The following is a 57,671-nucleotide window of genomic DNA, read 5'->3' on the forward strand; positions in this document are numbered from 1 at the left end:
AGGCTCCCGCCTGGCTGGCCGCCAGGACAGCAAAATCGTCCGCCGCGCTTACCGGTGGTAACACGGCTTGCCAGTCGGCCAGATCGGGCAAGGTGCGCACCTTGACCCCCAGCGCAGCAAACAGGCGCTCGGTGTCGGCAGACAGCGGCGGACCAATCAACAAGGGATGGCGGGTGTGAATCAGCCCGAGCACATCAAGCAGCGGCCTCCGCACCAGCCAGTAGCCCAGTCCGCGCCGCAGCGCGCCCGGTGCCGGGGCCAGCGCCCAGTCCACCAGCCGGCGTTGCCAGTGGCCGCGATTGGGCAGGCGCGCCTGCACCAGCGCCGCCAGCCGGCCATAGGTGTCGTGCGTGCCCGCCACCAGGGTGGGGCCAAGTTCACGACGGTCGTGGTCGCGGGTGGCCAGGTTTTCCGGAAAATTCAGCGCAAACCCTGCCACCAGCCACGGTGCCAGCAGGTAACGCACCTGGGCGGTGGCGGCGAATGCCCGCGCGGCCAGCGCACTGTCGCTGGCCTGCAGGCCTTCGCTGGCAATCAGCTGGGCAGCTTCGCCGAGCAAAAAGGCATGGCTCAGCGTGTATTGTTCGATTCCCCCCTCGCTCAGCCGCAAAAAGCGGAAAGCCACCGCATCGGGGTCAACCGCCAGGATCGACGCCTCTGCGGGTGGGGAGGTCAGCGCCTGGGCATACGCCACCCGGTTGGCGGCGTGGGCCGCCTTGCCCAGCCGCTGGCCATCGGCGTACACCACCGGCACGTCCGCCCCCAGCGCGGCCTGCGTCTGGGCCAGCTGTGCAGGCCCTTCGGCAAATACCAGCCGGGGGGCGGCGTACTGCAACAACGGGGTCAGGCTGGCGGGGGGCAACAGCGGGTCCAGCGCAGTCACCTCAGCACCCAGCGTCTGGGCTGCCAGGGTGAGCAGTAGCGCTTCCGGTCGTGGCGAGCTGAGCACCAGCAGGGTGTCTCCCTGGCTCAGCCCCAGCCCGGCCAGCTGACTGACCAGCCGGGCCACCTCATCGGCCAGCGCCTGCCAGCTGAATTCCTGCCAGATGCCCAGCCGCTTGTGACGCAGGCCAATCTGCCTGCCGCGCAGCCGCGCCAGCTGACGCAAGGCCGCTGGCAGGGTGGGCAGTGGATGAGCCACAGAAGACAATGCGCGAGCCATGACCCCTCCCCGCCGCTTAGGCCGGCACCGCTTCGCGGGCAGCCGGTTGCGCCTGACGGGCTTCCAGCTCGCGCACCAGCGGCAGCACTTTTTCGCCGAAGTAGGCCACTTCTTCCTGGAAGTGCAGGAAGCCAGACAGAATCAGATCCACACCCACGGCCTTGAGCGCCACGATGCGCTCGGCGATTTGCTGCGGGGTGCCGATCAGATTGGTCTTGAAGCCGTCGTTGTACTGCACCAGATCCTCAAAGGTGGACTTGGCCCAGTTGCCTTCGCCTTCCGGGCTGGCGGCACCGGCTTGCTTGACTTCGTGACCAAAGGCGCGCACAGCCTCCGGGTCGGCGTGTTCGATGATTTCCGCCAGCACGGCCTGGGCTTCTTCCTCGGTGTCGCGGGCAATGATGAAGGCGTTGATGCCGATCTTGACCTGATGGTTGTTGGCAGCGGCCTTGGCGCGGATGTCATCCACCTGAGCCTTGATGCCTTCCACGGTGTTGCCGTTGGTGAAGTACCAATCAGCGGCGCGCGAGGCCATGTCGCGAGCGGCGCGCGAGCTGCCGCCCTGGAAGATTTCCGGGCGCGGCTGTTGCAGCGGTCTCGGTTTCAGGCTGTAGTTGTGGAAGCGGTAGAAGTCGCCCTTGTAGGTGAAGTTGTCCTGGGTCCAGATGCCCTTGAGCACGTCGATGAATTCTTCCGAACGGCGATAGCGTTCGTCGTGCTCCAGCCACGGCTCGCCGATGGCGGTGAATTCGCCACGGAACCATCCGGAAACAATGTTCACCGCAATGCGGCCATTGGTCAGGTGCGAGATGGTGGAAATCTGCTTGGCCAGCACCGCCGGATGCCACGGGCCTGGCAGGATGGCGGCGATTACCCGCAGCTTGTCGGTGGCGGCCAGCAGCGCATGGCTGATCGCCACCGATTCATGCTGATATTCCGCGCCATAGCCAGCGGTAAAACGAATCTGCGACAGCGCATATTCAAAACCGGCGTTTTCGGCAATTTGCGCCAGTTTGCGGTTGTAATCGATATCCCAGCTGGTGCGCTGCGGAATCTTGCTGATTACCAGACCGCCACTGACATTTGGCACCCAGTAGGCAAATTTGATCGGGGCTTGGCTCATGGTTTATCTCCCAGTGAAAGACGTAAACAAAAATAATTTGGCAAAAGCGGGGGCTGATTCAGCAGCAGACGGAAGGGCATGAAACCCGATACCGCAGCAGAATCTTTCAATCAATATATAGCAGCAAGTTTGCCAGTTTAATTATTGTTTATATTCAGTAACTTATAAAACAATCCGGCGAATGGGGGATTATTATTTTTCAGCACCCCTGCTGATGGGCTGCTGATTTTTCAGCATATTCAACCCTCTGAATGAACTTGCTCCATTCAAGCCGTATTGCCCTATGCGGAAACAGAAGAAACTTCCGGCAGCGTGCAATACATCAGCCAGACATCAAGACCATGGTACTGACCAGTAAAAATCCAATGAATTTTTCTGAATTTTATTGCTTTTGACATAAAAAACCACCGGAGGCAATTGCCATCCGGTGGAATAAGGGGTAAAGCAGTGGGTTCAAAAAGGAAGAGGCCGTCACGTCATCGTGAGGGTCAGGACACCGCCACCGGCACACTCAAGCTGCGCCGGGCCGTGGCCGGACGGGCGGGGGCGTGCTGCTGGCGGTAGGCAATCAGCGCGCTGATGGTGATGATGGTCAGCTGGTGCTGACGGGCAAACCGCAGCAAGTCGGGTCGGCGCGCCATCGAGCCATCGTCGTTGACGATTTCGCACAACACCCCGGCAGGGTAATGGCCTGCCAGCTGGGCCAGATCCAGCGCTGCTTCGGTATGGCCAGGCCGCGCCAGCACGCCGCCTTCACGGTAGCGCAATGGAAAAATATGGCCGGGCCGGGAGAAATCATCGGCCAGCGCTTCCGGGTTGGCCAGGGCGCGCAGGGTGGCGGCGCGGTCGGCGGCGGAAATGCCGGTGCTGGTGCCATGGCGGTAATCTACCGTCACGGTAAATGCGGTGCCCTGCGCTTCGGTATTGCGCGCCACCATCAGCGGCAGCGCCAGTTCATCCAGCCGCTCGCCGTGCAGCGCCACGCACACCACGCCGCTGCTGTGGCGCACCAGAAACGCCATCTGTTCCTGGGTGATGGTGTCGGCGGCGATGATCAAGTCGCCTTCGTTTTCGCGGTCGAGGTCATCCACCACCACCACAAATTCGCCACGTGCGACGGCGGCAATCGCGGCGTGCGCCGGGTCGAAGCCGGCTTCTTCTGCAAAATCGGTCATGATCGTGTCCTGTTGTCGGTCAGGCGTAAAAAGACGGCTGGGGGTAGCTGTCATTCAGCGCCCAGTTGCCCAGTTCCTGTAATTTGTAATCCACCGGATCGTGCAGGCTATGCACGCGCAGATTGCGCCAGAAGCGGTCCAGACGCAGCGCCGCCGTGGTGGCGCGCGCGCCGGTCACGTCAAACATCCGGCTGGTCAGATCCAGCCCCACCCTGGCGGCGGTCACCTTGGCGGCGGCCACGCTGATGGCCAGTTGTCCCCGGCGCGCGGCATCCAGCTGTTCGCCCAGCGCCCAGGCGCTGTCCAGTTCGGCGGCGGCGCGTTCGGCCAGCAGGCGCGCCCCCTCCAGCCCGGCCCAGAATTCGCCGTAATGCAGCAGGGTGTACGGATCCTGGTTGGCGCTGCTGGCCAGCGAGGTGGGCCACCGCCGGCGCTGGGTCAGCGAATAGCGCTTGGCTTCGGCCAGTGCGCCTTCGGCAATGCCCAGGTAAATGATGGTGAGGATCAGCTGGGCAATCAGCGGACGCAGGGTGGAAAACGGCGTGGACAATGGGCCGGGCTCCAGCAGGGCTTCATGGCTGGCCACGCGCACCTGGTTGAAATCCGCCCCGCCGCTATCGGTCTGGCGCTGGCCGATATTGTCCCAGTCGTGGTACAGGGTGATGCCCTCACGCCGGGTGGGCAGGGCGGCAATCAGCAGCTTGTCGCTGTGCGGCTGCACGGCTGACACCACCAGCATGTCGGAATCCAGCGCGCCGGAGCAAAAGCTCTTGCTGCCATGAAACTGGTAGCCCTGCGCGTCGGCAACCGCTACGGTGCGGGTGTCCAGCGGGTTCAGCGCATTGCCCCAGAACCAGCGTTCGCGCACGGTGGATTCAAACCACGGCTGCCACTGCGCCGGCTGGCCAAACAGCCGTACCGTGGCCAGCAGCAGGTGCTGAAAGGCAAACACATGGGCCACCGAGCTATCCACCCGGGCAAACTGGCGCACAATCGCCAGGGTGTCCTGCCAGTTGGCCCCCAGCCCACCGTGCTCGGTGGGAATGATCAGGGTGAGCAGACCGCTTTGCCGCAGGGCGTCGCGCTCGGCTTTCGGGGTTCCCCCCAGTTGGTCACGCTCGACCGCAGTTTGGGCAAATTGTGCCGCCAGGGTCGTGGCGCGCTGAAAAATGTCGTCACGCGAGAGGGCAGCCTTGCTTTGCTGATGGTTTTTCATGACCCGATAGCCTATTTAAGTTAAAGCCGCTCACACAATCCAGCGTAGCGGTTCTGGCCAGACGCGCCGCTGCAGACAGTACGCGTCGGCACCACAACGCCAGAGGGTTGGTGAGTGGCCCTTATTGCTGATTAACCCAATTCCAGGGTTCCGCCCCCATACTGCCGAACTGAATTGACCTGGTTTGTTATTTTCAGCCTGATGCTGGTTCAGGCGGAATAGCCAACCAAACAGCAGATACCATGCCATCCTGGCCATTTCGCATGAAATCCGCCCGATCTGTTGCCCAGCCATCAGTTTTGCTGCCCAGCCCACAGGGATTGCTGCTTAATCAGCAATCCCTGTGGGCAGAGGTATGATCTTCCACTTGGCACGACTGCTGAATCAGCAGCATGTCTTCCGCATGCTGCTGATTCAGCAACAGCCTATTTTTCTTACAGCAGAATTTCTGCTTAGCAATCAACTTTTTTCGCAGGTCAGTGCTGCGCAAATCCTTTATGCTGGCCCGACAGCAGCACAAGCACGACGCATAACCCGGTCAGTGCTGATTGAACAGCATCGCGGGCAGCCAATTAAAACCGGCAGCCATGTTTGCTCGTGATTGCCCCCACTCCATACTCAAGGAAAACCACGTCATGGCTTACTGGACTGCCGAAGACACCACGGACAGCCCACTGCAGATTGCCCGATCGCTGGCCGAGGCATTTGCCCGCACGGCGGTAGAGCGCGACAACCAGGGCGGCACGCCCAAGGCCGAGCGCGATGCCATCCGCCACAGCGGCCTGCTGCGCCTGTCGATTCCGCGCCAGTACGGCGGGCTGGGGGCCAACTGGCACGACACGCTGATTGTGGTGCGCGAACTGGCCAGGGTGGATAGCTCGATTGGCCATGTGTTTGCCTTTCACCACCTGATGCTGGCGTCGATCCGCCTGTTTGCCCAGCCGGAACAATGGCAACCCTGGTATGAGCATACCGCCCGCCATCAGTGGTTTTGGGGCAATGCAATGAACCCGCTGGACACGCGTACCCTGTGCCGGGAGTTTTCCGGCTGGTATGAGTTATCGGGTAAAAAGAGTTTTTGCTCTGGCGCGCTGGATTCAGAAATGCTGCTGGTGTCAGCCATTGGTGAATCCAACCAGAAATTCATCACCGCCGCCGTGCCCACGGCCCGCAGCGGCATTGCCATCATTCAGGATTGGGATAATATCGGCCAGCGGCAAACTGATAGCGGCAGCGTAAACTTTGAACGGGTGCGGATTGAGCACAAGGAAATTCTGGGCGACCCCGGCCCATTGAGCACACCATTTTCCTGTTTGCGCTCGCTGCTGGCCCAGCTGATTCTGACCAATATTTATATTGGCATTGCCGAGGGGGCATTTGCCGAGGCCAAATATTATACCCTGCACGAAGCCCGGCCCTGGTTTTTGTCCGGTTTAAGCCAGATTCAGGATGATCCGTATATCCTGAATCACTATGGTGAATTCTGGATGGGGCTGGAAACAGTGCGCACGCTGGCCAACCGCGCCGCCGAGCAACTGGATGCCGCTTACCAGCAAGGCGAGCGGCTGAGTGAAGCTGAACGCGGCCAGGTGGCCGTGGCAGTGTCGGTGGCCAAAGTGGCCGCCACCCGGGTGGGCCTGGATCTGACCAGCCGGATGTTTGACGTGGCCGGTGCCCGCGCCACCCATGCCGGGCTGCGGCTGGACCGCTACTGGCGCAACCTGCGCACCCACACGCTACACGACCCAATAGACTACAAGATCAGGGAGCTAGGAACATGGGCTTTGATGGAACGCTACCCCACACCGACGTTTTATTCATGAACCACGCAGACAGACGCCCGGCCAGGCCGGCCCACGACCCTGGGCGCGGGGTGATTACCCTGCCCAACCCGCAATCGCTGACCACCTCGATCCGCGCCACGGCCCAGGTGTTTGAAGACCCGCAGTCGGTGGCGCTGCTGGCGCGCATCCGCCAGATCGCCCCCAGCGAAGCCAATGTGCTGATCATTGGCGAAACCGGCACCGGCAAGGAGCTGGTGGCACGCCATGTGCACGCGCTCAGTCATCGTCACGGCCAGCCGTTTCTGGCGGTGAATTGCGGTGCGTTTTCAGAAAACCTGGTGGAAAGCGAGCTGTTCGGCCACGAAAAAGGCGCGTTTACCGGCGCGTTCGACGCCAAGCCGGGCTGGTTTGAAGCCGCCAATGGCGGCACGCTGTTTCTGGATGAAATTGGTGACCTGCCGCTGCACATTCAGGTCAAGCTGCTGCGGGTGCTGCAGGAGCGCGAAGTGGTGCGCCTGGGCGCACGCAAGGCCATTCCGATCAATGTGCGCCTGATTGCCGCCACCAACGTCAAGCTGGAAGAAGCCGTCGCTGCCGGGCATTTCCGCGAAGACCTGTACTACCGGCTGCGGGTGGCGCTGCTCACCCTGCCGGCCCTGCGCGACCGTCCTGGCGACATCATTCCGCTGGCGCACTATTTTATCGACGAATACCGCCGCCGGCTGGGCTACAGCAAGATCAGCATCCTGCCGGAAGCCGAACAGAAACTGCTGTCGCACGCCTGGCCGGGCAATATCCGCGAGCTGGAAAACATCATTCACCACGCCCTGCTGATCTGCAAGGACAACCTGGTGCGCCAGGAGGACATTCACCTGCCACTGTCGCTGCCCTTTGCCCAGCGCGCGCTGAGCCGCCTGCCCGATGCGCCGGCCAGCGGGGCCAGTGGCCAGGAACGCCTGCGCGCGGTGTTGAACGAGCTATTTGAAGCCCATCACGACCATCTGTTCGAGCTGATCGAAGAAGCGGTAATCCGCTCGGCGTATGACTATTGCCACCACAACCAGGTGCAGGCTGCCCGGATTCTGGGGGTCAGTCGCAATGTGATCCGCTCGCGGTTGATCAAGATCGGGGCCATCAGCGCGCTGAAATAGCCTTTCTGTGTAGCTCTCCTCTTGCGGCACATCCCCTGTGTCGCGTGTTGCGCCCCGACTGGATTGTCGGGGCGTTTTTTCTGGGCGGCGCGCTGCCCTGCCAGGGCCATCGCGCGATGCAAAAAAGTGGCGCGCCCTGCTCCATCGATAAAACACCTGCCCGCCCAGCCAAAGCGCGGGGTTTATTGTGCAAACCCTGAACTCACCCCAACGCGACTTTGCCACGCCAGACCCTCGCCGCATCATCCGCACTACATTGCACGCAATGGCAATCAGACAAGCGCAAAGCTGGATCATGACCCCCTGTTGCTGCGCCAGCCATCATCGGTCGATAGCGCATCCTGGCTATGCTGCGGCAGCCACACCCCTTGTGCCGGGTTGTCTTCGGCCACGGTGCGGATGCGCGGCGACTGGCCCTGCACATTGCCAAAAATGGTGGCAATTGCCACATCCGCCGCGTCCCGACCGGTGCCAAAGCGCACCAGCCCCATGGGAATCACCGTGCCGGACGGGTCAAAGATATACCAGCGCTCGCCCAGGTAAACCTCCACATAGGCATGAAAATCCGGCAGCCCCAGCGCCGGATCGGCGCCGTAATCGGTGCCGGTGGCAAAGCGGGCCGGAATATTCAGCGCCCGGCACAGGGCGATCATCAGATGAGAAAAATCGCGGCAAATCCCCACTTGCTCAATCAGGGTATCCACCGCCGAGGTATTGGAGTTGGACGTGCGCGAGGTAAATGTCACATGGCGGCTGACCCAGTCGCAAATGGCCTGCACCCGGCAATGCCCCTGCCACAAGTGACCAAACTCGCGGTTGGCCAGCTTGATCAGCCGGTCGGACTGGCAATAGCGGCTGGGGTACAAATAGCCAATCACCTCCGGCGGCAGCCGGCACACCGGCACTTCGGCCAGTTGGGCTGGCGCGGTGTGCTGGTGCAGCAGCGCCACCGTGGCGTGATACGACACCGCCAGCGGGCCGGGCAGCGCATGCACGCGCATATAGCGGTTGCCGCTGACCGGGTCAGTTTCCACCTGCACCGGCACCGGCTGGCTAAGCTGCAGGGTTTCTGCCACCACGGTCTGACAGGGGGTTTGTGCGGCGTGAATGTTGAAGATGAAATCGGCCCCTTGCGGGTCGATGGTATAGCTTAATTCAATATCCAGTTCGATGCGGACCATGCGGCAGACTCCACGGCGGCACGCAGACGTGCCGCGTTTGGCGAGGGTGAAGCACAAGCGCTGAACAGCTACATCAGCGCGACGCTGGCATGATCCCCTGTGCCAGGCACGGCTGTCGGTGGGCCAGCGCACAGACCGCATCGGCCAGCATGTGGCAGGGCGGCGTCAGCCGGGGCCGGGGTGGGCATTGGCGTGGGGGCGGAAAGTGTGTCGCCAGTGGCTGGGCGACACCCCCAGGCGCTGGCGAAAATGGTGGCGCAGGCTTTCTGGTGAGCCAAAACCGGCCAGGCCGGCAATTTGTTCCACCGGCAGATCCGTGGTTTCCAGCAGGCGCTGGGTCAGCGCCAGACGTTCGGCCAGTAGCCAGTGGCCAAACGGTACGCCGGTGAGCTCACGAAAATGGCGGGTCAGCGTGCGCCGGCTCATCAGCGCCCGTTCCGCCAGGCTATCCAGGGTGTGCGTCTGGTGCAGATGGGCGCGCACCCAGTCAAGCAGCGCGCTCAGCCGGGTGTCGCGGCGGGTGTCTGGCAGCGGCTGTTCAATAAACTGTGCCTGACCGCCCTGGCGGTGCGGTGGGGTGACCAGCCGGCGCGCGGCGCGATTGGCCAGCTCGGCCCCGCAGTGCTGGCGCAGCAGGTGCAGGCAGCAGTCGATGCCGGCGGCGGTGCCCGCCGAGGTGAGCAATTGGCCATCGGCCAGATACAGCACATCGGCGTCCAGCTGCACCTGGGGATAGCGGCGGGCAAAATCGTCGGCGTAGGCCCAGTGCGTGGTGGCGCGGCGGCCATCCAGCAGCCCGGCTTCGGCCAGCACATAGGCCCCCAGACACAGCCCAACCACCTGCGCGCCCCGGGCATGTGCCGCCTGCAGGGCGCTGAGCAGCACCTGCGCCGGGCGCTCTTGCGGGTCACGCCAGCTGGGCACAATCACCGTATCAGCGTCAGCCAGCACGCTGAGGTCATGCTCCACCGTCACGCTGAACCCGGCTGTGGTGCGCAATGGCCCGGTTTCCCAGCTGCACACCTGCACCCGAAACGGCGACGGACTCGGGCAGGCTTCGCCAAACACCACGCAGGGCGCTGACAGATGAAAGGCGCTGATACGGTCAAACGCCAGCACGGCAATGGTGTGTATCGACATCACAATCCGCCTTGATCCAGTTTGGCCCGATATTAACGTAGCTTGTCTTTCGGGTCACTGCCGGGCGGCACCGCCAGCGGAGATAATGCGCTGGCTTCCTTCCCTTTCACCCTGCTTCAAGAAAGCCCGCCACCATGCGCACTGCCCTGATTGTGATTGATGTCCAGAATGATTATTTTGCCGAAGGCGCGTTTCCGCTGTGGGCCGCCGACGCCGCGCTGGCGCAGATTGAACAGGCCATTGCCGCTGCCCAGGCCCGGCAGTGGCCAGTGATTCTGGTCCAGCATATTGCCAGCGCGCCTGGCCCGTTTTTCAACCGCGACACCCCCGGCGTGGCAATTCACCCACGCATTCTGGCCGCCGCACCCGATGCGCCGGTGGTAATCAAAACCGAAGCCGACAGTTTTTTTGCCACCACACTGGCCAGCACCCTGGCTGGCTATTCGCTGGACGAGCTGCTGGTATGCGGGATGATGACGCACAACTGCGTGACCCATACCGCCCTCTCGCCCGCCGCACAACCCTATACGGTGACTGTGCTGGGCGATGCCTGCGCCACGGTCAGCGACATCCTGCACCGGATTGCCCTGCGGGCACTTACCCTGCGGCTGCCGGTGCGCACGGTGGCAGAAGTATTGGGCTAAAGGAGGATCGCCGCGCGGTGCAGAACAGCATTGAAACAAGCACGGCACTGGTTTTTGTCGGCATGTTAGGCAGGCATGGCCGACGAACCCCTTGCGCAGGACTGACTTGCACTCAGCACGTCCCGGCTACGCCGTCCGCGCCATCCTTCCCCGCCCTGAACGGCGGGGCTTGCCGCGCACCGGGTCAACCCTGCGCCAGCGCCGCTTTCTGCAATGCCACCAGTTCGCCAATGCCAGCTTCGGCCAGCGCCAGCAGCTGGGTCATTTCATCGCGGCTGAACGGCACACCCTCTGCCGTGCCCTGGATTTCCACAAAGCCGCCAGCGCCGGTCATGACCACATTCATGTCGGTATCGCAGGCGGAATCTTCCGGGTAATCCAGATCCAGCACCGGCACACCCTGATAGATGCCCACCGAAACAGCCGCCACATGGTCAAGCAGCGGCGACTCTTTCAGCGCGCCGCGCGCCATCAGGCCGGCAATGGCGTCGGCCAGCGCTACCCAGGCACCGCAGATGCTGGCGGTGCGGGTGCCGCCGTCGGCCTGGATCACGTCACAGTCGATCACAATCTGGCGCTCGCCCAGTTTTTTCAGGTCCACCACCGCGCGCAGGCTGCGGCCAATCAGCCGCTGGATTTCCTGGGTGCGCCCGCTCTGCTTGCCGCTGGCGGCTTCGCGCTTCATCCGGCTGCCGGTGGAGCGCGGCAGCATGCCGTATTCGGCAGTAACCCAGCCCTGGCCTTTGCCCTTGAGAAAGCCGGGGACGTTTTCTTCCACGCTGGCGGTACAAATCACCTGAGTGTCGCCAAAGCACACCAGCACCGAACCTTCGGCGTGGCGGGTGAAGTGGCGGGTAAACTGCACGGGGCGCAGCTGGCTGGCCTGACGGGTAGAGGGGCGCATGAGCAATCCGGAAAGAAGAAAACCCCAAGTATACAAAACCTTGCCCCAGCCTGGGGGACAGGACACAACTACCCAATCCGCATGAATCTTGATCTGTGTGCTAACACCATGAAGAAATTGGGTGTTATAGTGAAATCCGGCACCTGAATGATTGCCCTCATTCCGGGCCGGTTTTTCTGTCCTGGCCAGTGGGCCAGGGCATCAACAGGCTTTGTGGAGTATTGTCGATGATTTTGAGCATGACCGGTTTTGCCTCGATCAGCCGTGAGTTTCCCGGTGGTTTGCTGGCGATGGAACTGCGGGCGGTCAACCACCGTTATCTGGATGTGCAACTGCGCCTGCCGGAAGAGCTGCGGGTGATTGAACCGCATCTGCGCGAGCAGATTGCCGCTTCGGTCAGCCGGGGCAAGCTGGAATGCCGGGTCACCCTGGCGCAGTCGGCGCAGGACACCCCTCGGCTGGAGCTGAACACCGCCTTGCTGGACAGCCTGCTGGCGGTGGCAGCCCAGCTGAAAAACCGGGCACCGCACGCCAAGGACCTGAGCGCGGGCGAGCTGCTGCGCTGGCCGGGCGTGCTCAACAGCAACAGCCTGGACCCGGAAGCCCTGCAGCAGCTGTGCCTGGGCCAGCTGGCGGCGCTGCTGGCCGATTTCAACGCCACCCGCGCCCGCGAAGGCGACAAGCTGGCGGACATGCTGCGCGCGCGCATTACCGAAATCGAAACCATCGTGGCCCACGTCAAGCCCAAGCTGCCGATGATTCTGTCCACCTGGCAGGCCAAGCTGAGCAGCCGCCTGCAAGAGGCGCTGGGCAGCGTGGATGACGACCGGCTCAAGCAGGAATTCGCCCTGTTTGCGCAAAAGATTGACGTGGACGAAGAGCTGTCGCGGCTGGGCGCGCATTTGTCCGAGGTGAAGCGCATTCTCAAGCAGGGCGGCCAGTCGGGCAAGCGGCTGGATTTTCTGATGCAGGAGCTGAACCGCGAAGCCAACACGCTGGGATCGAAATCGGTATCGACAGAAACCACGCAGGCATCAGTGGAGCTGAAAGTGCTGATTGAGCAAATGCGCGAGCAGATCCAGAATATCGAATAAGCCGCGCTGCGCTGGGTGCTGTAAATGACGCACCCCCCGTCTGCCAGTGGCAGCGGGGGGTGCGTCATTTGCAAAAAAGAAAAGGCCCATGAAAACCCAGTATATGGAGCCATTTCGTTGCAGAAATAATGATTTTTTCCGTATTTCTTTAAGGAAACGCTGAAAAATCGTCATTCCCGCGAAAGCGGGAATCCAGGGTGTTGATTCTGCTGGATTTTGCTTTTGGCAAAACCGATTTTTCTGAATAAATCAACGCGCCCTTAACCAATCAGCCGAGCAGCCAAAACACTGCCAGCACGACATTTACCGATTTTTACACGATAACGCCCCCTGCGGCTCTGGCAACCCACCCAGCGTCTTGCCTATCATCATCGGCCTGATCAACCCCGCTACGCCACCATGCCATCCTCACTCGACACCCTGTTTGCCGCCGGCCTGCATGCCCTGCAACACCAACGCGCCGCGCATGCCGCCGAGCAGTTTCGCGCCGCGCTGGCGCTGGCGCCGGATCATCCAGCATTGCACGCCAATCTGGGGTTGGCACTGGAACAGCAGGGCCAATTGGACGCCGCCGAAGCCTGCTACCGCCAGGCGCTGGCCGCTGATGCCAGCCACAGCGAGCTGTTTCTGAATCTGGGCGGGTTACTCACCCGCCAGCGCCGGCTGGAAGAAGCCGAAGCGGTGTATCAGGCGGCGCTGGCGCACGGCCATGCCACCCCGGCGCTGTACTCCAATCTGGGCGTGCTTTACGCCATCCTGAAACGCGATCAACCGGCCGAGGCGTGCTACCAGCAGGCGCTGGCATTGCAGCCGGATTACCCGACGGCCCGCTTCAATCTGGGCTATCTGTATTTGCGGCGGGGCGATTACGCCCAGGGCTGGGCCTGTCTGGAAGCGCGCGACTGGTATCAGGCGCTGGCCCAGGTGCTGCCGTGGCCGCGCTGGCAGGGTGAGGCGCTGGCCGGGCAGGCCATCTTGATTGGCGTGGAAGCCGGGCAGGGCGACATGATTCAGTTTTGCCGCTACGCCAGCCAGCTCAAGGCGGCAGGCGCACGCCGGGTGGGGGTGTTGTGCCATCCGCCGCTGGCCCGGCTGTTTGCCCGGCTGGAAGGCGTGGATCAGGTTTACCCGCTGGGCGCAGAGCTTGACCAAGACTGGGATTGCTGGACCCCGCCGCTTAGCCTGCCTTACCATTTTCATACCCGGCTGGACAACATTCCCGCCGCGCTGCCGTATCTGCACGCCGACCCGGCCCTGCAGGCGCACTGGGCCAGCCGCCTGCCGGCACGCGCCGATGGCTGGCGGGTGGGGCTGGTGTGGAAGGGCAATCCGCGCTTTGAAAACGACGCCGAGCGCTCGCTGCCTGGTTTGCACACCCTGGCGGCATTGGCTGATTTGCCCGGCATCCAGTGGGTCAGCCTGCAAAAAGGCGCAGGCGAAGACCAGGCGCTGGCCGCCGATGCGCCGTTTGCCGTGCATGCGCTGGGGCCTCAGCTGAAGGATTTTGCCGATACCGCCGCCGTGCTGGCGCAGCTGGACTTGCTGATCAGCGTGGACACGGCCAGTGCCCATCTGGCCGGCGCGCTGGCCGTACCATGCTGGGTGCTGCTGCCCGACTACCAGACCGACTGGCGCTGGCTGCAACAGCGCAGCGATTCACCGTGGTATCCGGGCTGCATGCGCCTGTTCCGTCAGCCACAGCAGGGCGACTGGGCCAGTGTGGTCAGCGCCTTGCGCACCGCCCTGGCCAGCTGGGGGCCGGGCACCAGTCCGCGCTGAAAGCAGGGAGACACGCTACGCGCCCGGCTTGCGCGCTGACGGCAGCAAGCGCTGCAGCACAGCCTGCACCGTGTCGCGCATCAGTGGTTGTGCCGAGGCGTTGGGATGGATGCCGTCGGCCTGAAAGCGCTGACGGTCGGTGGCAAAACCCTCGACCAATAACGGCACCCACGGCAACTTTCGCCGTTTGGCCAGGTCGGAGTACACCGACTGGAACGCCTGGCCGTACTGGCTGCCATAATTGGGCGGCAGCGCCATGCCAATCAACAGCACGCGGGCCTTGGCTTGTGCGCTCATTGCCACCATCTTGTCCAGATTGGCCTGCATCGCGTCCAGCGGCAGGCCGCGCAGGCCATCATTGCCGCCCAGTTCCAGAATCACGATGTCCGGCTTGTGCTGCGCCAGCGCGGCAGGCAGCCGGCTGAGCCCGCCCGCCGTGGTTTCGCCGGACTGGCTGGCGTTGATCACCTGATGCGCCGGCAGTGACTGGCGCAGCAAATCCACCCAGCCTTCGCCCGGCCTCAGGCCGTAGCCGGCGGACAAGGAATCGCCAAACACCATGAGGGTAGCCGCCCAGCTAGGCGCCGCCGCCAGCATGGCCAACCACAGGATAAATTGTTTCATGTCATCAACCTCTCTTCCTCCGATTCTGCAAGCCCATGATGTGGCCCGGCAAGTGGTTTATGGCGGGGAAACCCTGACCATTCTGCGCGGGGTGAACATGACGGTGAACACCGGCGAGACGGTGGCCATTGTCGGAAGTTCCGGTTCAGGCAAATCCACCCTGCTGGGCATCCTGGCCGGGCTGGACCATCCCAGCGACGGCCAGGTGGTGGTATTTGGCAAAAGCCTGTCACTGCTTGACGAAGACGAGCGTGCCAAACTGCGACAGCGGCTGGTGGGCTTTGTGTTTCAGTCGTTTCAGCTGCTACCGGCGCTGACCGCGCTGGAAAACGTGATGCTGCCGCTGGAGCTGGCTGGGCTGAAAGGCGCACGCGAGCAAGCCGCCGCCATGCTGGAGCGGGTGGGGCTGGGCCGGCGGCTGGGGCATTATCCGCGCCATTTGTCTGGCGGCGAACAGCAGCGGGTGGCGCTGGCGCGGGCGTTTGTCGGTGAACCCAAACTGCTGTTTGCTGACGAGCCCACCGGCAATCTGGACGCCGACACCGGCGAGCAGGTGATTGAACTGCTGTTTACCCTGAACCGCGAGCAGGACACCACGCTGATTCTGGTCACCCACGACGCCGGGCTAGCCGGGCGTTGCGAGCGGATCTTGCGTCTGGACGCCGGCAAGCTTAGCGAGGTGCGCCATGCGGCTGCTTGACCGTCTGGCGCTGGCGCTACGGCTGATGCGCCGCGAACTGGTTGCCGGGGAGCTCAGCGTACTGCTGGCCGCGCTGGTGGTGGCGGTGGCAGCGATGAGCAGCGTGGGTTTCTTTACCGACCGGGTAGACCGGGCACTGCACCAGCAGGCCACCCAGCTGCTGGCCGCCGATCTGGTGCTGAATGCCGACCACCCGGAGATTGCCCGCTGGCAAGCACCGGCGCGCACCGCCGGGCTGGACACTGCCAGCACGCTGACGTTTCCCAGCATGGTGCTGGCCAATGGCCAGGCCCAGCTGGCCACTTTCAAGGCGGTCAGCCCTGGCTATCCGCTGCGCGGCGAGCTGACCATTGTGCAAGGCGGCCAGGCACGCACCCTGCGTCAGGCCCCGGCCCCCGGCACACTCTGGGCTGACGCCCGTCTGCTGGGCCGGCTGCGTCTGGCTGAAGGTGATGTGCTGACGGTGGGCAATGCCCGTTTGCGCGTGGCCGGGGTGCTGCAGCGTGAGCCGGATGGGGCGATGGATTTGTACAATTTCATTCCCCGTTTGATTCTGCATGAACAGGACATTGCCGCCACCGGCCTGATTCAGCCGGGCAGCCGGGCGCGCTGGCGCCTGCTGGTGGCTGGCGCGCCAGATGCGGTTGAGCGTTTCCGCCAGACGGTCAGCCCGCAACTGCAACGCGGCGAGCGGGTGGAAAATGTGGAAGAAGCCCGCCCGGAGATCCGCACGGCGCTGGAGCGGGCCAAGCGCTTTCTGGGCCTGACCGCGCTGTTGGCGGTGGTGCTGTCGGCGGTGGCAGTGGCACTGGCTTGCCGGCGTTATTTGCTGCGCCACCGGCAGGCGGTGGCAGTGATGCGCTGCCTGGGGGCTAGCCAGCAGGCCATGCTGACCCTGTACGCCAGCCAGTTTGCCTTGCTGGCGCTGGTGGCCGGGGTGCTGGGGTGCGCGCTGGGCTGGCTGGTGCAAGAGCTGGTGCTGGCCCAGCTGGCCAGCCTGCTGGGTGGCGTCTTGCCGGCACCGGGCTGGCTGCCCTGGGCGCAGGGCCTGGCGGTGGGGGCCACCCTACTGTTTGGCTTTGCCCTGCCGCCCTTGCTGGCACTGCGCCGCACGCCCACACTGCAAGTGCTGCGCGAAGAAGCCACGCCAGACCGGGCCGGCTGGGGCAGCTATGCGCTGGGCGCGCTGGCGCTGGTGGGGCTGATGCGCTGGCAGGCGGGCGAATGGCCATTGGCGCTGGCGGTGGCACTGGGGTTTGCCGGATTTATCGCCCTGGCGGCGCTGGCCACCTGGAGCGCGCTGGCGCTGCTGCGCCGCCTGCCGGGCAGTGGCCGGGTGGGCTGGCGCTATGGGCTGGCCAATATGGCGCGCCGGCGCGGGCTGTCGATCACCCAGGTGGTGTCGCTGTCCGCCGGGTTGATGGCGCTGCTGATTTTGTCGGTGGTCCATGGCGACCTGCTCGGTGCCTGGCAAAAAAACGTGCCGGCTGACGCCCCCAACCGCTTTGTCATCAATCTGCAAGCGCCACAACGCGAGGCGTTCAGCGCCACCCTGCGCGCCCACGGCCTGCCCGCGCCCGAGCTGGCACCGATGGTGCGCGCGCGCCTGCTGTCGATCAACCAGCAAACGGTGCGCCCGGAACACTACCCGGACGAGCGTGCCCAGCGCCTGGCAGAACGCGAGTTCAACCTGTCCTGGGCCACCCACTTGCCCGCCGACAACCAGCGGGTGCAAGGCAGCGCCTGGAACCCCAGGCAGCCAGGGTTTTCGGTAGAAGTAGGCATTGCCGACACGCTGGGCATTAAAGTGGGCGACGTGCTGCGCTTTGACCTGGCCGGCACCGAGCTGCAAGCGCCAGTCACCAGCTTGCGCAAGGTGCAGTGGGATACCTTCAAGGTGAATTTCTTTGTGTACGCCAGCCCGGTGATGCTGGCGCAACAGCCGGCCAGCTATCTGACCAGCTTTTACCTGCCGCCCGGCCAGGAAGCGCTGGTGGACAAACTGGTCAGCCAGTTTCCCAACCTCACCGTGCTGGATGTCGGGCTGATCCTGAACGAGGTGCGCAGCATGGTGGCGCAGCTGGTGCAGGCCATGCAGGGGGTGTTTGGCTTCAGCCTGCTGGCCGGCATGCTGGTGCTGTGGTCGGCCACGGTGTCTACCCAGGACGAACGGGCGCTGGACGTGGCGCTGTTGCGCACCCTGGGCGCGTCGCGCCGGCAAGTGGTGGGGGTGGTGCTGGGCGAATTGCTGTGGATTGGTGGCCTGGCCGGGCTACTGGCGGCACTGGGGGCCATGGGTTTGTCAGCGCTGATGAGCGTGCAGGTGCTGAATCTGCCGGCCACCCTGAACCCCTGGCTGCTGCTATGGGGGCCGCTGGGTGGCGCGCTGGCGGTGAGCCTGGCCGGCTGGCCAACCAGCCGGCGGATTATCCGCACGCCGCCGCTGGCTACCTTGCGCCGGCTGAGCTAGTAGCCAGTCACGTTGAAACACGATGGCTCACGTTCCACGACGAACCACTCGCCGCGCCCCACCGCGTCATTCCCGCGCAGGCGGGAATCCAGGCGTGTCCACAGCGTACAGCGGGGTGAGCGCTCATCAGCGCTACCTGCGCCATGCCCACCGCGCACGCTGTGGCGCGGTCTGGGTTCCCGCCTTCGCGGGAACGACACCTGAGGTGAAACTCATGCCGAAAGCGCTCTAGCTGCCAGTCATTTGCTTCATATCATCGTGACTGGCTACTAGGCGCTGACACCTGGGCGGTGCCGATGTGGCACTGCCCAGACCGGCGGCTGAATGGTGCCAGTGGTGTTAAACCCGCCAGCGCTGGCCGAAAATGACCGTGACAAACGGTGCAGACAAGAAAAAGCCCCTCAGCAGTGCTGAGGGGCTTTTTGCGGATGGTGCCCAGGAGAAGACTCGAACTTCCACAGTGTTGCCACCGCTAGGACCTGAACCTAGTGCGTCTACCAATTCCGCCACCTGGGCAAAAACTTCTCGGATTGTTGCTGAAAACCAGTTAAACTACCTACTGGTTTCCGATGAAACCTTGGTGCCCAGGAGAAGACTCGAACTTCCACAGTGTTGCCACCGCTAGGACCTGAACCTAGTGCGTCTACCAATTCCGCCACCTGGGCACATCTCGCGCTGTTTTCTGTTTCAGTGCAGCGCTGAATGAGTTGTGCATTATAGGCCCTTTTTTGAGACTGTCAATGGTTAGCAAGCAAAAAAAACAAAAAACTTCTTCCCTGCGTGAGCAGGACCCGTATTTGGCCCGTGAACGGGAGAAATACGACAACCCGCTGCCCAGCCGGGAATTCGTCTTGCAGCAGCTGGAAAACGAAGGCGCGCCAATGTTCCCCGACGAACTGGCCGCCTTGCTTGGCATCCTCCCCGAGGAGATGGGCTTTTTTGTCCGCCGCCTGCGCGCCATGGAGCGCGAAGGCCAGGTGATGATCAACCGCAAGGGTGCGGTGTGCGTGGTGGACAAGCTGGACCTGAAAACCGGGCGGATTATTGGCCACAAGGATGGTTTTGGTTTTATCAAGCCCGACGATGGCAGCAGCGACCTGTTTGTCGGCGAGCGGGAAATGCACAAAGTGTTCCACGGCGACCGGGTGGTGTTCCGCCAGGTAGGCCAGGATCGGCGCGGCCGGCCAGAAGCCGCCATTATTGAAGTGCTGGAGCGGGTGAATGAAACCGTGGTTGCCCGGCTGTATTGCGAACGCGGCGTCTGGTTTGCCGTGCCGGAAGACCGCCGGCTGAACCAGGACATCCTGATCGAACCAGCTGGCACCAGCGACGCCGAGCACGGCCAGGTGGTGATGGTGGCAATGGTGGAGCAGCCCAGCCGGCACAAGCAGCCGATGGGCCGGGTGGTGGAAGTGCTGGGCAACTACGCCGACTCAGGCATGGAAATCGAAATTGCCCTGCGCAAGCACGACCTGCCGCACACCTTCTCCGAAGACGCCATGGCCCAGGCGCGCGCCACGCCGAAAAAAGTCCGCAAGAAAGACCTCACCGCCGACCGCCGCGACCTGCGCGACCTGCCGCTGGTGACCATCGACGGCGAAACCGCGCGCGACTTCGACGATGCGGTGTACTGTGAGCCACAAGGCAAGGGCTTTCGCCTGGTGGTGGCGATTGCCGATGTCAGCCATTATGTCGAACACGGCGACGCACTTGACCACACTGGCCGCCAGCGCGGCAACTCGGTGTACTTCCCGCGCCGGGTGATTCCGATGCTGCCGGAGGCGCTGTCCAATGGCATTTGCTCGCTGAATCCGGAAGTGGAGCGCCTGTGCATGGTGTGTGACATGAACATCAGCGCCCGTGGCGATATTCGCAGCTATACCTTTTACCCGGCAGTCATGCTGTCCAAGGCGCGGCTGACCTACAACCAGGTATGGGACTGGCTGGAAAACGGCAGCGACCACCCGATGCTGCCCGCCGTGCAAAACCTCTACGCCCTGTTCAAGGTGCTGCTGGCGGCGCGAGGCCGGCGCGGCGCGATTGACTTCGAAACCACCGAAACGCAGATGCTGTTCAACGAGCAGGGCAAGATCGACCGCATTGTGCCGGTGGTGCGCAACGACGCCCACCGCCTGATTGAAGAATGCATGCTCGCCGCCAACGTCTGCTCGGCGGATTTCCTGCTCAAGCACACCCACCCCTGCCTGTACCGCGTCCACCAAGGCCCCACCCCGGAAAAGCTGGAAGTGCTGCACGGCTTCCTCAAACTGGCCGGCCTGACCCTGCCTGGCGGTGACGAACCGACCGCCAAGGACTACGCCAAGCTGATGGAAAAGATCAAGCTGCGCCCGGACGCTGCCGTGCTGCAGACCATGCTGCTGCGCAGCCTGCACCAGGCGGTGTACAGCCCGGAAAACGTTGGTCACTTTGGCCTGGCTTACGAGGCGTACACCCACTTTACCTCGCCGATCCGCCGCTACCCGGACTTGCTGGTCCATCGCAGCATCAAGGCCATCCTCAACAGCCGCCAGTACACCCCGCCAGAATCCTGGGTGGCGCTGGGCGAGCACTGCTCGATGACCGAACGCCGCGCCGACGACGCCACCCGCGATGTGGAAGCCTGGCTGAAGTGCTATTTCATGCGCGACAAGGTGGGCGAAGTGTTCACCGGCAAGATCAACGCGGTGACCAGCTTTGGCGTATTCATCCTGCTCGACGACATCCATATCGAAGGGCTGCTGCATATTTCCGAACTGGGCAAGGATTACTTCCACTTTGACATCCAGCGCCAGGCCATCGTCGGTGAAAAGAGTGGCGTCACCTTCAAGCTGGGCGATGCGCTGACGGTGAAAGTGGTGCGCGCCGATCTGGAAAGCGCCAAGATCGACTTTGTGCTCAGCGCCCTGCCCAAGCCAGAAGCTGCCCCGGCACCTGCCCCGCGCAAGCGCAGCAGCAGCAAGAAAACCGACGCCGCATAAGCGGCGCAGTCAGGCAGACGGCCTCGCGCGCGCCAGCGCAGCGGGGCCGCCATCTGCCCAAATGGCCCGCCTTTCTGTGTGCTGCCGCCAGTGCGCCGGCGGCGGGCCGGACGCTTTGCTGGCCATGCCTATCGCCCTCCCCCCGGCCTGCTGTCTGCTTGACCATCGATAGTCAATTACTATTGATGGTAGAAAATCAATCAATTTTAAAAATCAAATTTATCTTCCTATACTGGGTCACATCAGGCCAGCGCATCCCGCGCCCGCCGCTACCGCAGGAGACCCTCATGCTCAATGCGTTCACCCACTGGCTGGCAAGCTGGCTGGCCGACGAACGGGTCCAGGAGATTCTGGCTGGCCTGCCCAGCAATCAGTAAGCCATTGACTTGATTCGAGGAGACAGCATCATGACCGATAAAAAACTCACCACTGCCGCCGGTTGCCCGGTGGTCGATAATCAGAACAGCATGACTGCCGGCCCACGCGGCCCGGTGTTATTGCAGGATGTGTGGCTGCTGGAAAAACTGGCCCACTTCGACCGCGAAGTGATTCCCGAGCGCCGCATGCACGCCAAGGGCTCTGGCGCCTACGGCACCTTCACTGTCACCCACGACATCACCCGCTACACCCGCGCCAAGCTGTTCAGTCAGATCGGCAAGAAAACAGAGATGTTCGCCCGCTTCACCACCGTGGCAGGCGAGCGCGGCGCAGCCGATGCCGAGCGCGACATCCGTGGCTTTGCCTTCAAGTTCTACACCGAAGAAGGCAACTGGGACATGGTGGGCAACAATACGCCGGTATTTTTTCTGCGCGATCCGCTGAAATTTCCCGACCTCAACCACGCGGTCAAGCGCGATCCGCGCACCAATATGCGCAGCGCCAAAAACAACTGGGACTTCTGGACCTCGCTGCCGGAGGCGCTGCATCAGGTCACCATCGTCATGTCCGACCGTGGCATCCCGGCCAGCTATCGCCACATGCACGGCTTTGGCTCGCACACCTTCAGCTTCATCAACGCCGCCAACGAGCGTTACTGGGTGAAATTCCACTTCCGCACCCAGCAGGGCATCCAGAACCTGACCGATGCCGAAGCCGAAGCCATCATCGGCAAGGACCGCGAAAGCCATCAGCGCGACCTGTTCGAGGCCATCGAGCAAGGCAATTTCCCGAAATGGACGATGTATATCCAGATCATGCCGGAAGCCGACGCTTCGAAAGTGCCGTACAACCCCTTCGACCTCACCAAGGTGTGGCCACACGCCGATTACCCGCTGATTGAAGTGGGCGTGGTCGAGCTGAACCGCAATCCGGAAAACTTTTTTGCCGAAGTGGAGCAATCCGCTTTCAACCCGGCTGCCGTGGTGCCCGGCATCAGCTTCTCGCCGGACAAGATGCTGCAGGCGCGGCTGTTTTCCTACGGCGATGCACAGCGCTACCGGCTGGGCGTCAATCATCACCAGATTCCGGTCAACGCCCCGCGCTGCCCGGTACACAGCTACCACCGCGACGGTGCCATGCGCGTGGATGGCAACCACGGCGGCACGCTGGGCTATCAGCCGAACTCGTACGGCCAGTGGGAAGAGCAGCCGGACTTCCGCGAACCGCCGCTGTCGATCGAAGGCATGGCCGACCACTGGAACCATCGCGAAGACACCGACTACTATTCGCAACCGGGTGCCTTGTTCCGCCTGATGAGCCCGGCGCAGCAGCAGGTGCTGTTCGACAACACCGCCCGCGCCATGGGCGACGCGCCGGACGACATCAAGCGCCGGCATATCTGCAATTGCAGCCAGGCCGACCCGGCGTATGGCGCCGGGGTGGCCAAGGCATTGGGCATGCCGATGTAACCGTATTACCCTGGTGTGATGCCTTGGTTTGGACGGTGGATTGCGCCACCCACCGTCCATTTATCGTTTTTTATGCCATATGATTGGTTATGATGAGCTTGCCCATGCCCCCACTCTGTTTTGTCCTGATGCCTTTTGGTCAGAAACCCACCAGCGATGGTCGCCAGGTGGACTTCGACGCGGTATACCAGCAACTGATCCAGCCGGCCATTCTTGCCGCCGGCCTGCAACCCTTGCGCGCCGACGAAGAGCGGGTGGGTGGGGTGATTCACAAGGCAATGTTCGAGCGTCTGATTCTGTGCGAATTTGCCGTGGCCGACCTGACCAGCGCCAACGCCAATGTGTTTTACGAGCTGGGCCTGCGCCATGCCGTGCGCCCGCACGCCACCCAGCTGCTGTTTGCCCAGGGCTGGGGGCAGTTGCCGTTTGACGTCAACCTGCTGCGCGCGCTGCCTTATACGCTGGATGACAGCGGCGCGCCCGACCCGGCCAGCCTGGCCAGCGAGGTGGCGGCGCTGACCCGCAAGCTGCGCGACGCGCGCCATGCGCAGGCGGATAGCCCGGTGTATCAGTTGCTGGAGGGTTTTCCCGACATTGCCCGGCTCAAAACCGATGTGTTCCGCGAGCAGGTAGACTATGCCGAAACACTGAAAACCGCGTTGGCCAAGGCGCGCGCCAATGGCCAGCTGGACGAGATTCAGCTGATTGCCGCCCAATTAGGCGATGTGGCGCTGGCCGATGCGGGTGTGGTGGTGGATGTATTGTTGTCGTACCGGGCGCTGAGCGCCTGGGCACACATGGTGGACTGGGTGGGCAAGATGTCGCCGCCCTTGCAGGCCAGCACGCTGGTGCGCGAGCAGCTGGGCCTGGCGCTGAACCGCGCCGGTCGTAGCGAGGAGGCCGAGCGGGTGCTGGTCGATTTGATCCAGCAGCGTGGGGCCAGCAGCGAAACCTGCGGCATTCTGGGCCGGGTGTACAAAGACCGCTGGCAGGCGCGGCTGCGTGAAGGCCGGGCCGCCGAGGCTGCTGGCGCACTCAGGCTGGCGATTGCCGAATACCTGCGCGGCTTTGAAGCCGACTGGCGCGACGCCTATCCAGGGGTAAACGCGGTCACGCTGATGGAACAGCAAACCCCGCCCGACCCACGCCAGGCCGAGGTGTTGCCGGTGGTGCGCTACGCGGTAGCGCGGCGCATGGCCAGTGGCCGGCCAGATTACTGGGACTACGCCACCTTGCTGGAGCTGGCCGTGCTGGCGCACGACACGGCGGGGGCTCAGGTGGCGCTGGCCGACGCACTGGCACATCGGCGCGAGCACTGGGAAGGCGAAACCACGGCGAATAATCTGCGTCTGATTGCCCAGGCCAGGGCACAACGCGGCGAAGCCGTGGACGAGCTGGACGCGATGGTGAATGCCTTGCTGGCGTAATTTTTCCTGATACTCTCCAAGTGCGCTGCCCGGCCTGCCGGGTGGCACACGCTATCTATCGCCACACCCGGCAAAATCAATACCCTACTTTTTCCTCCTGGATACCTGATTGTTGCGTTGCAACAACCGTTCATCGGCTTTTCCTCGTCTGCTTGTCTCGCATCACACCATCTTCCACTCAAAAACCCGGCTTGCAGTGGGGTTTTACTGCCAATGCACCGATTCGCTTTGCAACAAATCGTAATGATATTGAAAATAACATTGCTTCTCGTTAACATAATGCCATGTTACGTCAACACCCCCTCACTCCCTGGCTGGGCGCTTTGGGTCTGCATGCCCTGCTGCTGGTCATGCTCCAGACTCGCGCCGAGCCAACACAGCCGCCCATGCCGCAGATGACCGAAGTGGTGATGCTGGCGGCAGAGGCGGCGCCCACCCCGCCCACGCCAGCTCCCGCGCAGGCGCGGCCCGAGCCGCAACCGCGCCAGGCGCTTGCCCCCAAACCCCGGCCCAGCTCGCCGCTCACGCCCAGCCGTTCAGCGCTGGCACAAGGGCCCAGTGTGGCGCAGGACAGCACCCCCGACCCGGCACCGGCCACGCCGCCAGCAGCCAAACCCACGCCGGCCAGTGGTGAGCCCGGCCCGGTGAAGGAAACCCCGCCGGCGTTTTCGGCGGCGTATTTGTCCAACCCGGAGCCTGGTTATCCACCCGCCTCGCTGGAGCTGGGAGAAAGCGGCGCGGTGCTGCTGCGGGTGGCGGTAAGCGCTGACGGTCAGCCCACGTCGGTGGAGGTGGCACGCAGCAGCGGCTTTGGCCGGCTGGACCGGGCGGCGCTGTCGGCGGTCAAGCGCTGGCGCTTCACCCCGGCGCGGCGCGGTAGCGAGGCGGTGGCTGGCGTGGTGCTGGTGCCGATCAATTTCCAAATCAAGTAACACTCGCAATAAAAAAAGGATGAACCATGGACCTGAGTCTGGTCTTTCGCCACGGTGATGGCGTGTTATTGAGCGTATTTGCCCTGTTGCTGGCGATGTCGATCACCAGCTGGTGGCTGATTCTGCGCCGTGGTCTGACGTTGTGGAGCACCCGCCGAGCCAATCAGCAGCTGGCGCAGGCGTTCTGGGATGCTGCCGACCTGGACAGCGCCGCCAGCCTGGCCCAGCAGCACGATGCGCCGCTGGCGCGCATTGCCCGCGCCGGGCTGGATGGCCTGAATCACTACCGGCGCAATCAGGGCCATGCGCTGGGCAAGGCCTGTGGCATTGACGAGTTTCTGGTGCGCACCATCCGCATGGCGCTGTCGCGGGAAACCGCCCGGCTGGAATCCGGCCTGACCTGGCTGGCCACGGTGGGGTCGGTGGCACCGTTTGTCGGGCTGTTTGGTACGGTGTGGGGGATTTATCACGCGCTGGTGGGCATTTCGGCTGCCGGGCAGATGACCCTGGCCACCGTGTCCGGCCCGATTGGCGAAGCGCTGGTGGCCACGGCTGCTGGCCTGGCGGCGGCCATTCCGGCGGTGGTGGCGTACAACGCCTTTACCCGCACCAACCGGGTGGACAGCCAGGAGATGGACGGCTTTGCCCATGATTTTCACGCGCAACTGATTGCCGCAGGAGGCCAGCATGGCGTTCGGGAGCTTTGACAAGGGGCCAGGCGCGCCGATGGCCGAGATCAACACCACGCCGCTGGTGGACGTGATGCTGGTGCTGCTGGTGGTGTTCATCATCACCGCACCGCTGCTGACTCAGGCGGTGAAGGTGGACCTGCCCAAGGCTGCCGCCAGCGCGCATGAAGACAAACCTGAAGCCATTCGCCTGGCCATCAAGGCGGAAGGCCAGCTGTTCTGGAACGACCAGCCGGTGACCGAAAGCGAACTGCCCGCGCGCTTTGCTGCCGCCACCCAGGCCAATCCGCTGGTCGAGCTGCATTTGCGCGCCGACCGCGAGGCGCGCTACGACGCCGTGGCCCGCGCCATGGCCGCCGCCCAAGGCAATGGCGTGGCCAAGATCGGTTTTGTCACCGAAGCCAAGTAGCCCGCCACACAAACCTTCCGCCAGACGGCGGCCTGAACACCACACGCCGACCGCTTGCCGGCGTGTGGGCAGGTGCGCCAGTTTTTTTGACTTTACAACGAGAATGGGAATCACACCATGAGAAAACTCCTGCTTGCCAACTCCGGCGTGCGTCACGCCAAACGCCCGCACTGTCTGGCTGCCGGCATGCTGGCCGTGGCGCTGAGCCCGGCGCTGGCCTATGCTGCCGAGCCCGCCAAAGCCGAAGTAGACAACAAGGAAGCCGCCAAGACCCTGGCACCGGTGAAAGTGATTGGCACGCAGGGCGAGCGCATTCAGGGCTACAAGGCCGACACCAGCCGGCTGGGCAAGATCAAGCAGGATCTGAAAGACATTCCGCAGGTGGTCACCGTGGTGACCCACGACCTGATGGCCGAACAAGGCGCAGCCAACCTGAAAGACGTGCTGAAAAATGTTTCCGGCATCACCTTTGCCGCTGGCGAAGGCGGCCGCAGCGGTGACCAGGTGATCCTGCGCGGCTTTGCCGCCTTTAACGACATGTACCGCGACGGCCAGCGCGACGTGGCGCAGTACAACCGCGACCCGTTCAACGACGAAAAGATTGAAGTGCTCAAGGGGGCCAGCTCGATGCTGTTTGGCCGGGGTTCTACTGGCGGGGTGATCAACCAGGTGAGTAAGGCACCGTTTGCCGGCGAACTGCTGGGTGCCGACCTGACCATCGGCACCAATCATTATCAGCGCATCACCCTGGACGTGAACAAACCTTACTCCGACACCACCGCCGTGCGGCTGAACGTGATGGGCACCGAAGATGGCTCGCCCAACGGCAAGTCAAAATCCAAGCGCTGGGGCGTGGCCCCATCGGTGGCCTTTGGTCTGGGCGAGCCCACCACCATTGTGCTGTCGCACCACCACCTGACCGAAAAAAACCGCCCCGACCTGGGCGTGCCCTACGACCCGAACACCCTCAAGCCGCTGGACGTGCCGCGCTCGCGCTATTACGGCGTGGATGGCCTCAATATGGAGGACATCACCACCGACATCACCACCGCACGGCTGACCCACAAACTGGACAGTCAGAGCGAGATCAACGCCCAACTGCGCCATGGCCGCTACGACCGCATGGTGCTGGTCACTGCCCCGCGTCTGGTGGGGGTGAGCGCCGGCGTGCCGGTGACTGACAGCACCCAGATTGCCCCCGGCCCCAAGCTGCGCGGCTCGCTGAACGAAACCACCGCCCTGTCGCTGGACTACACCGGCAAGCTCAATACCGGCTCGCTGCGCCACAACCTGCTGGCCGGCCTGGAGTTCACCCACGACACCCAGCACGCCACCAGCGTGCTGATGAATGGCAGCGTGCCCAACATGACCGTGGGCAACCCGACCACCAGCGGCTGGGCAGGCACACTGCGCTTGCGCCCGAGCAACGAATACCACAGCAACAACCTGGCCGCCTACGCCACCGATACCGTGGAGCTGACTCCGCAGTGGAAGGTGATGGCCGGCCTGCGTCTGGACCGTCTGGAAGGCACTTACACCAGCTATAACACCACCACCGGAGCGGTGTCTGGCCGCACCCAGCGTGAAGACAAGGGCATGAGCTACCGCACCGGCCTGATCTGGCAGCCGACCGACACGCAAAGCTATTACGCCGGCTACAGCACGCTGATGAACCCATCGGGCGAAACCTACGCGCTGGACAAACCGGGCGAAGACGTCAAGCCCGAGCGTAACCAGCACTACGAGATCGGTGCCAAATGGGAACTGCTGGATGGCGACCTGAGCCTGCGCACGGCGGCGTTCCGCACCGTCAAGCTCAACGAGCGCAACACCGACCCGCTGGTGCCGGATGTGTCGGTGCTGTACACCAAGCGCCACACCAATGGCATCGAATTTGAAGCCGCTGGCCGCATCAGCGCCAAGTGGTCGGTATTTGCCGGTGCCTCGCTGATGGACCCGAAGATTGACCAGGGGTACAACACCAGCGCCAACAACGGCGCGGTGCCCAAGTACACCCCAAAGAAAACCTTCAATCTGTGGAGCACCTACAAGCTGACCGACACCGTCACCGCCGGTCTGGGCGCGTACTACGTGGGCAAAACCTACGCCAGCGATGGCAATGCCAACCAGACGCGCACCAACTACCTGCCGGCCTACACCCGTCTGGACGCCATGCTGGCTTACGACACCCGCAATTATGCGGTCAAGCTCAACATCAACAACCTGACCAATAAAAAGTATTACGATGGTCAGTACAGTGGCCATGCCAATGTGGCCCCGCCGCGTGAAGCACAGCTGACCCTGTCGTACAAGTACTGATCTGCCGCATCCGCCGCCCCGCCTGGGGCGGCTTGCCCAAGCGGCCCCGACAGGCTGTTTGGGCAAGTCATTTATTATTTTGCTGTTTCTGCCGTTGCGAGGCCCACCATGCTGCTGCACATTCCCGACGTTCTTACCCCCGACGAACTGCGCCAGGCGCGCCAGCTGCTGGCTGACGGGCCATGGGAAGACGGCCTGGCCACCACCGGCACACAGTCCGCCCAGGTCAAGCATAATCTGCAACTGGCGCAGACCTCGCCGCAGGCGCAGACGCTGGGTAGCCTGGTGCTGGCGGCGCTGAACCGCAATGCGCTGTTTTTCTCGGCGGCGCTGCCCAACCGGATTTTTCCGCCGATGTTCAATTGCTATCAGGGCGGCATGACCTTTGGCAACCATGTGGACAACGCCGTGCGCAGCGACCCGTTCAGCGGCCAATGGCTGCGCACCGATGTGTCGTGTACGCTGTTTTTGACCGACCCGGACGAATACCAGGGTGGCGAGCTGATTGTGGACGACACCTACGGCAGCCATACGGTGAAACTGCCGGCGGGCGACATGATTCTGTATCCGTCCACCAGCGTGCACCGGGTTGAGCCGGTCACCGCCGGTGCGAGGCTGGCGTCGTTTTTCTGGACGCAAAGCATGGTGCGCGACGACAGCCGTCGGGCGCTGCTGTTTGATATGGACAGCGCGATTTCCAGCCTGCGCCAGCGCCATGGCGACAGCGACGAGGCGGTCAGCCTGACCTCGGTGTATCACAATCTGCTGCGGCAGTGGAGTGAAGTGTAAGACCGCCCTTGCCCGTGAAAAAGCCCGCATCTGCGGGCTTTTTCCGTAAGCGGGATGGGATTAGGCTTGCGAACAGGGCAATCGCATGAATTCACGCCCGCCCAAGTCCGAAGAGCTGCTCACGGTATTCATCCGACGTCGCCGCAATCAGCCGGCGCACCTTGATGCCCCCCTTGCGTGGAATCGGATCCAGCCGAATCAGATTCAGCGTGATGTGCTTGAGCACCGCCAGGTTGTGCGCGGCGTGGCCCGTACGGGCGCGCATCTGATCATCACCAAACACCACGTCCATGCACCAGTGCAGGCGGTTCTCAACTGACCAATGCGCCCGGATGGCATGCGCCAGGCGTTGTGCATCCGCTGCCAGACTGGTGAGGTAGTAGCGCTGCTCGCGGGTGGTTTTGCCTTTGACCAGACGCTCTGAATCCATCACCACAAAGGCATGCAAATCAGGCCATTGCGTTGGCTTGTACAGACAATCCAGTTGGTCGAAGACGTAGCAGCGACGATGTTCAATACGTCCGTGATCCTTCTCTATCTGCTCATGAAAGCTGTGCGGGGTTTGTTCCGCCGGGGCAGATTGGAACTGTGTGAAGAAGTCGCGCATTGAGTCGGCGAGCGTAGGGTGGTTGTCCTTGACCGCCAGAACATAGTCAGCTTTCTTGTCGCGGATGGCCTGGGCAATGTTGGTTTGCGTGCCCATCGCGTCGATGGTCACGATGCAGCCTTCCAGCGCCAGGGTATTGAGCAGCGTCGGGATGGCGGTTTTTTCATTGGATTTTTTTGCCGTGGCCGTTTGTCCCATCACCAGCCCGGCCCCGGCGGCAAAGGCGCTGACCAGATGCAGTGCGGTGGCGTCCACCTTGCCGGAGCGTCGGCTGGTTTTGCCGTCGATTGCCACCACATCCTGAGCAGCCAGAGCGGGCAGTATGCTGCGAACCCAGCGTTGAAAGGCAGACTCGAACTCTGTTGGATCAATCAGCCCGAACAGCCGCCCAAACGTGTCATGAGAGGGAATGCCGTGTTCCAGCTTGAGATAGCGACGAAACCATGTCAGTTTCTCGTTGGCCCAGGCTTCGATCTCGACGAAGGTGTCGGCTCCGGCCAGTACGCCGTTGACGGCGACCACGAGCACTTCGACCAGATCGTGCCGTGTCTTGCGGGTTTGGCGAGGGTCGGTGATGGAGACAAACACATCCGCTAGCTGCAACTTGCCTTCTGTCTCCATGAGCCGCTCCCAAAGAGCGGGAAGCTACACAAATCAGGGGCAGGTGAACAGTCTGGGGCGTCATGGCTTGTAGGCGTTAGGGCAATGGCATTCATGCGATTGCCCTGGGCTTGCGAAGTCGCTGGTGCCTTGACATCCTCCCCCGCCTAAAGTCGGGGGATTCCTACGGCGCTCATCCCGGCATCAAGCTGGCATAAGTCGCTTCGGCGGGTTCCTGCTGCTGGCGGCATGACTGCACCGCTCACTTCACAGGCGATCCGGGCGGCGGTTTCCCGCCCGGCGGAAGCATCCGCCGTGTCCTGCCCTTCGTCTCGCAATCGTTGCATCCCGCGAGACAGGATGTTGATCGCGCCGACCACATCGGCGTTTTCCTTAAAACCGCACTCAACACACTGGAACCGGGCCTGCGTCTGGCGGTTGTCCGCCGACACATGGCCGCAGCACGGACAGGTGCGGCTGGTGTTCTGTGCCGGCACGGTGATGAGATGCCCGCCGTTCCACGCCAGTTTGTAGTCCAATTGGCGGCGGAATTCGAACCAGCCTTGATCGAGGATGGACTTGTTCAGGCCGGACTTGGCCCGAACCTGCTTCCCCGGCTTTTCGGGGCTGCCTGCCGACGATTTGGACATGTTCCTCACCTGCAAGTCCTCAAGACACACCATCGCGTGGTTTTGGCTGATCGTGGTCGTGGCTTTGTGCAGATAATCGCGGCGGACGTTGCCGATGCGGGCGTGAATGCGCTGGACTCTGGACTTTGCCTTCTTCCAGTTGCTGCTGAATTTGGTCTTGCGGCTCATGGCCTGCTGCGCGCGGCGCAAGGCCGTCTCGTGTCGCTTGAAGCTGTTGAGCGGGGCATGGAACGTGCCGTCCGAGAGCGTGGCAAAGCGCACCACGCCCAGGTCGATGCCGACTGCACCGCCCTTTGGAATTGGCTGCTCGACCTCGCGTTCGGTCTGGATCGACACGAAGCACTTGCCTGCCGACAGGCTGACGGTCACGTTTTTCACCACCCCCAGCACTTCCCGGCTGTTGCGGTAGCGCAGCCAGCCGAGCTTGGGCAGGAACAGGCGTTGTTGGCCTGATCAAGCCTGATCTGTTTCGGGTCTGGATAGCGGAAGCCGTCGGACTGGCCCTTCTTCTTGAAACGCGGGAAGTCGGCCCGCCTGGCGAAGAAGTTGCTGTAGGCCCGCTCCAAATCCTTGAGCGTCTGCTGCAAGGGATGAACTGGCGCATCGGCCAGCCATGCCGTTTCTGTGCTGTTGCGCCACTCGGTGAGCAGCTTGCACAGGCCCGCATAGCCCAGTTTCTTCTCTGCACGCTCGTAGCGCGCCTGCTGCAACGCCAGCGCCTTGTTGAACACGAACCGGCACGAACCAGCGAAGCGGCGCATTTGCCGCTCTTGCTGGCCGTCTGGCCGCAATTCGTATTTGTAGGCTTGAAGGCGTTGCATACTGGTTTTATACAACCCACCCCCATCGACGGCAAGGACGGCTACGCCGTCCGCGCTACCTTTCCCCGCCCTGAACGGCGGGACTTGCCGCGCACCGGGTCACCTCACATGTCGTTCCCGCGCAGGCGGGAACCCAGACCGCGCCACAGCGTGCACCGTGGGCGTGGCGCATGGCGGACGGTCGTGAGCGCTCATACCCGCTGCACGCTGTGGATGCTCCTGGATTCCCGCCTGCGCGGGAATGACGCGGCAGGGCGCGGCAGGTGGTTCGCTGTGGTCGAGTAAAATTTTGTTTTAACAGAAATTAAACCGAGATACCCGGCATAAACTTGCTCGTATGAACCCTTGTGTTTCAACGTGACTGGCGCGACTACGGCTGCTCCCCGCGCCAGCAGGGATGAACCGCCAGCATGACCGCGCCAGCCTGGGCCAGACACCGCGTCATGTCGCCTTGCCGCGCTTCCGCCTTGCCCGCCACCACGCGCCCATTCCTTCCAGATAGCTGTACACCACCGGCACCACAATCAGCGTCAGCAGGGTTGAGGTGACCATGCCGCCAATCACGGCGTGGGCCATCGGTGCGCGGGTTTCCGAACCTTCGCCCAGCGCCAGCGCCAGGGGCAGCATGCCAAAGATCATGGCAAAGCTGGTCATCAGGATCGGGCGCATGCGCACCCGGCCCGCTTCAATCAGCGCCTCGCGCAGCGCCAGGCCTTCGCGGCGCGACTGGTTGGCAAAGTCCACCAGCAGGATGCCGTTTTTTGCCGCCAGGCCCATCAGCATGATGACGCCGATGATGGAAAACAGGTTCAACGTGCTGCCCCATAGCAACAGGCCCACCATCACCCCGATCAGCGCCAGCGGCAGCGACATCATGATGGCCACGGGCTGGGTGAAGCTGCGGAACTGCGCCACCAGAATCATGTAAATAAAGATCACGCCAATGGCCAGCGCCTGCACCGCGTAGCTGAACGATTCGGCCATGTCCTTGCTTTGTCCGCCATGGTCAAAGCGGTAGCCCGGTGGCAGCGGCGTAGCTTGCAGCAGTTGGTCGATCTGCTTGAACACCCGCTGGGCATCCTTGCCCTGGATATTGGCGGTGAGGGTCACTTCGCGCGACTGGTCCATGCGGTCGATCTGGCGTGGCACGGTGGCCTGTTTGATGTCGGCCACGGTGGATAACGGCACCATGCGCGCCTGGCCGTCGGCGTCGCGCTGTTCGCTGGCCACGGTGAGCACGTCCAGCAGCTCGGTGGAGCGGGCGTCACGCGGGATTTGCACGCGTACGTCGTAGTTTTCGCCGTCGGGGGCCTCCCAGGTGGTGGCGGTGGTGCCGGCCAGCAGGGTGGACAAGGTAGCCCCCACCCGGTCCAGATTCACCCCGGCGCTGGCGGCGGCGTCGCGTTTGACTTCAACCGACAAGGCCGGGTCGGCGTCGTCAAAGCTGGATTCCACGTCGCTGATGCCGGGAATGGCGGCAATCTGGCCACGCAGTTGGCCGGCAATCCGCGCCAGGGTGGCAAAATCCGCGCCACGAATGCCCACCCGCACGGGCTTGCCGGGGCCGCCCGGCCCGCCTTCGGCCTCGATGGATTCCAGCTCCACCCCGGCCAGGCTGGCAATGTCCTGGCGGATGGGCGAGAACAGGGCAAACACGCTGCGGCTGCGCTCGGCCTTGGGCGTGGTGAACACCCGCAGGGTGGCCTGATTGCGCCCAGCGGCAAATCCGCCGCCGATATTGCTGTACACATCGCGGATTTCTGGCTGGCGGCGCAGCAGGGTTTCTACTTCGCGGGCCTTGGCTTCGGTGTATTCCAGCGGCGAGCCGGGGGCCGTTTTGAGTTTGATCACAAACTTGCCAGTGTCGGTCTTGGGCACAAACTCGCCACCCACAATCGGGGCCAGCATGAGGCTGGCAACAAACAGCCCGGTGGCGGCGGCCAGTGTGGTTTTGCGATGGTCCAGCGCCCACGCCACCCCTTTGGCGTAGCGATCGGCCAGCCGGTCCAGGCCGCGTTCAAACCCGGCCAGCGCGCGCGCCAGCCGGCCCTTGCCCGCCTGGCCAGCGGCATGCGGGTCGTGCCAGATCGACGACAGCATCGGGTCGAGGGTAAAGCTCACCAGCAGCGAGATCAGCACCGCGACGGTGACGGTCAGGCCAAACTGCTGGAAAAACTTGCCGATGATGCCGCCCATGAAGCCCACCGGCAAAAACACCGCCACCACGGTCAGCGTGGTGGCCAGCACCGCCAGGCCGATTTCTTCGGTGCCGTCCACCGCCGCCTGATAATGGCCCTTGCCCATGCGCGCGTGGCGGACAATGTTCTCGCGCACCACAATCGCGTCGTCAATCAGCAGGCCAATCGACAAGGACAGCGCCAGCAGGGTCATCACGTTCAGGGTGAAGCCGGCCACGGCAATGGCAAACAGGGTGCCAATCAGCGCAATCGGCAGGGTCAGCCCGGTCATCACCGTGCTGCGCCACGAGGCCAGAAACACGAACACAATCAGTACGGTCAGCCCGGCCCCTTCCAGCAGGGTGATCTTGACATCTTCCAGCGAGTTTTTAACCTGGCGGGATTGGTCTTTGATCACGGTCAGCGTCATGCCGTCCGGCAGGCTTTTGCGCAGCGCCTCCAGTGCGGCGTACACCCCGGCGGAGGTGCTCACCACATTGGCCCCGCGTGCGCTCTTGATTTCAATCGACAGCGCGCGCTGGCCGTTGATCAGCGCCAGCGAGTTGTATTCTTCCTGGCCGTCGATCACCTCGGCCACGTCGTCCAGCCGGATGGGCGCACCATTGCGCACGCCCACAGTCAGCTGGCCAAACGCCTCGGGCGAGGCCAGCTTGCCAGACAGACGCACCGAATAATCGCGGTTGATGTCCTGCACTCGCCCAGCCGGAAAATCCTGGTTGGCGTTGCGCAGCGCGTTGACCACTTCGGCGGTGTCCAGCCCCAGTGCCTGCATGCGGTAGGGGTCGATGTGAATGCGCAGTTCGCGCTTGACCCCGCCCACCAGCTGCACTTCGCCCACGCCGGGTACGGTTTGCAGCCGTTTGCGCACCACCTGGTCGGAGAAGGTGGTCAGCGTGCGCGGGCTGGCGCTGGGCGAGGCGACAATCACCGTCATCATCGGGTCGTCGTTGGGGTTGACCTGGTTCACCGTGGGCACGCCGATTTCACGGCGAAAGCGGCCCTGAATGCCGGCCACCTTGTCGCGCACATCCTGCACGGCTTTGGCCGGGTCCAGCGTCAGCACAAATTCCACGACCACCACTGCCGAGCCTTCAAACGAGTAGGAGCGGATGCTCTTCACCCCGTTGATGGTGTTCACCGCTTCTTCCAGCGGGCGGGTCACTTCGCTTTCCACCACGCTGGGCGAGGCACCAGGGTAGCCCACATTCACCACCGCCACCGGAAAGCGGATGTCAGGAAATTCTTCTACCGATAGCCGCTGCCAGGAAAACAGGCCAAGCACCACAATGGCCAGCATGGCCACAGCGGCCAGATAAGGGTTGCCAATGGCAACGCGGGTCAGCCACATCGCACCGCCTCCGCTTAACGGGCCGGCACGGTGGGCAATGCCACCGTGTCGCCGTCCTGCACACCCAGCACGCCGGCCAGCAGCACCTGTTCGCCGTCTTTCAGGCCGCTGCGGATTTCCACCCGGTTGGCGCGCTCGTCATGCACCCCCAGCTGCACTGGCTGGCGCACGGCTTTTTGCCCCACCAGCTTGAGTACCCAGGGCTGGGCGCTGGCGCTGTCGCGCAGTGCTGGAATCGGCAGCGACAGCACCTGACTGGCCTGACGCAGCACCAGCGCGCCTTTGACAAACTGGCCGCCGCGCAGTTGGCCCTGGCGGTTGTCCACTGCCACAAACACAGTGAAACTGCGGGTGCCGGCCAGCGCCACCGGATTGATGCGCACCACCTGGCCGGCAAACCCGGCCTGACCGCCTTCCACCCCAAACTGCGCCGCCTGGCCAATGGCTACCCGGCCAATCTGCCGCGAGGGCACGCTGGCGGCAATTTCCAGGGTGGACAAATCCGCCAGGGCAAACAGTTTGTTGTTCACCGCCACGCGCTGGCCAGGGTTGATGGCTTTTTCGTAAATCACCCCGGCAAACGGCGCGCGGATGGTGGCGTCGTTCAGCGCCTTGCGCGCCCGCGCCAGCTGGGCTTCCTGCGCCTGCAGCTGCGCCTGGCTGACCAGGAAATTGCTTTCCAGCTCGTCAAACGCCAGCTTGGAGATAAAGTTCTGTGCGTACAACTCACGCTGTTTGTCCAGTTTCTTGCGCGTCAGCGCCAGCCGGGCGCGTTCGGTGGCCACCAGCGCGGTTTGTTCGTTCACCCGCTCCTGCAGGTCGGTGGCTTCCAGCCGGGCCAGCACCTGGCCGGCCTGCACGCTCTCACCTTCGCGCACCCTGACTTCAACCGCCACGCCTTCGGTACGGGCGGCCAGCGTGGTGGCGCGCAGCGCCTGCAAGGTGCCGGTAAACGGCAGGCTGTCGGCCAGGGTGCTGCGCTGTACCTGCACCACATCCTGCACCGACAGCTTGAGCACCGGATGGCCAGCGGCGGTGGGCACCGGGGTCGGCGCAGCCAGCGCCAGCGCGGCCAGGCCGCCCAGCAGCCAGCCCGTACCGGCCATCCAGCGCCGGCTTGAAAGAAGTCCTGTTTGCATTGTGTTCAATCCAGTGTCGCCATGCTGCTGACGCGGCCATCCGGCCACGGTGGTCAAGCCACAACAGAGCCGATTCCGCCTAAAAAAGTTCGCTGGCCAAGCCTGTGCTGCCGGTGCGTGTGCTCGGCCAGAATCGTGCCATACAGATAAAAACGGTGTTTTTTGATGTCAAAATGCTAAGCCATCGGCCAGGATAAGACGATTTTCAGTAAAAACACCGGATACAGCTTGTTTGCACTAGCCCGCCTCCCTAGAATACTGCGGCATCGTCGCCCGGCATGCTTTTGCAACCTGCCATAAGCCGGGCCGATTTCAACGGGGAATCTGCACACAATGGAAGAGCTGGAACCACGACATTTGATGGTAGGCGTTCCGCTGCCTTGGGATATCTACACCAAGGGCAACCGCTTGATCCTGCGCAAAGGCAACATGATTCTCAACGACAAGCAGCGCGACCAGTTGCTGCGGTTGGGATTGTATGTGCGCAGCATCGTCACGGTCGAGGATTACGAAGCGCCCAAACCGGTTCAGGAAGCGTTCAACCCCTTCCGCCGGCTGGATCAGGTGTATGCCTCACTGGATGCGCTGCTGGCGCGGCCCACCAGCTTTCAGGGCGAATTTGGCAAACGGGTGCGCTCACTGGCGGTGGTGGTGGACGAAACCGTGCAAAAAGCCCCCGACGCTTGTATAGGCTCGATTTTTTTGTTGCCGTTCACCAATTACTCCTCGGCACACTCGCTGCACGTCAGCATCCTGCTGGCCATCCTGATGCAACGCCTGGGCCTGACCCTGCCCGAGCGGATCAGCCTGCTGTCGGCGGCGCTGACCATGAACATCGGCATGTATGAAGTGCAAAACCAGCTGTATCACCAGGCGCTGCCCCTGTCGGACGGCCAGCGCATGGACATTGACCACCACCCGGAAGAATCCGTACGCATTCTGCAAGACTGCTTTGTCGGTGACGAGTTGTGGCTGCGCGTGGTGCTGGAGCACCACGAAAACTGGGAAGGCAGCGGCTACCCGTACCGGATGGTCAAGGAAGAAATCCACCCACTGGCCCACCTGCTGTATCTGGCCGACGTGGTGGGCGCCAAGCTCACCCCGCGCCGCTACCGCGACCCAGTGCGCCCGAATGTGGCCTTGTCGCAGGTATTCATGAACCGGGGCAAATCCATCGACATGCAATACGCCGCGCTGCTGGTGAAAGAACTGGGCATCTACCCGCCCGGCTCGTATGTGCGCATCCGCAACGGTGATGTGGCGCTGGTTACCCATCGCGGCACCAATGCCAGCACCCCCCGGGTGATGAGCATTGCCAGCGGCCAGGGCATGCCCTACGCCATGCCGATTCCACGCGACACCCGCACGGCAGAATTTGAAATCGAAACCTCGCTACCGGCAGCGGATTCGATCAAGATCACCAATCTGTCGAAAATCTGGGGCTATGTGCTGGCCTGAGTGCGCGCTGGGGTGAGTGACTGTGGTTCATGCAAAAAGCACCGCTGGATGGCGGTGCTTTTTGTTTGGGGTAGCCAGGCGGTCAGAGGAGAATGCCAGGATGCGATGTTGGCGACGGGGAGATCATCATGCACATGGCGTTCAGCCTCTCCATTCCGTGTCTTCATCTTCGCGTTCACCACAGATCTTGATTTCATCCGGCAATGCCCACGAATGTTGAAAACGCGAAGGGGCATCCGGGTCACCGAAATACGCGATCATTTCGGCTATCGCGTTGGCGCGTTCATCGTCGATGTATTCACGATTGAGGAACTCACAGCGCACGGTTCCGTATGCCGTACGCTGCCAGTACGGGCACAACACGGCTTTGTACGGCGCATGGTAAGTGAACTCCCTCAGCGTTTGACCAAAAGCCTCACGGTCGTCACGCATGATTTCACCATCTTGTATTTTCACCACACGGTAGCAAAAACCTCCAGGGGGAATCAGGGTGTTATCCATAAACGGCTCTGAATTTATTCAAAAAATCTAGGCCCCCGGCTATGCCGGGGGACGTGTCACTTAAGGACGCGCTGATTTATTCAGAAAAATCGTGTTTGCCAAAAGAAAAACCCAGCAAAATCAACACGCTGGATTCCCGCCTTCGCGGGAATGACGATTTTTTCAGCGTATCCTTAATCTACACCGAGCACCTTCAAAGCGTCCCCAGTAGGAATAAAAAAGTTAATCCCCTGTGAACCACCATTTACCATCAAACTAGAAACTGCAATTCCAACCACTAAGCCTGTTTTGTCGACAAGCGGGCCACCACTACTCCCTGGCCGGATATTAACATCACTCTGAATCAATGTTTTCTTATTCTCTTCTCGAATACCGCTAATCACTCCACGAGTAACAGTTGAATGAAGCTTTTCGTTTAAAGGGCTTCCAATTGCATATACATCAGCCCCAATCGTCGGCACTGATCTTGAAACCTTAAAATGCTTAGCCAGCTTGGCATCAACCTTTACAATAGCCACATCGTGACCTGAATTAGATGCCAAGACCTTACCCATGACTTGCATGCCATTGTTAAATTTGACTACGATTGAATTTGCCTCGCCAACCACATGATAATTGGTAAGAATTAGGTTCTCAGAAATTGCAAACCCACTACCATGGCCGTTACCAGCAAAGATAGTCACGACTCCAGCAGTCCATTCATTGGGTGAACTACCGAGTACACTCGAAGAACCAGCTAAAATCGAAATCCGATTTGTTGATTTAATTGATGTTTGCCCAACCTCTTCTCCTCCTCTACTCACAATATCTCGGAATTTATTGTCAGCAAGTAGATTACGTGACGCTTGAGAAAATGCATTCAATATGGCAACAGTGTCACCACCACTCATTGCCTCCTCACTCTTTGCGGCACCTTCAGTTGTAACGGTATGAACAACAGACCGATCAAGTTTTGAGTAAATTTGCCAGTCTACCTTAAGAAAAGCCTCTGCCCTTGATGAAGAAAAGTTACCAAACCCAGCCATTGGATAACAGACATTTGCTTTCAATTCTTTAATGAGGCCAGCAATAAGGATTTCTGATTTCCAAGTTGAAGGATCATCAAACAAGGCATTCGCATCTCCCACCGTCTTAAAAGAATATTTCTCAAGCTCTTCTTTGAAAGTATCTGTAAACTCATCTGAGTCAATACTAATTCGGCCTCCTTTCCAATTGAGATCACCTTGAGGCACACAAAGCAAGCCAGTCTGTATGGCACCCACATGCTCACCACGCTTAAGCTTTACAACAATCTTCTTAAATTGAATCGGCTTTGAATTGTCGCTGGCCCGTAAACTCTCAACAGGTCGATCTTCTACCTTCTTGATGACTGCCGATGTACCACAACCCGCAATCAATGAAAGCAATACAGCCTGCACCCCAAAAATCATCTTTTTCATAATCTTCTCACATCAACCCGCCATTTAAAAAAGTTCATTGCCACAAAAATACATAGCACATAAACACACTTTACAAGAACCCATTAACAGCCAAATACTTAGCACTGCCTTTCTGTGGCGATTGCTTATTCACACTTAACCTAGATACAAAACCAAAGTTGCTTTATGCGCAACAAAATAATTTTTTAAAATTTACTTATATTAAGGATGCGATGATTTATTCAGAAAATCGTGTTTGCCAAAAGCAAAACCCAGTAAAATCAACCCTCTGGATTCCCGTCTGCACGGGAATGACGGTTTTGTCAGCGTTTCCTTAATGGTATCCGCTTCCCAGTTTCTCATCCGGCAGCGCACTTCAACTTCCGCCGAGCGTTCAACAATGAGCCGGCGCTAGTAGCCAGTCACCATGATCTGAATCGACTGACAGGCGATTAGACCGCTTTCGGCATGAGTTTCACCTCAGGTGTCGTTCCCGCGAAGGCGGGAACCCAGATCGCGCCACAGCGTGCGCGGTGGGCATGGCGCAGGTAGCGCTGATGAGCGCTCACCCCGCTGTACGCTGTGGACACGCCTGGATTCCCGCCTGCGCGGGAATGACGCGGTGGGGCGCGGCGAGTGGTTCGTCGTGGAACGTGAGCCATCGTGTTTCAACGTGACTGGCTACTAGCGATCTGACCACGATGTCCCGGCTTGCCGTAGCGCTTTTTGCGCACTTTCTGGCAGCGCAGCACCTTGTGGATCTACTTGCCTTGCTGTTGGTCTTGCATGACAGCGACCAATGCGCTGGCCCAGGGCACTTTGGCCCAAGCTACTGCATTCAATGCTTGAATCTAGCATTGTTGAGATGCGGGTGTTTCATTTCCTGTGCCCCTGACTGGGCGGTCAATGAATCAGGGAATTTACCTCATCTCACCCTCTTTCTCCAGACCACTCTGTCATTCACTGACGCTCTGAATCCGCCAAAAAAAATTAACAAACAAAATCAACATATTGCATTTGCATTCAATGCACTCCCTACCCACCCCGCAACCGATTCACCGCCAGCGTCGCCGCTGCCGTTCTGGTCTCCACCCCCAGCTTTTCAAAAATATGCTCCAGGTGTTTGTTCACCGTACGCGGGCTGCCGCCCAGAATCTCGGCGATATCGCGGTTGGTTTTGCCCAGCGTCAGCCAGTGCAGCACTTCGGCTTCGCGTCGGGTCAGCCGAAAGGCACTGATCAGCGCTTCCAGGGTGCTGTCGTCATTTTCTTCGCGCAGCACCACCAGCCATTCTTCGTCGCCGGTCTGGTCGTGGAATGACGCCAGCAGGCGGCAGCCCTGGTGGGTGTGTACCAGCGCCGGGCTGTCCTGGCCGGCGCGGCGGGCGCGTTCGGCTTCGGTGGTCCAGCTGAGCAGACGCGGTGGGGTGTGGTCGCCCACTTCGCCAAAATGGCGCTGCAACAGCTGGCGGGCCAGCGGAGTTTGCCACACCAGCTTGCCGCTGGCGGCGGCGATGGCGACGGTGGCCTGGCCAAAGGCGTCCAGCGCGGTGCGTGCCTGTTTCATCTGCCGGGCGTTGTGCATGTGGGCGGCGATGCGGGCCAGCACTTCCTGCGGGCGCAACGGCTTGGTCACGTAGTCGGCACCGCCGGCGGCAAAGGCGGCCACCACATGCTCGGTTTCGGTCAGCCCGGTCATGAACACCACCGGAATGTGCTGGGTGGCAAAGTCGGCTTTCAGCTGGCGGGCCACTTCAAAGCCGTCCAGGCCGGGCATCACCGCGTCGAGCAAAATCACGTCCGGCAGCGACAGGCGGGCGCGGCTGAGGGCGGATTCGCCGTCGGTGGCCACCAGCACGGTGTAGCCAGCTTCGTCCAGCGCGTCGTAGAGCAGGGCAAGATTCTCCGGGAAGTCGTCCACCACCAGAACAATTTCTTTGCCAGTGCCGTCATTCAGGGTCATGCGGGGCAGTCCTTTCCAGGCCGTGGCGCAGCATGGCTTTCAGTGCATCCAGCCGGAAATGGCGGACATGCTCGCTGGCAACACGGATGAATTCTTCACAATGCGGGGCTTCGCTGGCCAGTTCGTCCAGCGTGCGGCGGATGCCGCGCATATAGCCCAGCGTCACCCCTTCGTTCAGTTGGCGCAGCCAGTGGGCCGGCGGGTAGCGCAGCGGGGCGGCGGGCGGCGGGGGTTCGCTGCGCGGGCGCGGGGCGCTCACCCATTCCAGCTGCAGCGCGCGGCCAATCCAGTCGAGCAGTTCTTCCACCAGAATCGGCTTGAGGATGAAGTCTTCGGGTGGAATGTCCACGTCGTTGTCCTGGCCGCGTTCAAAGGCGTTGGCAGAAATAATGGCAATCCGCGCGTCGCTCAGGCGCTGTGCGCGGATGCGGCGGATGGTTTCCCAGCCGTCCAGGCCAGGCATGGCCAGATCCATGAACACCAGGTGCGGGCGCAGATGCGGCAGCACGGCCAGGCATTCCATGCCGGATTCAACTTGTTCCAGCTCAAAGCCCAGCGGGGCCAGCACGCTGACCAGCAGCTCACGGTCCACTTTTTCGTTATCGACAATCAGGATGCGCCGGCGCACGCCAATATAGCCGATGCGCTGCGCCAGCAAAATGGGCCGGCCTGGGCTGGCTTCGCGCAGTTCGGGCAGGTAGAGCCGGGCGCAAAAGGTGCTGCCCACGCCGGGGGTGCTGCTGACGGTGAGTTCGCCGCCCATCAGGTCGGTGAGCATCTTGCTGATGGTCAGCCCCAGCCCGGAGCCGCTGCCGCGCGCCAGCCGGCCACGCTCGAATGGCTCGAACAGGCGGGTGAGTTCGTCGGCGGCAATGCCGGGGCCGGTGTCGCTGATGTCAAAAATGGCCATTTCGCGCCGGTAGCTCAGGCCAAAGCGCACTTCACCGTGCTCGGTGAATTTCACCGCATTGCCCAGCAGGTTGAGCAGAATCTGGCGCAGGCGCTTTTCGTCGGTTCGCACCACGCCGGGCAGCTCGCCGCTGGGCTGGTAGCTGAAGTGCAGGCCCTTGTTGCGCGCTTGCAGCTCGACCATGCTGACAATCTGGCTGATGAAATCCGGAAACGCCAGCGGGCGGATGTCCAGGGTGAGCTTGCCGCTTTCGATGCGCGCCACGTCGATGGTGCTGTCGATGATCGACAGCAGATGGTCGCCGCTGCGGCGGATCACCTGCACTGCCTGCCGCCGGCTGGGCGGAATGCTTTCGTCAGCGTCCAGAATCTGTGCATAGCCCAGAATGCTGTTCAGCGGCGTGCGCAGTTCGTGGCTGATGGCCGAGATATAGCGGCTTTTGGCCTGATTGGCTTGTTCGGCGGCATGGCGGGCTTTTTGCAGTTGCTCGTCAGTGCGCTGATGCGATTCGATTTCCTGCAGCAGCAGGCCGGTTTGCCGGTTGGATTCTTCCTGTGCCACCTGGCGGCTTTTATGGGTGAGCACCATCCACCAGCCAATAATGCCGCCCACCAGCCACAGCGCGGCAAAAATCCGTGCAAAGCTGGCTTGCAGCAGGCGGGCGTCGCTGCCGGGCGGCAGGTTATGCCACTCCAGGTAGTAAAGCATGCCCATCAGCAGGGCGAGAAACAGACCAATGCCGCTCATCAGCAGCAGATAATGCCCTACCCCGCGCGACAGCATCGGCAGCAGGCGGTTGGGCAGCAGGCGGTGCAGCAGCGCCTGCCACTGGCTGGACAGCCGGGCGTGTGGCTTGCACAGGTCGTCGCAGCGCACATCCAGCGAGCAGCACAGCGAGCAGATTGGCCCCTGATAGGCCGGGCAGTGGCTCATTTCTTCTGGCTCATAGCGCCGTTCGCACACCACGCAATACTGGCGGCCACGCCGGGGGCTGGTTTCTGGACGCGCCAGGTAATAGCGGCCCTGGGTGCGCCAGGCAATCAGCGGCGCGGCCAGCAGCGCCACCAGCAAGGCCACCAGCGGGGCAAAGGGCTGCAAGTCCGCACCAAACAGCCCGAGAAAGCAGCTGACCGACAACAGCGACGCCAGCCCCATCGCGCCGATGCCCACCGGATTGATGTCGTACAGATGGGCACGGCGAAACTCGATGCCCGCCGGACTCAGCCCCAGCGGTTTGTTGATCACCAGGTCGGCCACCACGGCGGCAAACCAGGAAATGGCAATATTGGAATACAGCCCCAGCACCTGGCTGATGGCCTGAAACACCTCCAGCTCCATCAGCAACAGGGCAATCAGGATATTGAACACCATCCACACCACCCGCCCCGGGTGGCTGTGGGTCAGCCGGGCAAAAAAGTTGGACCAGGCCAGCGAGCCGGCATAGGCGTTGGTGACGTTGATTTTCAGCTGGGACACCATGACAAACAGCGCGGTGACCCATACCGCCAGCCAGGGTGTGCTGAACACCTGGGAAAACCCGATCAGATACATCTGGTTGGGGTCCACCGCTTTGTCAGCGGCCACGCCGCTGCCCAGCGCCAGCCAGGCCAGCAATGCTCCGCCCAGCATTTTGGCAATGCCGGGCAGCACCCAGCCCGGCCCGCCCCACAGCACCGCCAGCCACCAGCGCCGCCGCTGGGCTTCGGTGCGCGCCGGCATAAAGCGCAGATAGTCGGCCTGTTCGCCCATCTGGGTAATCAGCGCCACGCCCACGGTGAGTGCTGCGCCAAAGCGGCTGAGGTCAAAACCCGCCGGATACCCGCCCTCGCCGCCATAGGCCCACAGGCCGCGCAGCACATCGGGCTGATGGTAAAACACCACCAGATACGGCAGCAGCAGCAGGCCCAGCCACAGCGGCTGGGTCCATAGCTGCAGGCGGCTGATGGTGGTGATGCCGTGCATCACCAGCGGAATCACCACCAGCGCGCACAGCAGATAGCCCCACGACGGCGGCAGGCCCAGGCTCATTTCCAGCGCATAGGCCATGATGGCGGCTTCCAGCGCAAAGAAAATAAAAGTGAACGACGCGTAAATCAGCGAGGTGATGGTGGAGCCGATATAGCCAAATCCGGCACCCCGGGTCAGCAAGTCCATGTCCACGCCAAAGCGCGCGGCGTACACGCTGATGGGCAGCCCGGCCAGCGCGATGATCAGCCCGGTGGCCAGAATCGCCCAGAAGGCATTGATAAAGCCGGCCTGCACCAGCATGGTGGCACCGATGGCTTCCAGCACCAGAAACGACGACGCGCCGCCAAACGCGGTATTGGCCACCCGCCACACCGACCATTTGCGAAAGCTGCGCGGGGTAAAGCGCAGGGCGTAGTCCTCCAGGGTTTCCCTGGCCACCCAGCTGTTGTAGTCACGGCGCACCTTGACAATGCGCTGGGTGGGCGAGCTGGGCGGGGAAGAATCAGCGGGCGGCATGGCGGTGGCCTGGTAGCGGGTGGTAAGGGGACAAGGCGAGACGCTCGCTCGCCCCCATCAGGAGCCCCCTGAAAAAACCGTTATCCCCGCGCAGGCGGGGATCCAGCGTAGACGTTTTGCCGGAGATGGAGGGCGTCAGAGCCAAACCGGCTACTGGCTGTTGGCTCCATCCGACGAAGACGGGCTGGCTTTCTGCCCGATCCGCCCTTCGTTGCCGGTGAGCAGATTGAGAATGTTTTTTTTGTGGCGCTGAATCAGCAGCAGGGCAATCACCACCGTGGCACCAAAGTACACCCCAGGCCCGCACAGCCAGAAGGCCAGAAACGGCGAAAAGAACGCCGCAACAATCGCCGCCAGCGAGGAAATCTTGGTGGTATACGCCACCAGCGCCCAGATCAGCACCGCGCCCAACGCCAGCAGCGGGTGAAACGCGGCCAGAATGCCCACCCCGGTGGCCACGCCCTTGCCGCCATTGAAGCCAAAGAACAGCGGCCAGATATGGCCAAACAGCACCGCCAGCGCCACCATGCCCACTTCGGGCTCGGCCAGGCCAAAACGCGGCCCCAGCCATTGCGCCAGCATCACCGCCACCCAGCCTTTCAGGCCATCGCCCAGCAGGGTAAGCACCGCAGCGGTTTTTTTACCGGTGCGCAGCACATTGGTGGCCCCCGGATTGCCGGAGCCAAAGGTGCGCGGATCGGCCAGGCCCATCGCCCGGCTGACAATCACCGCAAACGACAGCGAACCAATCAGGTAGGCTGCAACAATAAAGGCTATCGTGGTCATGGTGGATTCAATACAATGTGAAGTTTCGGATTCTACGGCATCCTTGGCTTGCCGCGAAACCGCTATACAGAACCAGCATGGACATCATCTTTTTGCGCGAAGTGCGCGTCGAAACCGTGATTGGCGTTTACGAATGGGAACGCCGCGCACCGCAAACCATCGAGCTCGACCTGGAAATCGGCATTCCCAGCGAGCAACCCTGCCACAGCGACAACATCGGCGATACCATCCACTATGGCGTGGTGGTGGAGCGGGTGCGCGCCCTGCTGGCCGCCGAACATTTCTTGCTGATCGAGGCGCTGGCCGAGCGCATTGCCAAGCTGATCCGAGAAGAATTTGGTGCGCCCTGGGTGAAAGTGGCCGTCACCAAACTGGGCATCCTGCCTGGGGTCAAGCGGGTAGGCGTGATGATCGAACGCGGACACCGGCCACGCTGACAGCTTCAGCACAATCGCGATTGTGCTGAACTCTGCCTATACGAAAATGCGCCGGTGCCCGCCCCCTGGCCCCGGCGCAGCGCCTGCTTACGCCCGCCGCCAGCTGGTGCCGGCAGCGCTGTCTTCCAGCACCACGCCAGCCGCAGCCAGGGCGTCGCGAATGCGGTCGCTTTCCGCCCAGTTCTTGCTGGCGCGGGCGGCGCGACGGGCGTCAATCAGCGCGTCGATGGCCTCATTCGACAAGCCATCGGCGCTGGCTTCGCCTTGCAGGAAGCTGGCCGGGTCGCGTTGCAGCAGGCCCAGCACGCCACCCAGGGTTTTCAGCAGACCGGCCAGCTGTACCGACTGGGTGCGATTGGTTTCTGCCGCCAGCTCAAACAGCACGGCCATGGCTTCCACTGTATTAAAATCGTCGTCCATGGCCGCCTGGAAACGCGCAGCATAAGGATCGGTCCAGTCCAGCGCCACGCTGGCCGGGGCGACGTTCTTCAGCGCGGTATACAGTCGGGTCAGCGCATTGCGGGCGTCGCCCAGATGCACGTCGGAGTAATTGAGCGGGCTGCGGTAGTGGGCGCGCAGGATGAAAAAGCGCACCACTTCGGCGTCAAACTTCTCCAGCACTTCGCGAATGGTGAAAAAATTGCCCAGCGATTTGGACATTTTTTCATCATCCACGCGGATAAAACCGTTGTGCATCCAGTAGTTGACGTAGGCGTGGCCATGCGCGCCTTCACTCTGGGCAATTTCGTTTTCGTGGTGGGGAAACTGCAAGTCAGCGCCGCCGCCATGGATGTCAAAATGGGCACCCAGATGCTGGCAGCTCATCGCCGAGCACTCGATATGCCAGCCAGGACGGCCTTCGCCCCACGGCGAGGCCCACGCCGGCTCACCCGCCTTGGAGGCTTTCCACAGCACAAAGTCCAGCGGGTCGCGTTTGTACGGGTCCACGTCCACCCGCTCGCCGGCGCGCAGGTCTTCCAATGATTTGCCGGACAACTTGCCATAGCCGTCAAACTCACGCACGGCGTAGTACACATCGCCATTGGCTGCCGGGTAAGCCTTACCATTGGCAATCAGCTGGGCAATCAGTGCCAGCATGCCAGGAATATGCTCGGTGGCGCGCGGTTCGATGTCGGGACGGATAATCCCCAACGCGTCGGCATCCTGGTTCATGGCGTCGATAAAGCGCTGGGTCAGCTGGCCGATGGATTCGCCGTTTTCTGCTGCCCGCTTGATGATCTTGTCGTCAATATCGGTGATGTTGCGCACATACGTCACCTCCAGCCCGGCAGCGCGCAGCCAGCGGCTGACCATGTCAAACACCACCATCACCCTGGCGTGGCCCAGGTGGCAGTAGTCATACACGGTCATCCCGCACACATACATGCGGACCTTGCCGGGTTCGATGGGGGTAAACACCTCTTTCTGGCGCGTGAGCGTGTTGTAAAGCGAGAGCATGGACAGTCCTGCGGGCGAGTGCGTAAAAGCGGGCATTGTACCATCAGGCTTGGCGATGATCAGGCGCTGGAGACACGCCCGTGCCGGAACCCACGGACGGGTAGGCTAGTGCCGGGTGTTATCATGGCGGCTTTTCCGATCCGGCTGCCAACCATGACTTCTTTGCCCACCCCACCCCTGCTGAACCTGATTGGCCCCGGCAAGGTGGGCCTGAGCCTGACCCAGGCCTGGCTGGGCTGTGGTGCGATCCGGCTGGGGTCGGTGCTGGCCAGCCAGCCGGCGCATGCCCAGGCAGCGGTGGCCCGGCTGGGTGCCGGTCAGGCGGTCAGTACGCTAGCCGGGGTGGGTGCTGCCGAGCTGACGCTGATTGCCAGCCCGGATGGCCGGATTGCCGACCTGGCCGGGCAGTTGGCCGCCGCTCAAGTGCTGCGCCCCGGCAGCGGCGTCTGGCACGCCAGCGGTGCCCTGGCAGCGGAGCAGCTGGCACCGCTGGCCGAGCAAGGCATCCGGCTGGCCAGCGCCCACCCGGTGATGAGCTTTGCTGACCCAGAACGAGCCCAGGCCAGTTTGCCGGGCATGCCGGTGGCGCTGGAAGGCGACGCCACGCTGTGCCAGCAGTTGGCGCAGCTGTTTGCCCAGCTGGGTGCCCGGCCTTTTACCCTGGCTCCCGGTGCCAAGGCCGGCTACCACGCCGCTTTGTCGATGGCATCCAACTATCTGGTCACCCTGGTGGCGTTGGCCAGCCAGACCCTGCAACAAGCTGGGGTGGCAGCAGAGGCCTGCCCGGACTTGCTGGCGCCGTTGATGCGTCATTCGCTGGATAATGCACTGGCGCTGGGCCCGGCGATGGCGCTGACCGGGCCTATTGTGCGCGGTGATGCGGCAACCGTGGCTGCGCATCTGGCCGTGCTCAATCAGCCGGCATGCCGTCAGGCGTATCTGGCGCTGGGCCAGGCCACGCTTGATCTGGCGGCAGAGCGCTTGCCTGCAGCGGCTCAGCAGGCGGTCAGTGCGGTATTGGCAGCAGCCCAGCGGTGATTCGATAAAAAAACCGGCGGAAAGCAACGCTTCCCACCGGTTGAGTTTTTGTGGGCCAGCGGTTTATGACGCGGCCCGGGCTGACACCGATCAAATATAGTTGAACAGCGTCATGCCCTGGATTTTGGCAAAGCTGCTTTGCGAAGCTTCCAGCGCCACCTTGGCCAGCGACAGCTCGGTGGCTGCGCTAGCCACATCGACATCCTGCAGACGGCTGAGAATCGCTTTATATTGCAGCGAGAAGTTATCACCCACCTCGACCAGCGTATCGGCTTCACGACGGTTGGCACCGATGCGGGCTTCAACGGTCAGCAAGCGGGTTTGCGCGTTGTCGATATTGGCGATCACGTTACCCAGACGATTGGCAAAATCGGTGGAAGTTGCAGGGGTAGCCACATCGCTTTGCAAGACGCGGGACAGATCGTTCAAGGTATCGAAAATGCTGCGGCTTTTACTTGGCTCTAGCGTCAGCACCCCGCCTGCGGTAGGTTTTTCACTGGCGACAGAAAATTTTGCCCCATAGTTGATGTCATAGGGTGCTGGATTGGTGGGGAAATTCAGAGTGATATCTGTGCCGGTCTGAAATTTTGGATAAGACTTGGCAAATGGGCCAAGCGCAGGGTTTCCCGACGCAACTTGCTCAGCGGTTGCGGTATAAAGATCAGAAGCAGCTGCTTGGGTGGCCCCTGATTTTCCGGTAACAAGCGAGGTGTAGCTGACTCCATCAAACAACACCACATCATAGTATTGGTTGAACTCCAGCGCGGTGCCTGCCACACCATCGTCTTCTGAGCCAAACACCACTTCAATTTTTGCGCCAGGCTGGGACAACGATCCCGAGGGCAACGCAAGTGGAGGTGTTGTTTGAGCTTCAAAGGCGGACAAGTTGGTCACGCTACCCAAATCAACCTGAACATTCGACAGGGTACTGCCTGCTCCCAGTTTGAATACGCCATTTCCTTCAGTAATCCGGCCAAAAGCATAATCACCATTTTCGGTCACTGGAACCTGACGGGAACTGGAAATCAGCATTTCCTGCCGGTTGGCATCGCCATTATATTGAACAACGCTGGAGCCTGCTGCCACCGCTGTGCCAAACTGAACCAGCTCACTAAACGGTTTGGTTTGGCTGATGCTGCCGCCAAACAAGGCCTTGCCATTGCCATCCAGAGTGTTGGCGGTACCCAGCAGCTGTTTGTACAAGCCTTCCAGCTCAGAGTTCAGCATTTTGCGGTCATCGTTGGTCAGTGCAGTATTGCCTGCCTTGACCGCCATTTCGCGCACACGCTGCAATAAATCGCCGGCGGATTGCAGCGAAACCTCTGTCAGCGCCAAAGCACTTTCTGCTGATTTGGCATTCTGGTTGAACTGCTGAATACGGCTATCTGCCTGAGTTTGATCCAGAATTTGCGAGGCAGCAACCGGATCATCCGAAGGGGAATTAACCCGGCGCATGCTGGAGAGTTGCTCCTGGGTTTTATTCAGGGCATTCTGCTTGGCCATCATATTGGACAAGTTATTCAGGTACAGCGAATTCGTGCTGACGCGCATGATGGTAACTCCTGAGTATCTGATTAATTCACTGCGTTCAGAATCGAATCAAACAGCGTATTGGCAATTTCGATGCATTTGCTCGATGCCTGATAGGCTTGCTGGAAACGCAGTAAATTGGAGGCTTCTTCATCCAGGTTGACGCCAGAAACCGCTTCACGGGTAAGCGTGGCTTCCTTGAGCGAAGCTGTGGCAGCTTCACCTGCCGCCTGGGCTTCTGCCGTTTTATTGGCCACCAGGCTGACCATCCGGCTGTAAGACCCCACAAACGAGGTGGTCGGATTGCCCCCACCACTACCTTCCATGGTGTTCTGGGTTTGAATGTCGGTCATCTGCAGCATATTGAAGCTGTCAGAAATACCAAATTCTGCCGTGGTTTTCACCCGGATGGTGAAATCGTCTCCCACTTTCGGGGTGCCATCTACTTTGAACTCTACCCCGGCATTTTCTGCTGGGGTGGCATTGGTGACAATCTTGAAGCCACCTGCTGTGGCGTCATTGATCACTACCTTGAAACCTGCTGCCGGGGTGGTGACACTCCAGCCGGTGGCAGTATATTTCAGCCCGATGCTGGGTTGCATCGGAATCATATTGCTGGCGCTGACCGGGCGTTGCCATGCGCTGGAAATAGCCGCTGCCCCCGTATTGGTGGCCGCTGCCTTACCGATGATATTTGACGAAGCAGCCACTTCATTGGGCTGGGTGACATTCACCAGCATGTGCGAAATAGCACCCCGAGTGGGCTGCAGCATGAACGAATCTCCCGCCACAGTGGCTGCGGGAAGCGTCGCAGCAGCCACATTGGCTGCCCGAGTTGCCGCAATCGACCCTGGACCAGGCCCTGCGATAGCTGTGCTGGTTGCGGTCATTTGTGCGGCAGTCATCACATGCCCCAAGGCATTGGCGGCTGCGTAACCGGCTTTTTCTGCTGCGGCAATCGCAGTGGCATTAGCCGGGGATGATGCCTCGGCCAATACTGCGCTCATGGCAGCGGCAGCGGCAGCGGCAGCAGTGGCAGGCACCACACCGGCACCAGTGGCTGCTGCTGCACCTGCTGTCTTGGCCGCTGCGGTTGGGTCACTGACTTCCATCTTGACGCCATCAATCACGATGCCGTTGGCCAGCTGGGTTGCAGTAAAAGTAGTACCCAGCGCAGTACCAGCCAGATCCGTCGGTGACACCAGCACATTGTCTGGCTGGCGCTGAATGCTGAAATTGCCAGGGCTGGTGCAGATCACCTTGTAATCGTTATTGGTCATCTGGCTATAGCCAGTGAGATTGGTGCTGCCCGGCACATAGCTGATTACACTGGCTTGCAGTGTCAGCGTACCAGTATTTTTGGAGTTGGCCGGAATACGCAGGTCTGCGGCAAAGCTTTTGATCGAAAAGAATTCCTGCTGGCTGTCCACTTTGCCAGCGACGGCCTTGCCATTGACGTCCACTCCGAGCAAGTGCTGGGCGTTCATCGACTGGGCAAAACCGATGGCAATCCGGTTCAGGGCATTTTGCGCCACATCCAGCGCATCACGGCGGAAATTCAGCAGCCCACCCAATGCACCACCACTGATTGAGGCGCTGGGAATTTCGAAATAGCCGTTATTTTCCTTGTAGGAAACAGCGGTGCGTTGCGGATCATCACGCGACGGCGTGGCAGCCAACTGCATCGCCAGTTCACCCAGCACCAGACTTTGACCACTGCCAATGAATACGTTGTAGACATTGCCATCCTGCTTGACCACATCAGCCTTGACGTGTTTGTTCAGCTCCAGCACGGCCTGTTCCCGCTGGTCGAGCAAATCATTGGGTACTAGCTGATCACCCAGCGTCAATAGCTGGATTTGCTTGTTCAGCTCGGCAATCTTGTTTGCCTGTGCATTGATGCTGTCTACGGTCAGACGAATACCGGTATTGACCCCTTCACGGATTTCTTCAATCCGGCCATCCATGGTCTGCATCCGGGTGAGCAGCGCTTCTGACTGGTTGACCACAGCCTGGCGAGCCGGAATGCTGGCAGGCATGTTTGGCTGGGTCAGAACCTGCAGTGACTCAAAAAAACTTTGCAAGGCGGGAGTAATGCCCACGGCAGGATCGGCAATAATCTGGTCAAGTTGATCAAGCTGGGCTTCCTGAGTGGAATAGTAGCTTTCCATCGCCGTATTGGCCTGAACCACTTTTTCCAGATGGGCATCGTATACCCGGCTGATGGAAGTAGTTTGCACCCCATTACCGATATAGCCAGCACCACTATAGTTGGCCAAGTTGGAAGCTTGAGTATTCGTTTGACGGTGATACCCAGCTGTGTTGACGCCACTGATGTTATGACTGGTCGTGGTCAGTGAGGTACGTGCGGCATTCAGGCCACTGAGAGCAATTCCGAAAATACCTGACATAATAAATCCCCTTGTATCTTGCTGGTATCGACCGTCAGACGATCAACTTGATGTTCATTCCCGACTCGCGCTAGCTGGCAGATTTACCGGCCAGCTGCGACAGCTTGGCTGCGTAGTTGGGGTCGGTCGCGTAACCCCCACGCGCCAGGCCCTTGGCAAAACCCACCGCATCCGAGCCCTGATTGAGGGCTCCCTGATAACGCGGGTTGTTCTTGATCAGTTTGGCGTAATCAGCCAGCGCTTCCTGATAGTTGTCGTAGGCGCGGAAGCGTTCTACCCGCTTTTGCGGCGCGCCATCAACGTATTCGGTGGTCAGGATGTCAACTGTCTTGCCCTTCCAGCTGGAGCCGGCCTTGATGCTGAACAGGTTATGGCTGTCCGAGCCATCCGCGTGACGGATGGGCTTTTTGCCCCAGCCACTTTCCAGTGCGGCATGCGCCACCACCAGTTGTGGCGCAACCCCAAGCTCCTGCGCCGCCTGCTGGGCATGTGGCAACAAGGAGCGGCTGAATTCTGCCGGTGAAGTTGCCGATACCGGGCTGTTGCTGCCGGCAACGGCGGTGTTGTCCATCCTGACTTTGGGTTCGGCCAGTTTGGCCAGCGCGCCTTCCAGAGCAGAACGCACTCTGGGGTTGGCGCTGCTCCATGCCTGTTGCGGCATGGGCAGCGGCTGGTTTTCCATATCGCGCACCTGCCCGCCGATGGCGCGGCCAGCATCTGCACCCATGTCCACCCCTGCAGCCTTACCTAACTGCTGTTCCAGTGCAGCCGCCAAACCGGTGCCCCGGCCACTGCCAGACAGTTGCTGGACCAGTTGCTGGTCAAACATGCCCTGGTAGGTATCCAGCGCATTGCTGTCTTCCTCACCATCAAACGACGTTTGCCGCATGCTCTTCATCAGGATATTGAGGAACATTGCCTCAAATTGCCCGGCCACCTGCTTGATGGCATTTTTGGGATCCTGCTTGGCCGAAGTTTTCAGGCTTTCAACCGCGTTGAGATCCAGCACATAACTTTGCGAGAGATCATTCGGCGTGGTTGCCGCACGTGAGTTTACTTGCATGAAGCCATTTCCTGAGCAGAGTTCCGGTACGTTACAGCAAGTAACATGCCAGACGTTTGGGTTAATGTCATCAGATCACTTGCAGGTCTGCCTTGAGCGAACCCGCTGCTTTCATTGCCTGCAAAATCGCCAGCAAATCCTGCGGCGTGGCACCGACTGCATTCAAGGCCTTGACGATTTGCGACAGATTACTGCCTTTAGGCACGCTGACCAGCTTGCCGCCATCCTGGTTGATCTGAATATCAGCCTGGTTGGTCACCGTGGTCTGGCCGTTGGACAGCGCGTTGGGCTGGCTGACGCTTGGCGTATTGGTTACGGTAACGGACAGGTTGCCATGGGCAATTGCGCACGGCTCAACCGTCACGGCCTGGTTCATCACGATGGAACCGGTGCGGGCATTCAGGATGACGGTAGGGGACATATCTGCCGTGGTGACGGCAATATTTTCCATCTTGGCCAGAAACTGCACACGCTGGTTGGGGTCTTGCGGGGCAGCCACTTCAATCACCCGACCATCCACCGCCCGGGCGGTATTCGGGCCAAATGCGGTGTTGATTGCCTGCACCACGCGATTGGCGGTGGTGAAGCTGGCTTCGTTCAGCTCCAGGCTGACCGATGAGCCATTGCCCACCACGGTGGGTACTTCGCGTTCCACCGTGGCCCCGCCCGGCACCCGCCCGGCGTTGAGCTGATTGATCTGCGCCTTGCTGCCGCCAGCCTGGGCACCCGCGCCGGCAATCACCACATTACCCTGCGCCATGGCATAGATCTGCCCGTCCGCGCCCTTGAGTGGCGTCATCAGCAGAGTGCCGCCACGCAGGTTTTTGGCATCGCCAATCGACGAGACGGTGACGTCCACATTTTGCCCTGGCTTGGAAAACGGCGGCAGCGAGGCGGTCACCATCACTGCGGCAACGTTTTTCGGGTCGATCTTGGTTCCGGCAGGCACTTGCACGCCCAGTTGGGTGAGCATATTGGACATGCTCTGGCTGGTGAACGGATTGGATGAAGCCTTGTCACCGCTGCCATCCAGGCCAACGATCAGGCCATAGCCCACCAGTTGGTTGGTCCGAACCCCGGACAGCGAGGCAATATCCTTGATCCGTTGTGCCGACCAGGCCGACAGGCTAAACAGCACAAGACCGATTGCAAACAGCCATTTTTTCATTGATATAACGCCTTGAAAACGAAGATCAGAACGGCAAGATGCTCATGAAAAAGCGTCCGAGCCAGCCAGGTTGGGCAAAGGCGTGGTTATTGCCCTGATTTTGCAGTTCGACCCGGGCATCGCCCAGTTTGGTCGACGACAGCATATTGCCCGGTTTGATATCGCGTGGATTGACCACGCCAGACAGGCGGATGAATTCATGTTCGCCGTTGACGCGCACCTGTTTTTCGCCACTGACAATCAGGTTGCCATTACTGAGCACTTCGACCACGGTTACCGTGATCGAGCCAGTGAAGACATTGGACGACTTGGCTTCGCCCTTACCTTCGTTACTGGCTGAAGATCCGGCTGAGGCTTTGATGCCACCCAGCTTTTTTTCCACCAGGCCAGAAAACATCGGCAGCGCCACCGTCGGTGTTTCCACGTTATAGCTGGATTCACGCGACAGCGCGGTTTCCTCCTTGGTTTGCGTCGAGGTTTTTTCCTCAATGATCACCGTCATGGTGTCACCGACGTAACGCGGCACCCGATCTTCAAACAAAGGCCGGGTGGTGGCTACCTGAAAAATTGATCCATTGCTCGGACGCACATCGGTGGGTGGCGTCGGACGGGCAGTCAGCGGTTGCTGGACAATTGACGTTGGCGGGGTGTTGCACGCAGCCAACAGCACGCTGGCCAGCAAAATCCAGGTTTTCTTGGGCGCCAGCATGGGCACTCTCCACAGTTAAGCTTGGGAATTCAATAACCGGCAGGGTGTACGTGGCATTGCATCCCCTGCATTACGCTATTGTCTATTATGCCACGTTGGCTGCCAGGCGGATGGACAAGAAAATGCCCGTCACCGGACGGGCATCATCAATCTGCACCTGGCAAGCAGTCAGGCCAGATTACAGCTGCGACAGACGTTGCAGCATTTCATCGCTGGTCTTGACTGCGCGCGAGTTGATTTCGTAAGCGCGCTGAGCGGTAATCAGGTTGACCAGTTCTTCGGTCACGTTCACGTTGGAGGCTTCAATAAAGCCCTGACTCACCTGGCCCAGGCCATCGTTGCCCGGGTCGCCATCGGTCGGCGCACCCGACGCGGTGGTTTCCAGGAACAGATTGCCGCCAATGCTTTCCAGACCTTGCGGGTTGATGAAGCTGGAAATCTGAATATTACCCAGATTGGTGGTTTGCGCCTGACCAGGCAGGTTGACTTCCACCGCGCCTGACTTGGAAATGCTGATCCCGGTAGCGTTGGCCGGCACGGTGATCTGCGGATCCATCAGGTAGCCGGCGCTGTTGACAATCTGACCTTGGTCGTTGAGTTTGAAGGCACCGTCACGGGTGTAGCCAATGGTGCCGTCCGGCATCTGGATGCGGAAAAAGCCTTTGCCATTGATGGCCATGTCCAGATTGTTTTCGGTGCGGGTCATGTTGCCCTGGGCAAACAGGCGGTCCACGCCCACCGGTGCCGCACCCGTGCCCACTTGCAGGCCGGTTGGGTGGTTGGTGGTGCTGGAGGTTTGCGAACCCGGCTGACGCAGGACCTGATACATCAGATCTTCAAACACGGCACGCTGGCGCTTGAAGCCGTTGGTGCTGACGTTGGCCAGGTTATTGGAAATGGTGTCCAGCTTGAACTGGCTGGAGTCCATCCCGGTTTTGGCGATGAAAAGCGAACGAATCATGGTCAATATCCTTCAGTCAGGCCACCCGATAACAAGCAGCCGATCGTACAATCGAGTAGGTGGCTTAGTTGCTCAGGCTCATGATCGAGGTGGCTGATTTGGCATTCTGATCAGCGGTTTGCATCATTTTGATGCTCAAGTCGTAATGGCGGGCATGGTCAATCATCTGTACCAGCGATTCCACCACATTGACATTGCTGCCTTCCAGCGCGCCAGCGGTGACTTTGGCATTTTCATCACGCTGGGCAATCTGCTGGTCATTGCGGCGGAACAGCCCGTCAATGCCTTTATAAAAGTCGGTTCGGTTGGCATCGCCCACCAGCTTGATCTGCCCCAGAATCTGCACCGCCCGGTCGCCCGCTTCGGTAGAGACGGTGGAAATGGTACCGTCTTCGCCAATGGCAACGCGGGTGTTGTTCGGAACGGTGATCGGGCCGCCATCGGACAGGATCACATGGCCCGCGCGGGTGCGCATGA

General features: G+C 61.3%; 44 protein-coding genes, 2 tRNA genes and 1 pseudogene (2 of these 47 only partly in view). 19 read left to right on the top strand and 28 right to left on the bottom strand.

The features are described from left to right. From BXU06_RS09455 to BXU06_RS09470, 4 genes are all read right to left on the bottom strand, one after another. Nucleotides 1-1,162 carry the 5' portion of an AMP-binding protein gene (locus tag BXU06_RS09455; protein ID WP_077298956.1) on the bottom strand. The gene continues 5 nt to the left of window position 1, outside the view, so 1,162 of the gene's 1,167 nt are visible here — the first part of the coding sequence; the start codon lies at nucleotides 1,160-1,162; the stop codon falls past the left edge of the window. Between the two features lie 16 nt (nucleotides 1,163-1,178). Further along, nucleotides 1,179-2,285, bottom strand: a complete 1,107-nt coding sequence (sfnG, locus tag BXU06_RS09460; RefSeq protein WP_077298958.1) for a dimethylsulfone monooxygenase SfnG — start codon at nucleotides 2,283-2,285, stop codon at nucleotides 1,179-1,181. Between the two features lie 488 nt (nucleotides 2,286-2,773). Further along, nucleotides 2,774-3,460 (bottom strand): 3,4-dihydroxy-2-butanone-4-phosphate synthase, encoded by a 687-nt coding sequence (gene ribB / locus BXU06_RS09465; protein ID WP_077298960.1) that lies wholly within the window; start codon nucleotides 3,458-3,460, stop codon nucleotides 2,774-2,776. 19 nt (nucleotides 3,461-3,479) lie between these two features. Beyond that, nucleotides 3,480-4,676 (bottom strand): acyl-CoA dehydrogenase family protein, encoded by a 1,197-nt coding sequence (locus BXU06_RS09470; RefSeq protein WP_077298962.1) that lies wholly within the window; start codon nucleotides 4,674-4,676, stop codon nucleotides 3,480-3,482. A gap of 367 nt (nucleotides 4,677-5,043) precedes the next feature. On the opposite strand from BXU06_RS09470, the gene BXU06_RS17415 reads away from it, so the two are divergent. The 3 genes from BXU06_RS17415 to BXU06_RS09480 are packed head-to-tail and all read left to right on the top strand — an operon-like array spanning nucleotide 5,044 to nucleotide 7,611. Beyond that, complete coding sequence (locus BXU06_RS17415; RefSeq protein ID WP_150125168.1) at nucleotides 5,044-5,277, top strand: hypothetical protein; 234 nt, start codon at nucleotides 5,044-5,046, stop codon at nucleotides 5,275-5,277. Between the two features lie 34 nt (nucleotides 5,278-5,311). After that, nucleotides 5,312-6,499, top strand: coding sequence for an acyl-CoA dehydrogenase family protein (locus BXU06_RS09475; protein WP_077298963.1), 1,188 nt, complete (start codon nucleotides 5,312-5,314; stop codon nucleotides 6,497-6,499). Continuing rightward, on the top strand, nucleotides 6,496-7,611 hold the full coding sequence (locus BXU06_RS09480; RefSeq protein ID WP_216352455.1) for a sigma-54-dependent Fis family transcriptional regulator: 1,116 nt from the start codon (nucleotides 6,496-6,498) through the stop codon (nucleotides 7,609-7,611). The genes BXU06_RS09475 and BXU06_RS09480 overlap by 4 nt, the downstream gene beginning before the upstream one ends. A 293-nt stretch (nucleotides 7,612-7,904) precedes the next feature. On the opposite strand, the gene BXU06_RS09485 is transcribed toward BXU06_RS09480, so the two are convergent. Both BXU06_RS09485 and BXU06_RS09490 read right to left on the bottom strand, forming a co-directional pair. After that, nucleotides 7,905-8,792: a transglutaminase family protein gene (locus tag BXU06_RS09485; RefSeq protein ID WP_077298967.1), complete on the bottom strand. Its 888-nt coding sequence runs from the start codon at nucleotides 8,790-8,792 to the stop codon at nucleotides 7,905-7,907. Nucleotides 8,793-8,957: 165 nt separating this feature from the next. Then, nucleotides 8,958-9,932: a GlxA family transcriptional regulator gene (locus tag BXU06_RS09490; RefSeq protein WP_077298969.1), complete on the bottom strand. Its 975-nt coding sequence runs from the start codon at nucleotides 9,930-9,932 to the stop codon at nucleotides 8,958-8,960. Nucleotides 9,933-10,066: 134 nt separating this feature from the next. On the opposite strand from BXU06_RS09490, the gene BXU06_RS09495 reads away from it, so the two are divergent. Continuing rightward, on the top strand, nucleotides 10,067-10,576 hold the full coding sequence (locus BXU06_RS09495) for a cysteine hydrolase family protein (protein ID WP_077298971.1): 510 nt from the start codon (nucleotides 10,067-10,069) through the stop codon (nucleotides 10,574-10,576). Nucleotides 10,577-10,760: 184 nt separating this feature from the next. Here the strand turns inward: BXU06_RS09495 and rph are convergent, their stop codons facing one another. Further along, on the bottom strand, nucleotides 10,761-11,480 hold the full coding sequence (gene rph / locus BXU06_RS09500; RefSeq protein ID WP_077298973.1) for a ribonuclease PH: 720 nt from the start codon (nucleotides 11,478-11,480) through the stop codon (nucleotides 10,761-10,763). Between the two features lie 227 nt (nucleotides 11,481-11,707). On the opposite strand from rph, the gene BXU06_RS09505 reads away from it, so the two are divergent. Further along, nucleotides 11,708-12,574 carry a YicC/YloC family endoribonuclease gene (locus BXU06_RS09505; RefSeq protein WP_077298975.1) on the top strand — a complete coding sequence of 289 codons (867 nt, stop codon included), beginning with the start codon at nucleotides 11,708-11,710 and terminating at the stop codon, nucleotides 12,572-12,574. A 399-nt stretch (nucleotides 12,575-12,973) separates the two neighbouring features. Next, entirely contained in the window at nucleotides 12,974-14,353 is a 1,380-nt protein-coding gene (locus BXU06_RS09510; protein WP_077298977.1) for a tetratricopeptide repeat protein, read from the top strand. Nucleotides 14,354-14,368: 15 nt separating this feature from the next. Here BXU06_RS09510 and BXU06_RS09515 read toward each other — a convergent pair whose 3' ends face one another. Next, on the bottom strand, nucleotides 14,369-14,977 hold the full coding sequence (locus tag BXU06_RS09515; protein ID WP_077298979.1) for an arylesterase: 609 nt from the start codon (nucleotides 14,975-14,977) through the stop codon (nucleotides 14,369-14,371). Here BXU06_RS09515 and BXU06_RS09520 point away from each other — a divergent pair. Then, nucleotides 14,976-15,677: an ABC transporter ATP-binding protein gene (locus BXU06_RS09520; RefSeq protein WP_077298981.1), complete on the top strand. Its 702-nt coding sequence runs from the start codon at nucleotides 14,976-14,978 to the stop codon at nucleotides 15,675-15,677. The two genes, BXU06_RS09515 and BXU06_RS09520, sit on opposite strands and share 2 nt — an antisense overlap. Continuing rightward, a complete protein-coding gene (locus BXU06_RS09525) occupies nucleotides 15,664-18,147 on the top strand; it encodes an ABC transporter permease (protein WP_077298982.1) in 2,484 nt (827 codons plus the stop codon). The genes BXU06_RS09520 and BXU06_RS09525 overlap by 14 nt, the downstream gene beginning before the upstream one ends. Nucleotides 18,148-18,576: 429 nt before the next feature. Here the strand turns inward: BXU06_RS09525 and BXU06_RS09530 are convergent. Both BXU06_RS09530 and BXU06_RS09535 read right to left on the bottom strand, forming a co-directional pair. Next, nucleotides 18,577-18,663, bottom strand: a tRNA-Leu gene (locus BXU06_RS09530). Between the two features lie 62 nt (nucleotides 18,664-18,725). Beyond that, nucleotides 18,726-18,812: transfer RNA gene (locus tag BXU06_RS09535), tRNA-Leu, on the bottom strand. Nucleotides 18,813-18,887: 75 nt separating this feature from the next. On the opposite strand from BXU06_RS09535, the gene rnr reads away from it, so the two are divergent. The 8 genes and pseudogenes from rnr to BXU06_RS09575 all read left to right on the top strand — a co-directional run bounded on the left by rnr (nucleotide 18,888) and on the right by BXU06_RS09575 (nucleotide 29,537). Further along, the gene (rnr, locus tag BXU06_RS09540) at nucleotides 18,888-21,125 is read left to right on the top strand and encodes a ribonuclease R (RefSeq protein WP_077298983.1); all 2,238 of its coding nucleotides are present in this window, start codon (nucleotides 18,888-18,890) and stop codon (nucleotides 21,123-21,125) included. A gap of 407 nt (nucleotides 21,126-21,532) precedes the next feature. Then, nucleotides 21,533-22,963, top strand: a pseudogene (locus tag BXU06_RS09545) (catalase); the annotation flags it as partial. Between the two features lie 113 nt (nucleotides 22,964-23,076). After that, on the top strand, nucleotides 23,077-24,399 hold the full coding sequence (locus tag BXU06_RS09550; RefSeq protein WP_216352456.1) for a TRAFs-binding domain-containing protein: 1,323 nt from the start codon (nucleotides 23,077-23,079) through the stop codon (nucleotides 24,397-24,399). Between the two features lie 284 nt (nucleotides 24,400-24,683). After that, nucleotides 24,684-25,331, top strand: a complete 648-nt coding sequence (locus tag BXU06_RS09555; RefSeq protein ID WP_216352457.1) for an energy transducer TonB — start codon at nucleotides 24,684-24,686, stop codon at nucleotides 25,329-25,331. 26 nt (nucleotides 25,332-25,357) lie between these two features. After that, nucleotides 25,358-26,038, top strand: coding sequence for a MotA/TolQ/ExbB proton channel family protein (locus tag BXU06_RS09560; RefSeq protein ID WP_077298986.1), 681 nt, complete (start codon nucleotides 25,358-25,360; stop codon nucleotides 26,036-26,038). After that, complete coding sequence (locus tag BXU06_RS09565) at nucleotides 26,019-26,429, top strand: biopolymer transporter ExbD (RefSeq protein WP_077298988.1); 411 nt, start codon at nucleotides 26,019-26,021, stop codon at nucleotides 26,427-26,429. Before BXU06_RS09560 ends, BXU06_RS09565 begins: the two co-directional genes overlap by 20 nt. 117 nt (nucleotides 26,430-26,546) lie before the next feature. Then, entirely contained in the window at nucleotides 26,547-28,748 is a 2,202-nt protein-coding gene (locus BXU06_RS09570; protein WP_077298990.1) for a TonB-dependent siderophore receptor, read from the top strand. Nucleotides 28,749-28,856: 108 nt separating this feature from the next. After that, nucleotides 28,857-29,537, top strand: coding sequence for a Fe2+-dependent dioxygenase (locus BXU06_RS09575; RefSeq protein ID WP_077298992.1), 681 nt, complete (start codon nucleotides 28,857-28,859; stop codon nucleotides 29,535-29,537). 91 nt (nucleotides 29,538-29,628) lie between these two features. Here the strand turns inward: BXU06_RS09575 and BXU06_RS09580 are convergent, their stop codons facing one another. The 5 genes from BXU06_RS09580 to BXU06_RS09595 form a co-directional block, all read right to left on the bottom strand. Further along, nucleotides 29,629-30,765, bottom strand: coding sequence for an ISAs1 family transposase (locus BXU06_RS09580; protein WP_077298994.1), 1,137 nt, complete (start codon nucleotides 30,763-30,765; stop codon nucleotides 29,629-29,631). Between the two features lie 146 nt (nucleotides 30,766-30,911). Then, on the bottom strand, nucleotides 30,912-31,784 hold the full coding sequence (locus BXU06_RS18155) for a transposase (RefSeq protein WP_253189437.1): 873 nt from the start codon (nucleotides 31,782-31,784) through the stop codon (nucleotides 30,912-30,914). Continuing rightward, nucleotides 31,769-32,215, bottom strand: coding sequence for a helix-turn-helix domain-containing protein (locus BXU06_RS18160; protein WP_253189438.1), 447 nt, complete (start codon nucleotides 32,213-32,215; stop codon nucleotides 31,769-31,771). The genes BXU06_RS18155 and BXU06_RS18160 overlap by 16 nt, the downstream gene beginning before the upstream one ends. Before the next feature lie 441 nt (nucleotides 32,216-32,656). After that, complete coding sequence (locus BXU06_RS09590; RefSeq protein ID WP_077298996.1) at nucleotides 32,657-35,761, bottom strand: efflux RND transporter permease subunit; 3,105 nt, start codon at nucleotides 35,759-35,761, stop codon at nucleotides 32,657-32,659. 14 nt (nucleotides 35,762-35,775) lie between these two features. Further along, entirely contained in the window at nucleotides 35,776-36,900 is a 1,125-nt protein-coding gene (locus BXU06_RS09595) for an efflux RND transporter periplasmic adaptor subunit (RefSeq protein ID WP_253189439.1), read from the bottom strand. A gap of 360 nt (nucleotides 36,901-37,260) precedes the next feature. On the opposite strand from BXU06_RS09595, the gene BXU06_RS09600 reads away from it, so the two are divergent. Then, entirely contained in the window at nucleotides 37,261-38,358 is a 1,098-nt protein-coding gene (locus BXU06_RS09600) for an HD-GYP domain-containing protein (protein ID WP_171982180.1), read from the top strand. Between the two features lie 141 nt (nucleotides 38,359-38,499). Here the strand turns inward: BXU06_RS09600 and BXU06_RS09605 are convergent, their stop codons facing one another. From BXU06_RS09605 to plsY, 5 genes are all read right to left on the bottom strand, one after another. Next, nucleotides 38,500-38,859 carry a hypothetical protein gene (locus BXU06_RS09605; protein ID WP_077299002.1) on the bottom strand — a complete coding sequence of 120 codons (360 nt, stop codon included), beginning with the start codon at nucleotides 38,857-38,859 and terminating at the stop codon, nucleotides 38,500-38,502. A gap of 173 nt (nucleotides 38,860-39,032) precedes the next feature. Then, complete coding sequence (locus BXU06_RS09610) at nucleotides 39,033-40,298, bottom strand: S1C family serine protease (protein ID WP_077299004.1); 1,266 nt, start codon at nucleotides 40,296-40,298, stop codon at nucleotides 39,033-39,035. Between the two features lie 1,014 nt (nucleotides 40,299-41,312). Next, the gene (locus tag BXU06_RS09615; RefSeq protein ID WP_077299006.1) at nucleotides 41,313-42,239 is read right to left on the bottom strand and encodes a DNA-binding response regulator; all 927 of its coding nucleotides are present in this window, start codon (nucleotides 42,237-42,239) and stop codon (nucleotides 41,313-41,315) included. After that, entirely contained in the window at nucleotides 42,226-45,633 is a 3,408-nt protein-coding gene (locus BXU06_RS09620; RefSeq protein WP_077299008.1) for an ATP-binding protein, read from the bottom strand. Before BXU06_RS09620 ends, BXU06_RS09615 begins: the two co-directional genes overlap by 14 nt. A 150-nt stretch (nucleotides 45,634-45,783) precedes the next feature. Continuing rightward, the gene (plsY, locus tag BXU06_RS09625; RefSeq protein ID WP_077299010.1) at nucleotides 45,784-46,419 is read right to left on the bottom strand and encodes a glycerol-3-phosphate 1-O-acyltransferase PlsY; all 636 of its coding nucleotides are present in this window, start codon (nucleotides 46,417-46,419) and stop codon (nucleotides 45,784-45,786) included. A gap of 77 nt (nucleotides 46,420-46,496) precedes the next feature. Between plsY and folB the strand changes: the two genes are divergently transcribed. Continuing rightward, complete coding sequence (gene folB, locus BXU06_RS09630) at nucleotides 46,497-46,856, top strand: dihydroneopterin aldolase (protein WP_077299012.1); 360 nt, start codon at nucleotides 46,497-46,499, stop codon at nucleotides 46,854-46,856. Nucleotides 46,857-46,943: 87 nt separating this feature from the next. Here folB and cysS read toward each other — a convergent pair whose 3' ends face one another. Next, a complete protein-coding gene (cysS, locus tag BXU06_RS09635) occupies nucleotides 46,944-48,314 on the bottom strand; it encodes a cysteine--tRNA ligase (RefSeq protein WP_077299014.1) in 1,371 nt (456 codons plus the stop codon). 153 nt (nucleotides 48,315-48,467) lie between these two features. Here cysS and BXU06_RS09640 point away from each other — a divergent pair, with 153 nt between their 5' ends. Further along, a complete protein-coding gene (locus tag BXU06_RS09640; protein WP_077302796.1) occupies nucleotides 48,468-49,352 on the top strand; it encodes a Rossmann-like and DUF2520 domain-containing protein in 885 nt (294 codons plus the stop codon). A 90-nt stretch (nucleotides 49,353-49,442) separates the two neighbouring features. On the opposite strand, the gene flgL is transcribed toward BXU06_RS09640, so the two are convergent. The 7 genes from flgL to BXU06_RS09675 form a co-directional block, all read right to left on the bottom strand. Beyond that, complete coding sequence (flgL, locus tag BXU06_RS09645) at nucleotides 49,443-50,903, bottom strand: flagellar hook-associated protein FlgL (RefSeq protein WP_077299016.1); 1,461 nt, start codon at nucleotides 50,901-50,903, stop codon at nucleotides 49,443-49,445. A 23-nt stretch (nucleotides 50,904-50,926) separates the two neighbouring features. Next, a complete protein-coding gene (gene flgK / locus BXU06_RS09650) occupies nucleotides 50,927-53,293 on the bottom strand; it encodes a flagellar hook-associated protein FlgK (protein ID WP_077299018.1) in 2,367 nt (788 codons plus the stop codon). A 70-nt stretch (nucleotides 53,294-53,363) separates the two neighbouring features. Beyond that, on the bottom strand, nucleotides 53,364-54,356 hold the full coding sequence (gene flgJ, locus BXU06_RS09655; protein WP_077299020.1) for a flagellar assembly peptidoglycan hydrolase FlgJ: 993 nt from the start codon (nucleotides 54,354-54,356) through the stop codon (nucleotides 53,364-53,366). Between the two features lie 70 nt (nucleotides 54,357-54,426). Beyond that, nucleotides 54,427-55,524 carry a flagellar basal body P-ring protein FlgI gene (locus BXU06_RS09660; protein WP_077299022.1) on the bottom strand — a complete coding sequence of 366 codons (1,098 nt, stop codon included), beginning with the start codon at nucleotides 55,522-55,524 and terminating at the stop codon, nucleotides 54,427-54,429. Between the two features lie 25 nt (nucleotides 55,525-55,549). Beyond that, on the bottom strand, nucleotides 55,550-56,233 hold the full coding sequence (locus BXU06_RS09665) for a flagellar basal body L-ring protein FlgH (protein ID WP_077299024.1): 684 nt from the start codon (nucleotides 56,231-56,233) through the stop codon (nucleotides 55,550-55,552). 178 nt (nucleotides 56,234-56,411) lie between these two features. Then, the gene (flgG, locus tag BXU06_RS09670) at nucleotides 56,412-57,194 is read right to left on the bottom strand and encodes a flagellar basal-body rod protein FlgG (RefSeq protein WP_077299026.1); all 783 of its coding nucleotides are present in this window, start codon (nucleotides 57,192-57,194) and stop codon (nucleotides 56,412-56,414) included. Between the two features lie 64 nt (nucleotides 57,195-57,258). Continuing rightward, a protein-coding gene (locus tag BXU06_RS09675) for a flagellar basal body rod protein FlgF (RefSeq protein ID WP_077299028.1) crosses the window boundary here: on the bottom strand, nucleotides 57,259-57,671 show its 3' portion. It continues 340 nt past the right edge of the window; the window shows 413 of its 753 coding nt (coding positions 341-753); its start codon lies beyond the right edge, outside the window; the stop codon is at nucleotides 57,259-57,261.

It is taken from the genome of Aquaspirillum sp. LM1, from assembly GCF_002002905.1.
Taxonomy (GTDB): Bacteria; Pseudomonadota; Gammaproteobacteria; order Burkholderiales; family Aquaspirillaceae; genus Rivihabitans.

Coding starts and splice junctions, on each gene's coding strand:
- sfnG (WP_077298958.1), bottom strand. CDS start 2,285: ATGAGCCAAGCCCCGATCAAATTTGCCTACTGGGTGCCAAATGTCAGT.
- ribB (WP_077298960.1), bottom strand. CDS start 3,460: ATGACCGATTTTGCAGAAGAAGCCGGCTTCGACCCGGCGCACGCCGCG.
- BXU06_RS09470 (WP_077298962.1), bottom strand. CDS start 4,676: ATGAAAAACCATCAGCAAAGCAAGGCTGCCCTCTCGCGTGACGACATT.
- BXU06_RS09475 (WP_077298963.1), top strand. CDS start 5,312: ATGGCTTACTGGACTGCCGAAGACACCACGGACAGCCCACTGCAGATT.
- BXU06_RS09480 (WP_216352455.1), top strand. CDS start 6,496: ATGAACCACGCAGACAGACGCCCGGCCAGGCCGGCCCACGACCCTGGG.
- BXU06_RS09485 (WP_077298967.1), bottom strand. CDS start 8,792: ATGGTCCGCATCGAACTGGATATTGAATTAAGCTATACCATCGACCCG.
- BXU06_RS09490 (WP_077298969.1), bottom strand. CDS start 9,932: ATGTCGATACACACCATTGCCGTGCTGGCGTTTGACCGTATCAGCGCC.
- BXU06_RS09495 (WP_077298971.1), top strand. CDS start 10,067: ATGCGCACTGCCCTGATTGTGATTGATGTCCAGAATGATTATTTTGCC.
- rph (WP_077298973.1), bottom strand. CDS start 11,480: ATGCGCCCCTCTACCCGTCAGGCCAGCCAGCTGCGCCCCGTGCAGTTT.
- BXU06_RS09505 (WP_077298975.1), top strand. CDS start 11,708: ATGATTTTGAGCATGACCGGTTTTGCCTCGATCAGCCGTGAGTTTCCC.
- BXU06_RS09510 (WP_077298977.1), top strand. CDS start 12,974: ATGCCATCCTCACTCGACACCCTGTTTGCCGCCGGCCTGCATGCCCTG.
- BXU06_RS09520 (WP_077298981.1), top strand. CDS start 14,976: ATGTCATCAACCTCTCTTCCTCCGATTCTGCAAGCCCATGATGTGGCC.
- BXU06_RS09515 (WP_077298979.1), bottom strand. CDS start 14,977: ATGAAACAATTTATCCTGTGGTTGGCCATGCTGGCGGCGGCGCCTAGC.
- BXU06_RS09525 (WP_077298982.1), top strand. CDS start 15,664: ATGCGGCTGCTTGACCGTCTGGCGCTGGCGCTACGGCTGATGCGCCGC.
- rnr (WP_077298983.1), top strand. CDS start 18,888: ATGGTTAGCAAGCAAAAAAAACAAAAAACTTCTTCCCTGCGTGAGCAG.
- BXU06_RS09550 (WP_216352456.1), top strand. CDS start 23,077: ATGCCCCCACTCTGTTTTGTCCTGATGCCTTTTGGTCAGAAACCCACC.
- BXU06_RS09555 (WP_216352457.1), top strand. CDS start 24,684: ATGTTACGTCAACACCCCCTCACTCCCTGGCTGGGCGCTTTGGGTCTG.
- BXU06_RS09560 (WP_077298986.1), top strand. CDS start 25,358: ATGGACCTGAGTCTGGTCTTTCGCCACGGTGATGGCGTGTTATTGAGC.
- BXU06_RS09565 (WP_077298988.1), top strand. CDS start 26,019: ATGGCGTTCGGGAGCTTTGACAAGGGGCCAGGCGCGCCGATGGCCGAG.
- BXU06_RS09570 (WP_077298990.1), top strand. CDS start 26,547: ATGAGAAAACTCCTGCTTGCCAACTCCGGCGTGCGTCACGCCAAACGC.
- BXU06_RS09575 (WP_077298992.1), top strand. CDS start 28,857: ATGCTGCTGCACATTCCCGACGTTCTTACCCCCGACGAACTGCGCCAG.
- BXU06_RS09580 (WP_077298994.1), bottom strand. CDS start 30,765: ATGGAGACAGAAGGCAAGTTGCAGCTAGCGGATGTGTTTGTCTCCATC.
- BXU06_RS18160 (WP_253189438.1), bottom strand. CDS start 32,215: ATGCAACGCCTTCAAGCCTACAAATACGAATTGCGGCCAGACGGCCAG.
- BXU06_RS09590 (WP_077298996.1), bottom strand. CDS start 35,761: ATGTGGCTGACCCGCGTTGCCATTGGCAACCCTTATCTGGCCGCTGTG.
- BXU06_RS09595 (WP_253189439.1), bottom strand. CDS start 36,900: ATGCAAACAGGACTTCTTTCAAGCCGGCGCTGGATGGCCGGTACGGGC.
- BXU06_RS09600 (WP_171982180.1), top strand. CDS start 37,261: ATGGTAGGCGTTCCGCTGCCTTGGGATATCTACACCAAGGGCAACCGC.
- BXU06_RS09605 (WP_077299002.1), bottom strand. CDS start 38,859: ATGGATAACACCCTGATTCCCCCTGGAGGTTTTTGCTACCGTGTGGTG.
- BXU06_RS09610 (WP_077299004.1), bottom strand. CDS start 40,298: ATGAAAAAGATGATTTTTGGGGTGCAGGCTGTATTGCTTTCATTGATT.
- BXU06_RS09615 (WP_077299006.1), bottom strand. CDS start 42,239: ATGACCCTGAATGACGGCACTGGCAAAGAAATTGTTCTGGTGGTGGAC.
- BXU06_RS09620 (WP_077299008.1), bottom strand. CDS start 45,633: ATGCCGCCCGCTGATTCTTCCCCGCCCAGCTCGCCCACCCAGCGCATT.
- plsY (WP_077299010.1), bottom strand. CDS start 46,419: ATGACCACGATAGCCTTTATTGTTGCAGCCTACCTGATTGGTTCGCTG.
- folB (WP_077299012.1), top strand. CDS start 46,497: ATGGACATCATCTTTTTGCGCGAAGTGCGCGTCGAAACCGTGATTGGC.
- cysS (WP_077299014.1), bottom strand. CDS start 48,314: ATGCTCTCGCTTTACAACACGCTCACGCGCCAGAAAGAGGTGTTTACC.
- BXU06_RS09640 (WP_077302796.1), top strand. CDS start 48,468: ATGACTTCTTTGCCCACCCCACCCCTGCTGAACCTGATTGGCCCCGGC.
- flgL (WP_077299016.1), bottom strand. CDS start 50,903: ATGCGCGTCAGCACGAATTCGCTGTACCTGAATAACTTGTCCAATATG.
- flgK (WP_077299018.1), bottom strand. CDS start 53,293: ATGTCAGGTATTTTCGGAATTGCTCTCAGTGGCCTGAATGCCGCACGT.
- flgJ (WP_077299020.1), bottom strand. CDS start 54,356: ATGCAAGTAAACTCACGTGCGGCAACCACGCCGAATGATCTCTCGCAA.
- BXU06_RS09660 (WP_077299022.1), bottom strand. CDS start 55,524: ATGAAAAAATGGCTGTTTGCAATCGGTCTTGTGCTGTTTAGCCTGTCG.
- BXU06_RS09665 (WP_077299024.1), bottom strand. CDS start 56,233: ATGCTGGCGCCCAAGAAAACCTGGATTTTGCTGGCCAGCGTGCTGTTG.
- flgG (WP_077299026.1), bottom strand. CDS start 57,194: ATGATTCGTTCGCTTTTCATCGCCAAAACCGGGATGGACTCCAGCCAG.